A 45607-nucleotide genomic window follows, 5' to 3' on the forward strand; every position below is an offset into this window, starting at 1 on the left:
CGCGGAGCTCGCACGCTGACGCGGAGCTCGCACGCTGGCGCGGAGCTCGCACGCTGACGCGGAGCTTGCACGCTGGCGCGGAGCTTGCACGCTGGCGCGGAGCTCGCACGCTAACGCAGGCCCCGGGAGCCGTCGGCTGAGTATCTCCGTCGCAGCAAAGTGTAGATTTGCACAATAAAGGAGCATGCCTATGGCAAGGTTTTCTCAGCACTGCCCAAAAAACCGCGACTTCGATAAAGCGTTAATGTGTTAAAACGATGTGTGGCTTCTGCACCAGGCAACACTGCCGCTCAAGCGCAGCCGCTCATCTGACGAATGCGCTTCTTTTATAGAAGCTTCTCTTCATGCTCGCTAGCCCAGGGTGCTGTTTTGCCGGGCTAACGCCAGCCACAGAGCTTATTTCCCTCGAAATCATCGATCTGAAATGGTAACGCAAGTGAGCATCCCTATTTCGCATGTTTGGCTACCCGATTCCGCGTTTTTGACCAAATTAGGCTGCCCAGTCTGCGTTACATTTTAAAAAGGCCGCGTTTCAGCAAAATAGCGTTTGTCACTTGCGTTAGAGAGGGAACGAAAGCGGCCGGGTGAGACCTGCATCTCCGCCGTGAACACCCGGGTCATGTAATGGACGCTGCTAAAGCCGGTCAAACCGGCGATTTCTTTGATCGGCAGGTCGGTTGTCCGCAGCAAATAGGCGGCTTGCCGCACCCGCTCGCGGCGAACGTACTGGACGAAGCTTTCCTTGATATTGCTCGTGAACAGGCGGGACAAATGGCGCTCGGAGACGTTCAGATACCGGGCAATCTGCTTCAGCGACAGCTCCTTGTCCAGATTGTCGCGGATGTAAGCCTTGGCCCGTTGCAGTGTCACGGAGGCGCGCGGAGGCTCGCTGCCGATGGGTGCCGTCCCGTCCATGAACAGCCCATGGAAGGAGACGAGCAGGGCGTGCGCCAGCCCAGGCAGCAATCCGGGTCCCGCGGCCCAGCAGGTCTTCTCGGGAATGAGCAAAGATTTCCACAAGGCCGCCGCGCACGAAGCGTCCCCGTCCGGCACGATAGCCCGGGCGTGCAGCGCCATGGCGCCGTACCGCTCCGCCTCATGACGGGACGATCTGCCCTCATCCACCTCGTAGGCGACGTACAGCAGGCGCAGCCCGCCGTCGCTCAAGAGCTGATGCGTCGCGCCGGGTCTCGAGCAGATGAATGTCCCCGGCCGCAGCGGGTACCGCTCCCCCTCCTCCATATAGGTTCCCTCGCCGTCCAGCACATGGCAGACTTCGAAGAACGAATGCCGGTGCACGGGATTGTAGCTCAGCCGCGGCTCAAAGCCCCAGTAATGCACCCGGAAGCACAAGTCTCCGCTGCCCGGCAGCATCGCGTGCCCGTTCAAGCGGGCGGCGCTTTCTTTCGTCAAGTACGTCACGCCGAATCTCTCCCTTGCAAGAAGATGGCCGAAAAAGACAAAAAAGCGGCGCCTCCGGATAAATACCGTTTTCCCCTGCCCCTATTATACTAAAAGCGTAACAAGCTAAATACAGCGGGATTTGTACATGGCGCCTGTACAGATCGCGCGCGAGCAAAGGAGGCCGCCTGACATGGTGACGGAAAAGGATGCCGATTTTTACAAAGAAAACGGATATTTGCTGGTGAGGGGCGTATTCTCGCAAGAAGAAGTGGAGGCGATGCGGGAGGCGGTGGAAAAGATCATCCAACGTGCCGCCCAGGCCAATATGGACCGCAATCATGCCTGGAAAGGCGATTATTTGCCCCCGGAACAGCTGAGCAGGCTGGTGCTGAAAGGCTTCCACGACGTTCATTACCACGATGCCGCATTTCTGAGAGCGCTGTCGCACCCGGGCATGGTGGCCGTGCTGAACCGGCTGATCGGTCCGAACGTGCAGCTCCATCATTCCAAGATGCTGGTCAAGCCGCCGGAGAAGGGAGCGGCGTTCCCGATGCACCAGGATTATCCGTATTTTCCGCACGAAAAGCATTCGATGCTGGCGGCCAGCGTCCATCTCGACGATGCAGACGAGGAGAACGGCTGCCTGCGGGTGATCCCGGGTTCGCACAAGCAGGGGCCGCTCCCGCATACGGGCCGCCATTATTTGAACCACAAGGAGTATCCGATCTCGCTCGGGACGCCGTGTCCCGCACGGGCCGGCGATGTGCTGTTCTTCAACTATTTGACGATCCACGGCTCTGACGTCAACCGCAGCGCACGCACCCGCAGGAACGTGCTGTTCCAGTACCGCGACGCCGCCGACGCTCCGACGAGCAGCGTGCATTTTGACTGGGGGATGGGGCTGATGGTCAGCGGGGAGAACCCTTATTTCGATAAGGCGAAGCCGAATTTCCGAATTATTTCGTGATCGGCGAGCGCGAGCTGTCTCCGGCCCGGGTTCGGGACTCGGGGACGGCTCTGCTTATGTGCCGCTTCCGAGCGGGTGTAGGAGAGGGGAGGGAATGCCCCCGCCGTTCGTCCGCTTCGTCTCCCGCTCAACCGGCCGAAGCGTCCTCGCTCCGCTGCCGCTCAGGGCGGGGCCTACTCTCCCGAGGTGCTCCAGCTTGGCTCAACAGGCCGAAGCGTCCTCGCTCCGCTGCCGCTCAGGGCGGGGCCTACTCTCCCGAGGTGCTCCAGCTTGGCTCAACAGGCCGAAGCGTCCTCGCTCCACTGCCGCTGGGCAGTTCGCACCTGCTCCCAAAAGTGCTCCAGCTCCTGCGCCGCCAGCTCCCGCACAAAGCCAATATCCTCGCCGATCAGCTCGGGGGACCATTTTCGTCCCAGCCCTGCGTGCACCACCTCATCAGCCCAGTCGTAATCCTGGAATTGCGCCATCAGCGGATGCTTCGCCACATCCCGGCAAAACTCGTACTCGCCGGCTTTGCCGGGCCGCTTCATCGCTCCCTCCTCGATGCCGATGGACAGCCACGCGTACTGAGCTCCGGGAATTTTCGCGGCGTTCACATCGTAATCGGACGTGTATTGGGGCCGGCTCATCCAATCCTCGCCCTCGCACTCCAGCGCAGCCTGGCCGAACAAGGCGTGCCGCACCTCGTCCCACAGATGGCGCGCCAAATCCTTGTAGAACGCCCACGGCATATGCTGCTGCGAATACAGAACGGCGGCGATCAGCTCGGCAGCGGTCATTTCTTCCTGCCGCACGCGCATTTTCTCCAGCAAGCTTCTTCGCACCGGATCGTCCGGGGGCTGGGCAACGCCGGTGCGCGCCAGCGTCGTCGGGCCCATCCTCCGCGGGTCGCGCACCGACCGGACAGGCAGGACGTAAGGCTGTTGGGAGCGAATGCGGCCAGGCAACTGCGGCGGCTTCTTCCCAAGCCCGGCGATGCCTCCGGCGGCGGCCATAATGGAATTCAGTTGTTCTTTAAAAAGAACAAGCTCCCCATTGCCGGCGCTCAAGCGCTCCAGCTCGCCAATCATCTCCCCGCCCCAGGCGATCTGCTCCTCCAGATCCAGCGCGATTCCCCGCAAAATGCGAATGGTCGGCTGGTCGACGATTTGCTGCGTGACGGCCATATGCTGCCGGTAAGCTGCCAGCAGCGCCGGCTTGATCACAGCGTAGATGCCGACGGTCAGCTCCAGGTCGCTGCGGGCGTGGAGCAGCTCATCCATCAGCAGCCCAAGGGCCGCGTCAGGCTCCCGGCTCAGCGCGGCCGGGGAAGTGCGCAGCTCGGCAATGCGCTGCCGCAACAGGTCCGCCGCCTCGGCGTCCTCATACAGATGCTTGCCGAGCGCCGCCTTCAAGTCCCAATTCTCCCTGGCTGGCAAATGCCCTGCGGCGGTTCGCAGCAGGCGCTCGTGGATGTATCGATAACGCTGCAGCAACCGGGCGTTTTGTTCGACGCTGTACGCTCCGAGCGCATGCGGGTTGGCGATGCCTGCGTATGACAGCATTCGAATCCCTCCTTAAGGATTTGATCCAAGGCTTGAGCCTTGCCTCCATTATCCCTGCTGCGGCGCTGCCTGTTCCATGCAGCGAACCGTACCGATGGTGGATTTATTTGATATTTGCGAACAGCACATACCGGTTGAGCGGATAAGGCGCATCGTAAGCGCCCGCAGGGGCCAAATGGCGGATGCGCGGATCGGCGAACTGTCTGCGGTATTCTGTGGCATTCATTCCTTTGATCTTCACAAAGCAGCGGGAAAAATAATGCTCATCGCGAAAACCGACGGCGTAGGCGATTTCCTTCACCGTCTCCTCGCTCTGGATCAGCTGCCAAGCGGCCCGCTCAATGCGGCGGCGCACGAGCTCCTGCTGCGGCGGGATGCCCATTAGGCGCACGAACACGCGCGTGAAATGCTCGTGCGTCCAGCCGGACCGGCGGGCGATCTCGGCCACGGACAGGGGCTGATGCAGCCGCTCCTCCATGTATTCGAGCGCCCGCATCAGCTGCGGCGGCAGCGCAGGCTCAGCCGCCGCCTCCGCTTTGTCCGCCTCGGCCAGTCCCTTCAGTTCGGCCAATATCGCCTGCAGCAGCGTGACGCAGCGGGCTTCCCAGCAGGCGGGCCGGCTCGCGGACAAGTGAAGCAGGTGCCGGAGCATAGCCGGCACCAGCGGGGACTGCCCTGCCGGAAGCACCGGGCGGGCAGCGGAAGGCAGCGGCGCAGCGGCGGATGAGCCCGCGGCGTGAGATGGTGCAGCGGCGGATGGGCCCGCGGCGTGAGGCTGCGCAGCGGCGGATGGGCCGACGCGGAAATGCACGAACAGATGCCTCGTCGGGGCATCGGGATCGAAGCGGTACGCGTGCTCTTCCCCAGGGCGTGTCAGCACGAAAGACGGCTCGCTCAGGCGGAAGCTTTGCGCGCCGGTCCGGTATACGGTGCCGGAGCCGGACGGGAAATAGACGAGCTCGTACTCGGCGAGCCGGCGCGGCCCCAGCGTCCAGCCGGCTTTGACCGTAAAATCGCCGGCCATGAGCAGCCGAACGGGGGCGCAAGCGGCGGACGCTTCGTTCTCATCGATAACGGTCATGGAATCGCGGGCTCCTTTCATAGTCATGGTGTGAAGGCTGCTTGCGCTTTATCGTTCGGTCCGGAAACAATTTGCAGTTGTTCACCCGCGGCCTGCAGGAAGGAAATCGGCTCTTGTTAGCGAATTTTCTCATCGATAATCCACGAAAGGGGCATCTTACTGCCTAATTGCCGAATCGAAGGGGGGAAGTATGATGCGGGTACGCAGGCTGCTCAAGCTGTATCATTTTTCCAGTCGTTGTGTCAAGCGCTTGCATTCGATTGCCGTCCAGCTGTTTTTGCTGTTCTTCGTCAGCATCCTGCTGCCGGTGCTGATTGGAGGCTACATTTCCTATCTGAAGTCGGCGCGAATGATCGAGGAGCAGGTGAGCAACGTCGCATCGCTGACGATCAAGCAGGTCAGGGACAACATGAATTTTATTTTCAAAAGCATCGATAATACGTCTATGCGGCTTGTCAGCAACAAGACGATTCACGAGGCTCTGCAAGCTAAGAATATCACAAACGACTACGAGAGTATTCAACTGAACACTGAGGCCAAGGAATTTATTATGTCGCTGATCATGAACATGCCGGAAATTATGGACATTTTTATCCTCGACATCCATAAGCAAAACTCGGTCGTCAGCTCGTCCTTCGTGATCGATCCGTGGCAGACGGAATGGTATCGGAAGGTCGTCCAGGCGGACGGCTCCGCCGTCTGGTTCGGCCTGTCCAATACGTCTTATGTCAAGGGCAGCGACATGGGCATTCCCGTCTTCGGGATGGGCCGGATGGTCAAGGATGTGGATACGGGCAAACCGCTCGGTGTCCTGTTCATCGAGGTGCGGGGTAAAATATTGACCGACACGCTGGACGATCTGCAGTTCGGGCAGACGGGTTATACGTATTTGGTCGACCGGGATAACCGCTACACGTACCACCGCGAGCCGCAGCTGTTCGGCCATCTGTCCGATTTGACGCTGCCGGCCAGTACGGAGGTCATGCGGGTGCAGGGCAAGGACATGATGGTCGTGCCAAGCGAGCTGAACAACGGCTGGCGCGTCGCCGGCATCGTGCCTGTCTCGGAGCTGGTGGCCAGCTCGGTCGAAATCCGCGACTTGACGAACTGGATTGCGCTGGCCTCGGCGATCGTCGCCATCATCATGGGATACTACGTAGCTTACAAGATAGGCCGTCCTCTTGAATCGCTGACCAGGCTGATGAAGCGCAGCGAAGCCGGCGATTTGACGGTCCGATCTCCGATCGTCGGCAAGAACGAGATCGGCCAGCTCGCCCGCAGCTTCAACAAGATGATTAAGCAGATCGACGTGCTGATCGGGCGCATCGCCGAGGAGGAGAACGAGAAGAAAAAAGCGGAAATCCGCGCCTTGAGATATCAGATCAACCCTCATTTTTTGTACAATACGCTGAACTCGATTCGCTGGATGGCGAAGCTGCAGCGGACGGAGGATGTCGCCAACGCGATCACGACGCTCGTTCATCTGCTCGAAGCCAGCCTTGAGCGCAGCGGGCCGATGGTCCCTCTTGGAGAGGAGCTCAGCCTGCTGCAAAAGTATATGGTCATTCAGCAATACCGGTACAACAACGACATTGCCCTGCGCATCGATTGTCCCCCGCACCTTAAGCAGATTTCGATCCCCCGCATGCTGCTGCAGCCGATCGTCGAAAATGCGATTTTTCACGGCATTGCTCCGAAGGAAGAGTGCGGCTCGATTTCGGTCAGCGTCCATGCCGAAGGCAAGGACGCTGTCATCGTCATCGCGGACGACGGCATCGGCATTCCGCAGGAGAAGCTGCCGCATCTGCTCTCCGGCAACAGCGGCCAGCGGGCCAGCGGCATGACGCGGATCGGCCTGGCTCATGTGCATCAGACGCTGCAGCTGTATTACGGCCCGTCCTACGGGGCGCAGGTAAGCAGCACGGAAGGGAAAGGGACGGTTGTCCGGCTTGTCGTGCCAATGAGAGAGGAGGAAGAAGGTTATGTACAAAGTGCTGCTGGTCGATGACGAAGCTTTCGCGCGGATCGGGCTGCGCGATACGTTCGATTGGGAAGGCAACGGCTTTGTGCTGATCGGCGAAGCCGCCAACGGGAAAAGCGCGATGAAATGGATTGAGCGGGGCGAGGTCGATATCTTGATCACCGATATCGCCATGCCGGTCATGGACGGCCTGGAGCTGATGCGGGCGGCCCGCGAGCGCTGTCCCTGGATCAAGATCGTGCTGCTCAGCTGCCACAGCGATTTTGCTTTCGTCAGGGAAGGCATGCGGATGGGGGCGTCGGATTATTTGCTGAAGCCGACGCTGGAGCCGGCCGATCTGAAGGAGGTGCTGGACAAGGTAAAGCTGCAGATCGAGGAGGACCGCAAAATCAGCGAAATGTACGTGCAGCAGGAGCTGACCGGACGGCGGATCGAGCTGGAGAGGACGTTCGCCAGGCTGCTGACAGGCGAAGCGGGGGAAGCCGGCGCTGCGGCGAGCCCGCCGTGGCTTGCCGGAGGCTTCCGGGCGGTCGTGTGCCTATTGGACGGCGCTGCGGCGCTGCTCTCGGAGGAAGGGGGCATCTACGTGGAGATGGTGATCGAGGAGGCGCAGGACAGCTTCTACGAGTGGGCCGGAGAGGGCGTGGCCTTTCGCGGCCATGCCGACCAGCTGATCGCCGTCATGCCGGCGCGGGAAGAGGACGAGGCGGCCTTCGTCGACCAATTGAAAGCATATCGCGACCTGCTGGAAGGAAGAGGCTTCTCCTTCACGATGGGCATAAGCGGCATGTATACCGGGGCCGGCGAGGTGAAGCAGGCGATTCGCGAAGGGCGCGAAGTCGCCAAGCTGCGGTTCTTTCGCGGGCCCGGCGGCATTCACCGCCGCCGGCAGGCGCTCCGCCCGGATGCCGGCAAAGCGGAGGCGGCCGCCTGCCTATGGATGCAACTGCGGCAAGCCGTGGAGGATCGGCGGCGGGAGGATGCGACTGCCTGCCTGGGCGAGCTGATGCAGCATTGGACCGAGCATGACCGGTCGCCGGCGGAGGTGAAGCGGGAGGCGCAGGACGCGCTCGCCCTGTTCGATGCCGGGCGCACCGTGCCGCTGGAGCGGATCGAGACGCTGCGCGGAATGGAGACGGCGGACGAGGTGCGGGGCCTGGTCCAGGCCGCCTTCGACGAGCTGTGGCGCACCGGGGAGAAGGAAGAGGACAAGGGGCTGCACCGGCGCATCGTGGCCAAAGCGATCGAGTACATGAAGGAGAACTATTCCCGCAATATCAGCCTGCAGGATGTGGCCGACCATGTCGCGATCAGCAAAAATTACTTCAGCGAGCTGTTCAAGAAAACGACGGGACAGACGTTCATCGATTATTTGATCAGGCTCAGGCTGAACCGGGCCAGCGAGCTGCTGCGGACGACGACGCTGAAAATATACGAGATCGCCGAAATGTCCGGCTTCAACGACGTGAAATATTTCAGCAAGGTGTTCAAGAAGGTGATGAAGGTGTCGCCGGCGGATTACCGGGAAGGCCGTGGCGGTTAACCAACAAATTCCCCAAATTTCGGAAAGCAGTACACCATTTCGGAAAATAATCGGTTTATGCAAGAGAACCGGTCCCGTTATACTGAAAGCGTATTCAATTTATATATCGAAGGGGATGATCGATATGAAGTTGAACAGGAAGATGCCGTGTGCGGCACTGGCAGCCATCATGCTCGTGCCGGCGCTTGCAGCCTGCAGCAGCGAGGGAAGCCAGGGGGGGGCGGAACCGAAGTCGGGAGAGAAAATCAAGCTGACTTGGTCCACGTGGGGAAATCCCGGTGAGCTCGGACGGTTTCAGGAGTTTACAAAAGAATATAACGCGAAACATCCGAACGTGGAAGTCGAGCTGATCCCGGTGCCGAGCGATTATGAGCAAAAAATATTGACCCAGCTCAGCGGAGGCACGGCGCCGGACATCTTCTACTCCGGAGACAGCACGATCGCCAAGCTGATCGAGAACGGGACGATTACCGAGCTGACGCCGCTCATGAAAGCGCCGGACAGCAAAATCAAGGAGGCCGATTTCTTCCAGGGCTTGTGGGGCGCCGCCAAGACGGAGGACGGCAAAGTGTACGGCGTGCCCGTCGACTGCAACCCGCTCATTCTGTGGTATAACAAAAAGTTGCTGCAGGAAGCCGGGGTGTCCGAGATGCCGGCGGACCTCTTCGAGAAGGGGCAGTGGACATGGGACGCCTTCAAGGGAATGCTGGAGAAGCTGCGAGCAAGCGACAAGCACGGCTTCGTGCTGGACAACGACTGGAACCGGTATTACAGCTTCGTGACGAGCAACGGGGGGACGATTTACAACGACCAGGGGGAATTTATCGCGGACAAGGATCCGAAGACCGTTGAAGCGTACAAGTTCCTCTATGACAACGTGAAAAATAAAAATATCACCTTCGCCGGAACGCTGCCCAAAGGCCAAGGGGGCGATGCGATGTTCATGTCCAATCAGGTCGGCTTCGTCTCTGCGGGACGCTGGTATTTGCCGATCTTCAAGCAAAATAAAGACCTGGAGTTCGACATCGTTCCTTTTCCGACGAATACCGGCAACAAAATCGAGCCCGCCGGCGTCGCTACCGCTTATATGGTCATGAACAAAAGCACCAAGCACCCGGAAGAAGCATATCGCTTCCTGAGCGAGTTCGTCTCCAAGGAGGGGCAAATTTTCCGCCTGCAGGGCGGCGGCAATGCCGTTCCTTCCGTCGAGGGCGCCGACGAAGTCGTGCTGGAGGGCAACTTGCCGGAGCATGCCAGCTATTTCCTCGATGCGCGGAACATCGGCTATGCCCTGACGCCGTTCCAGGCGGGCGTACCGGGCTTGAGCAAGGTCATTACGGACGAAATGGAAGCGCTGTGGCTGAAGGACGGCAATCTGGAGGAAACGCTGAAGACGCTTGGCGTGAAGGCTAACGAGAAGATTAAAGAATACAAGGCAAGCAAGTAACGGACCGGCGCTGTTCGCGCCTGGTTGAACGGGGAGGAGGCGCCTGCTTGCGGCGCCTTCCCCCTATTCATTGGAAGGTTGGTGTGCTGTATGAACAAGCGCTTGACGGATAGCCTGTGGGGGTACGCCTTCATTTTGCCCCAAATGATCGGGCTCATCGTATTCGCCCTGATTCCGCTCGTATCGGCCTTTGTGCTGAGCTTTATGAAGTGGGACGGCTTCGGGGCCAAGGAATTTATCGGACTGGACAATTTCGTCGGCCAATTCCGCAATCCGGATTTTACGCTGGCTTTATGGAATACGGCATGGTATACGTTTCTCGTCGTGCCTGTAGGCATCGTGCTCGCTATGCTCGTGGCGGTGGCGCTGAACAAGGTGCGCGGGAAGGTCATTTATCGGCTTTTTTACTACATGCCCGTCGTTACCAGCTCCATCGCGGTCTCGATCGTATGGCTGTGGCTGCTCAACTCGGAATTCGGCATCATTAACGTCTATTTGAAGCAGTGGTTCGATATCGAAGGGCCGGATTGGCTGACAGACCGCAAGATGGTCATCCCGTCCATCGCCATGCTCAGCATCTGGTGGGGGCTGGGCAGCAATATGGTCTTGTTCCTCGCCGGTCTCCAGGGGATTTCTTCAAGTTATTACGAGGCGGCGCAAATCGACGGCGCCAGCAAATTTCGCCAATTTTGGCACATTACGCTTCCGCTGCTGTCGCCGACGACGTTTTTCTGCACTATTATGTCCATCATCGGCTCGTTTCAGGTGTTCGACCAGTCGTTCGTCATGACAGGGGGCGGACCGGCCAAGGCAAGCTATACGATCGTGTATCATGTCTATCAGCTGGCTTTCGTCGAGTTCACGTTTGGCAAAAGCGCTGCGGCGGCGGTCATCCTGTTCTTCATCATTTTGACGCTCACTTTGATTCAGATGTATACGTCCAAGCGATGGGTTCATTACGGAGGCTAAGCCGCCCGATTCAAGGAGGGAAATGACATGGAAGCTAACATTAACAGTCGGGCGGAGCGCTCTCGCCGGGCGGCTTGGGCGATCGTTCGGACGAACCGGAGCGGAACGAGTCCGCTCGCCACCGCACTGCTGCATGCGCTGCTCATACTCGGGGCGATTGTGATGGTCGGCCCGTTCATCTGGATGGTGCTCAGCTCATTGAAGACGTTCTCGCAAGTATTTCTCATTCCGCCCAAGTGGATTCCCGACCCGTGGGAATGGGGCAACTACAAGCGTTCGTGGGAGGCGCTCCCTTTTGGCCGGGCGTACTTCAACAGCTTCTATATCGCGTTCATATCGGTAGCGTGCAAGCTGATTACGTGCTCGATGGCGGCCTACGCCTTCGCCAAAATCCGTTTTCCGCTTCGCGGACCGCTGTTCATTCTGTTTTTGGCGACGATGATGGTGCCGGGCCAAGTGACGATTATCCCGCTGTACTTGATGATGAAAAGCATCGGCTGGCTCGACACGCATCTGGCATTAATGGTGCCGGCCGCGCTCCTTGACGCCTTCGGCGTATTTCTGCTTCGCCAGTTCATCAAGGGCATTCCCGACGAGCTGGAGGAGGCGGCGATCGTCGACGGGGCGGGCCGCTTCACGATCTACTCGCGCATCATCATCCCGCTGATCAAGCCGGCGCTGGCAGCGCTCGCGATTTTCACTTTCCTGGGGATGTGGAACAGCTTCTTCGGCCCGCTGATCTTCCTTAATACCCCGGACAAATTTACGGTCCCGCTGCTGCTCAATCTGTTTCGCGGCATGTATATTACCGACTGGACGCTGATGATGGCGGGTTCGGCCATTGCCGTCGTTCCGGTGCTGATCGTGTACATGATCGGACAGCGGTATATTATTGAAGGGGTCACCTTGACAGGCATCAAAGGATAAGAAAAACGTCTATCGGCGTCTATTCAGAGATGAGCGACCGCGGTTTTAGCGGTCGTTTTTCTTGCTGCAGAAAGTCGCACTTCGCCTTATCGCTTTCGCAAAGTTAACTTACTGTAACGTTAAAAAAGGATACGCAGCTTGGAGAGGGCAACGGCGCTCGGCCGTTTGTTTGGAGTCCCTGAGGTGGCTCCTTAATAAACATCGTCTTCGGTTGTGGTTAAATTTTTGGATCAAATAGAAATTAATAACAATTTAGGAGCGTCATCGATGCCGAGTTGAACTCCTGTACTTGTCCGGCGGCGGCTTCGCGTCCGTCGAGGAAATGGATGCAGGAAGCGCGGGCAAGTTTGGAGGAGATGCCGGCAAAGCCGGTGGATGGTAGCGAAAAGGCAGGGAGAATTTTTTGCGCATCTGGTTTGGAATGCTGCGGCTTGGGGAACAGTAAGCTTATCCTCATGCAGCAAAGGAGAGAAATCAGCCGTGCTAAAGCTGATTACCAAGCTTCTGTTAAATGGCGTCGTTGTCGTGCCGTTCCTGCTCATGTTTACCGAGGCTACGTTCCTGCAAGCGATGGTAGCGGCTGTACTGCTTAGTTTGATCGCTTATGCCGTCGGTGATCAAGTCGTGCTAAGGAACACAAACAGCAATGCGGTCGCTTCGATTGCGGATGCCGGGTTCGCTTTTCTATATTTTCTCCTGGCCGGAGCGATGATGGATTGGTCGCTGACCCTCGGCGAGATGTTTGTATTAGCTATAGGGATCGGCGTGATCGAATGGTTCTTCCATATTTTGCTGTTAGGCACGAGAAGAGAACCGGCCTGAGCGGGGCGCAGGACGCCCTGATTGGCGTTCGCTCGCCGCTCGGCAATAACGGGCATTCCGGGGACACAAGGCGGAACCTTATGTCATTGCAAGCCAGCTCACATTAAGGAGGGAGAACGAAAAACAACCTTATTTCTTTTGGATCGCCAAAAAGGAATAATGGTTGTTTTTCGTTTTCTTATTCTCCTTCAGCCGGGCGCCGTGCGGAACGTATCGATTTCCTCGAACAGCTGCCGGGACAGCGCCAAAATGTCGTCCGCCTGCGCGGCGATTTGCCGGACGGCTTCGTCCTGGGCGCCGGAGCTCGAATATGCCTTCTCGGTGCCTGCCGCGATCTCCTGAGCGATGCCCGCCGCCTGGTGCGCGGAATCGACCAGCTCGCCGTGCTTGGCGTGCACGCCCGCGATGCCGGCGAAGACGCCCTGCAGCTGGCGGTCAAGCTCCTCCATGGATAAGCGGATGCGGCGAAACGCCTCCATGCTGCCGTGCATGCTTTCGCTTTGCCGTTCGGAGGCGAGCCTTGCTTCCTTCAGCTCCAGATCGAGCCGCCCGATGTTCTCCTGCAACGAACGAATCAAATCGCTGATCGTCCGCGACGACTGCACGGTTTGGCTCGACAGCTGGCGCACCTGATCGGCGATGACGGCAAAGCCGCGGCCGTGGCTGCCAGCCCTTGCGGCTTCGATGGAGGCGTTCAGCGCCAGCACGTTCGTGCGGCTCGAAATGTCCGCGATCGTGCCGACGATGCGGCCGATTGCCGCGGAGCTTTCGGCGAGCGAATCCATCGCGGCGCACACTTTGCCGAGCAGTTCCTCCGACAGAGAGGACGCCTCGGACAGTCGCTCCATCGCCGCCGCGCCTTGCGCCGTATTGTCTCTTGCTTCGATGCTTCTCTCGCGCACCGTTTCCGTATGCTGCGCGATCGAGCGCATCTGCTCCTTAAGAGCGGCGATGAGGCGCACGCTATGCTCCGACCGCTCCGCCTGCTCGGCGGCGCCGGAGGCGATCTCCTCCATCGCCTTGACGATATCCCGATTGGCCGAAGCGGTGGAAGCGGAAAATTCGGTCAGCGTCCGCGAACAATCGGCCAGAGAGCCGGCCACGTAACGAATGCGGCCGACCATGCCGCTCACCTGCTCGACCATATGATCGAAGCCGCGGCTGAGGTCGCCCAGCTCGTCGTCCGCAGCGTCGCCGATCGTATGGCGCAAATCGCCGGCGGCGATCCGCTGCACTGCCGACTGCAGCCTGAAGACCGGCTTCGTAATCGCGCGGATCAGGATCAGGCCGATGCCGATACATAGCGCCAGCACGCCCAGCATTCCGGCAACCGCGATCCTTGCGGAGCCGTCGATCATCCGGCTGGTGGCAGCCGCGGCAGCCTCAGCGTCTTCCTTATAAGCCTGGGCGAACTGGTCCGCCAGCTCGAAGATGTACTCCTTGAACAGTTGCGATTCGTTGTAAACCTCGATGAACTGCCGGTTCATCTCGCTTTCCGACAGCGCCTGGTTATTCATAATGGCCAGCGCCTGATCGAAGGCCGCCGTAAATTCTTCAGCGGTATTCTTCAGCCGCGCTCCCCATTTTCGTTCGTCCGAATTGCCGGCCGTGGCTGCCGTCTGTTCCACGAGTTGGTAGAAGATAGCTTTGCCTTCATTGTAATGGGCCGCTAGATCAGGCTTCCTGGTTACGATCATCGCTGACTTGATGGCGTCCAGCTCGTTCGCCTTCAGCTTGAGCTGCATGGCGAGCAGCTGTTTGCCTGTTTCCCTGTTCTGAAACTCGATCTGCTCCTTCATCTTTCCGAATTGCAGCAGATGGAAGAACGATGCGCCTCCCGCGACGAGCAGGATGGCCGCAAAGCCGAGGATGAGCTTCGCCAGCACGGATAGACGCACACGAATGCGGCCTTTCCGAAGTCCATGGATGAGAAGCTTGGCAAGCTTCATAGTTTCCCTCCCGATGACGCATATTTCGGCGTGAGTCTTAAGGCTTACCGCCTGGTACGATTGTACCGGTCACGGGTAAACTCTATGTCTCCCTAATGTAAAGGAAGTGTTAATGTTTTGTCGGACCTTGGGGAATCCGCGATAGGAGCGCGCGGTGAACGGGCGAAAGCTCCGAGTCATATTTTACATTCCGTTAACAAACCGATGAAATAGCGAAAACATACGGGCGGTAACATGAAACCCGTGAGCGAAAAACAAAAAACGAATTCAAGGAGTGGTCAAGTTGTTGAAAGGAATCGCAAAGAAAAGCACGCTGGCCTTGGCAACGGCCGTATTGACCCTGACAATGGCCGCATGCGGCACGCAGCAGTCGCAAGGCGGAGGCACGCAAGGAAGCGCGAATCCCGCGCCGGCGGCAGAGGGCGGCGGCTCCGCTGCGGCGCTGTCCGGCGAAATCAAAATCGACGGCTCCTCGACGGTATATCCGATCTCCCAGGCAGTCGCCGAAGAGTTCATGGCCAAGCATAAAGGCGTCAATATCACCGTAGGCGAATCGGGCTCCGGCAACGGCGCGAAGAAGCTGATCGCCGGCGAAATCGATATTGCCGACATGTCACGCAAGTTCAAGGCGGAAGAGCTCGAAGAGCTGAAGACGAAGCAAAACACGGAAGCGGTCGAGATGCCGATCGCCCTGGACGGCGTAACGGTCGTCGTCAACAAGAACAATACGTTCGCCAAAGAAATGACGGTTGAAGAACTGAAGAAGATTTGGTCCAAGGACAGCACGGTCAAAAAGTGGAACGAAATCCGTCCGGAATGGCCGGACAAAGAAATCAAGCTGTACGGCCCGGGTCCCGCTTCCGGCACGTTCGAGTTCTTTACGGAGGCGATTAACGGCAAGGCGAAAGAATCCCGTTCCGACTATACTCCTTCCGAGGACGACAACGTGCTCGTGAAAGGCGTGGCCGGCGACGAATTCGCCCTCGGCTACTTCGGCTACTCCTACTATGAGGAAAACAAAGATAAGCTGAACGCCGTTGCCATCAAGAAGGATGCGAATTCTCCGGCAGTTCTGCCTTCTCACGATACGATCGAAGATATGTCTTATGCGCCGCTGTCTCGTTACATCTATATTTACCCGACCAAAAAGGCGATCGAGCAGCCTCACATCAAGGAATTTTTGAAATTTTACAATAGCAGCGAAGGCGCCGAGCTCGTCGAGGCCGTGAAATATATCAGACTTCCTGAAGACGTTGTGAACAAAAACCTCGAAGCCCTGAAATAATTGAACAAAAAGCGCAGCGAATGCGCAAGCGACAACCGTGGTGTGCCATAGTCGAACGCTATGGGATGCCACGGTTTTCATCCGATATTCAGAAGCCTTGCGACGTGGGGGAATGGCCAGTGGAAACAGAACTGAATACGCAGACGACGGATTTTACAAAGAAAAAAAAGATGATTTCATCCGATGTGCTGATTCCGAAAATACTTGCCTTGTTCGCGTTCATCTCCATTTTCACGACCGTAGGGATTGTCGCGATCCTGATCTTCGAATCGGTCAACTTTTTCCGCGCCGTGCCGTTCCTTGATTTCATTACGGGAACCAAATGGACGCCGCTGTTCGAGCCGGCCCAATTCGGCGTGCTGCCGCTGATTGCGGGAACGCTGATGGTTACGGTCATCGCCAGCATCGTCGCCATCCCGATCGGCCTCGGCAGCGCGATCTATTTGAGCGAATACGCTCCTGCCCGGGTAAGAAACATCGTCAAGCCGATTCTCGAGATATTGGCGGGCATTCCGACGATCGTCTACGGCTTCTTCGCCTTGACGTTCGTGACTCCGCTACTCAAGCTGTTTATTCCGCAGGTGGAAATTTTCAATGCGCTTAGCGCCGGCATTGTCGTCGGCATCATGATTATCCCGATCATCTCCTCGATGAGCGAGGATGCGATGGTCGCCGTTCCGAACTCGCTGCGCAACGGCGCTTACGCCTTGGGAGCGACGCGCTTCGAGGTCGCGGTCAAAATCGTCGTGCCGGCCGCGCTTTCCGGCATCGTCGCCTCCTTTGTGCTCGGCCTCTCGCGGGCCATAGGCGAGACGATGATCGTGACGCTGGCTGCCGGCAGTCTGCCGAACCTGGAGTTCAATCCTCTGAAGAGCATTCAGACCTTGACGGCTTATATCGTCTCGGTCAGCTCGGGGGATACGCGCTACGGCTCGGTTGAATATTTGACGATTTATGCCGTCGGCATCACGCTTTTTGTGATGACGCTGCTTATGAATATTTTGGCGGGCTATATTTCCAGAAAGTTCAGGGAGGAATATTGATGGCTGACAACGGGGAACTGCGGCATATCGCCAAACGCAAAAGAAAGAACAGGCTGTTCCACCAGCTGTTTTTCATGTCCACCTGCTTCGGAATCGTAGCGCTCGCCTTGCTGCTGATACAAGTGCTCGTCCAAGGGGCAGGCTGGCTCGACTGGGATTTCCTGACCAGCTACGCCTCGCGGATCCCTTCCCGCGCCGGCATTTTGGCCGCGCTGGTCGGCACCTTCTGGCTGATGGTCATTACCGCGCCGCTGACCTTTATCATCGGCGTCGCCACCGCGATCTATCTGGAGGAGTACGGCAAGGATACGCGGCTGAGCCGGCTGATCCAGACGAATATTTCGAACCTGGCCGGCGTGCCTTCCATCGTGTACGGCCTGCTCGGTCTGACCGTGTTCGTCCAGCTGCTGAGCATGGGGCGCAGCCTGCTGGCCGGAGCGCTGACGATGACGCTGCTCGTGCTGCCGATCATTATCGTGTCCTCGCAGGAGGCGATCAAGACGGTGCCGCAGTCGCTGCGCAACGCCTCGTTCGCGCTTGGGGCGAACCGCTGGCAGACGATCGTGCGCGTCGTGCTCCCGTCTGCGCTGCCGGGCATTATGACCGGCTCGATCCTGTCCCTCTCCCGCGCCATCGGGGAGACGGCGCCGCTGATCGTCGTCGGCGCAGTGGCCTACGTCGCCTTTTTGCCGAGCTCGCCGCTCGACACGTTCACGGTCATGCCGATCCAGATATTCAACTGGGCGAGCCAGCCCCAGGCGGAATTCCAGAACGTCGCCGCGGCGGGCATCATCGTGCTTTTGATTATGCTGCTCAGCATGAACGCCTTCGCCATCTTTTTACGGAATAAATATCAGAAGAAGCAATAGATTGAATAAGGGGGACGCGGGCATGTCCATCGTAAGCATCAACAAACTGAATCTTTATTATTCCGAATTTCATGCGCTAAAAAATGTCGATATGAGCATCGAGGAAAAGTCGGTGATGGCTTTCATCGGCCCGTCCGGCTGCGGCAAATCGACGCTGCTGAGGACGCTGAACCGGATGAACGACATGATTAACGGCATTCGCATCGAAGGCGAGGTGAAGATCAGCGGACAAAATATTTATTCCCCCGACGTAAACGTGGAGCTGCTGCGCAAAAACATCGGGATGGTGTTCCAGCAGCCGAATCCGTTCCCGAAGTCGATCTACGACAATATCGCTTACGGTCCGCGCATTCACGGCATTCGCGACAAGGCGCAGCTGGACCATATCGTCGAGTCGAGCCTGAAGGCGGCTGCGCTCTGGACCGAGGTGAGCGACAATCTCAAGAAGTCGGCTTACGGGCTTTCCGGCGGACAACAGCAGCGTCTGTGCATCGCCAGGGCGCTGGCGGTCAATCCGCAAATTTTGCTGATGGACGAACCGACATCCGCCCTCGACCCGATCTCGACGCTGAAGATCGAGGAGCTGATCCGCGAGCTGCGCGAGCGGTACACCATCGTCATCGTCACCCACAATATGCAGCAGGCAGCGCGGATTTCCGACTATACGTCGTTTTTCCTGAACGGGGAAGTGATCGAGTCCGACCAGACGGATAAAATTTTTACGACGCCGACCGATCAGCGAACCGAAGATTACATTACCGGCCGTTTCGGTTAAATGGCCTGGCAAAGGTAAAGGGGCGATGAATTTGGATACGAGATCGAACTTCCACAATGCGGTGGAGGACCTGCAAAACGAACTGCTCGGCATGGGCAAGCTGGTCGAGCAGCAGATCAGCCGGGCGGTGAAGGCGCTCGCCTTGCTGGACGAATCGCTGGCCAAGCAAATTATCGGCGACGACGACCGGATCGACGAGAAGATGCTGGAGATCGAAGAGGCGTGCCTCAAGCTGATCGCCCTGCAGCAGCCGATGGCGGTCGATCTCCGAACGATCGGCATGGCCATGAAAATTTCCATCGATCTCGAACGGATCGCCGACCATGCCGTCGATATCGCCAAGGTCGCCGCGCGGCTGTCCGGCGAAGAGCTGGTGAAGCCGCTGGAGATCATCCCGCAGATGGCCGAGCTCGTCCGGGAAATGCTGCGCGAAAGCCTTGCCGCGTATACCGAGCGGAGCATTCACCGGGCCGCGGCGCTCGCCGAGAAGGACGACGAGGTCGACAAGCTCTACAGCGCCGTCATGAACGAGATCATCGGGCTGATGGGCGAGGAGTTCGCCCGCAACCGCCAATTGACGCAACTGATGCTGGCGGCGCACTTCCTGGAGCGGGTCGGCGACCATGCGACCAACATCGGCGAAGGCGTCATCTATATGGTGACCGGCAAGCGCAAAGATTTGAACATATAATGCGGGGCGCGCAAGCTCCGCTAACGGACGCAAGGCGGGGAGAGAGGCTCCCCGCCTTGCTTCGCTGCGAGTCGCCTTGCTTCGCGGCAAGCCGCCTGCTGATTCCGGCCGCGGCAAAGTATCGCAGCAAAGGCGGATTGCCATATGTAAGTATCGGGCTTCTAAATGGGCGGCGTCCCCGGGGGATTTTCAACAGAGTCAGCAAATGTTGTGTTTTGTACAACAAAAACGGGGAAACAGGCGCACCCGCGGTTTAATATTGCAAATCGTGCAACATTTCGGGCGATGTTCCCTGGTTTGAAGCCCATCGCGCCTAAATTGTTGCACGAAATGCAACATTCCCCTTCCTCTTGGGTGAAGGATACGGAAAATGTTGCATTTTATGCAGGATTCGTCGCCTCGTGTACTCCTGAGTATTTTTTCATATGCCTTCGCCGAAAAAATAATCGTGCTGCTGCGTTGGATGGCTTAAAGCCGCTTTTTTTCGGTGCGAGGCGAAATGCATGATGCCTGCGGCAATGCCCGCAGCCATCGCCCAGAGCGGGTTGATTCCGAAATCGAACAAAATCAGCACGGTGGAAGCGGCCAGCATGAAGGTGAATTTGTCCGGCACCGAGCTTTTCCATACGCGAAAGGCAGCGTACAGAATCATCGCGACGACAGCCGGGCGAATGCCCTGAAGAGCGGCGTCGATGTAATGATTGTCCCGGAATGCGGCGAAGAAGAAGGCCATCGTCAGAACGATCAGCGAAGTGGGCATTACGATGCCCAGCAGCGCGGCGATGGAGCCGGGAAATCCGGCCAGTCGGTAGCCGACCATGGTCGCGGTGTTGACGCCGATGGCCCCGGGTGCCGCGCCGGACAACGCAAGCACGTCGGTCAATTCGTCGGTGCCCAGCCAGCCGCGCTTGCGCATTTCTTTTTCGATAACGGGAATGATGGCGTACCCTCCGCCGAAGGCGATCGGGCTGATCGTGAAGAATGTCCAGAAGAGGTGCAGCAGCAGTCGGACGGACGGTCTGTTTTTGGTCATGTGAGTCACTCCTTCTGCGTGCGTTTGCTTTTATTATACACCCCTTTTTGCCAAATTGAAATAAAGTTTTTCTCGCCATTCGGCACGTCAAGGCGGCTTTGTCCGCCACCGGGTTGTGCGCGGGCTGCCGATGCAGGCGCTTCAGGGCATTGCGCCATGTGAGGTCTCGGGCATTAAGGGAACAGCTCGGTCAGCTGATCCAGGCTTTGAATCACATATACTTTTCGTTTCCCCAGCTTCGGCTTCTGGACGGCTTCCTTGCTCCGGACGCTTCCTGGCTGCAGCCAGACCGAATCGATACCTGCCCGGGCAGCTCCGACGACATCGTGCGCCCAGGAATTGCCGATCATGACGGCCTGGCGGGGCGTCAGCTTCATCGCGTTCAGCGCAATGCGGAACAGATGCGGCGACGGTTTTTTTTCGTAGGCGGAACCCGGGGTGAAGATGCGGTCGCCGGGAAACAGATCGGCCAGACCGAACCGCTTCAGTAAAGCGACGATTTCTTTCCGGGGGCTGTTGCTGATAATGGCGAGCCGATAGGAGGACGCGAGCGTCCTCAGCGCGGTGTCCGCTCCGGGCAGGAGGGCCTTGGAGGCGGACTGCATCGTTCTCGCTTCCTGCAGGAAGCTGCGGGCGAAGCTCGCCGGCACCGGTACCGCGAGCGCCGTCATCGCTGTTTGCAGACAGCTGCGCTGCAGCTCTTCCAGCTGGGACGGAGGCACGCGGTTTTTGTGATGCTTTCGCCACTGCAGCATATATTGCTTCCATATTTCCTCTGCCGACGGAATGTACTCGCTGTCCCAACGGGCGGCGTATTCCTCCCATACGCGGCGAAAGCATTGCTCGAAGGTGAGCTGCTTGCGGATTAACGTCTGGTTGACGTCAAAAAAGATCGCCCGTTTGCCGGGCGGAAGTATAGGCTTGCTCAAGGCGGCCGACCTCCGATCTTTCGAACGCATCCTTCGGATGCCTGCTTGCGGATTGCCCGCGCTACTACAGTTTATGCCGCATTCCGCACAGCCAATCTCTGTCGGACAGGAAGGACGCGTTATTTTTTTACGGGAGGGGAGGTCTGCTTGCGGCGGGAAGATAAGGAGGGCGAAGGCGTTTATTCTGAGGCCCTCGTATGTTATCATATATCATATATGTCACGATGCAGACACTACGGGCGGGAACCTTGCGAAGCGTTGCCGCCTGTTTAGGCTTCGGCTCCCGCGGCAGCCGGCTTCGGTTCCCGGGATGCGCTGTTATTATGGATGAGAATCGGGGTGCCCAATGTCCAAACTCATATTGATCGACGGCAACAGCATCGCTTACCGCGCGTTCTTTGCGCTGCCGCTGCTGAGCAATGCCAAGGGCTTGCATACGAATGCGGCTTACGGCTTCACGACGATGCTGCTTAAGCTGGTGGAGGAGCAGAACCCGTCGCATTTTCTCGTGGCATTCGATGCCGGAAAAGCGACGTTCCGACATAAGGATTACGCCGAATACAAGGGAGGCCGGGAGAAGACGCCGCCGGAGCTGTCCGAGCAGTTTCCGCTGATTAAAGAGCTGCTTGCAGCGATGGGCATCAAGCAGTTCGAGCTGGACGGCTACGAGGCGGACGATATTATCGGCACGCTGACCCGGCTGGCCTACGAGGACGGCGGCATGGACGTCATCGTCGTTACCGGCGACAAGGATATGCTGCAGCTCGTGTCCGAGCGCGTATCGGTCGCCTTGACCCGCAAGGGAGTCAGCGAAATCGAGCTGTACGATCCCGCCCGGCTTCACGAGAAATACGGCCTGAAGCCGCAGCAGATCATCGACCTCAAGGGGCTGATGGGCGATGCGAGCGACAACATTCCCGGTATCCCCGGCGTCGGGGAGAAGACGGCGCTGAAGCTGCTGCACGAGTACGGCTCTGTCGAAAACGTGCTGGAGCAGGCGGCCAATATCAAGGGCAAGCTTGGCGAGAAGGTGTCCCAGCATGCGGATTCCGCGCGCATGAGCAAGGAGCTGGCTACCATTTTCCGGGAGGTGCCACTCGAACTCGGCTGGGACGATATTCGCTTCCAAGGCTACGACCGTCAGGCGATGGCGGACATGTTCCGCAAGCTGGAATTCAAGTCGTTGCTGGAGAAGATGGATCTGCCGGCGGCGGACGCGGGAACCGGCGCGGCGGAGACGGAGAGGCTCGAGCTTGACAGCATGCAGCGGATGACGGGCGACACGCTGGGGGAGCTGGTGGACGCATTGCCCGCCGTTGCGGCGCTGTATGTCGAAGTGATCGGAGACAACCCGCATACCGCGGACGTTATCGGCATTTCCTTTGCGGCGGACGAGCCGCTGCGAAGCTATTATGTCCCGTTCGGCCTGCTTCAGGACGAGTCCTGCGCTGCGGCGGGGCAGGTGCGCGATTGGCTCGCCGCTGAGGACAAAAGCATTGCCGTCTACGATCTGCACCGGTCCATTGTCGCGCTGGATTGGCGCGGCATGAAGCTGGGCGGCGTCGACTTCGACGTGCAGCTGGCCGGCTATTTGCTCGATCCGACGGAATCGACGCTGACGCTGGACGGGCTTGCCGCGCGCTACGGACTGCCTTCGCTGCCTTCCGACGAGGCAGTGTACGGCAAGGGAGCGAAATTCCAGCTTCCGCCGGAGGACAAGCTGTCGGATCATTTGTGCCTCAAGGCTGCGGCAGTGCTCCGCCTGACGTCCAGGCTGAAGGACGCGCTGGAGAAGGACGGCATGCACCGGCTGTTTTATGAGCTGGAGCTGCCGCTGGCGTCGGTGCTGGCGGCGATGGAGCGGAAAGGCTTCCGGGTCGATACCGAGGAGCTGAAGGCGTACGGCCGCGAGCTGCAGGCGCGGCTCGAGGAGATCATGCAGACGATCTACGACGAGGCCGGGACCGAATTCAACATCAATTCGCCCAAGCAGCTCGGGGAAATTTTGTTCGACAAGCTGCAGCTGCCGGTCATCAAGAAGACGAAAACCGGCTATTCGACCGACGCCGAGGTGCTGGAGAAGCTGGAGCCGTATCATCCGCTGGTCGGCCATATTTTGAATTACCGGACGCTGGCCAAGCTGCAATCGACTTATGTGGAAGGGCTGCTCAAGGAGGTTCGCCCCGATACGGGCAAGGTGCACACTTATTACAAACAGACGATCGCCGCGACGGGCCGCCTCAGCAGCCAGTACCCGAACCTGCAAAATATCCCGATCCGCCTGGAGGAAGGCCGAAAAATCCGCAAAGTATTCGTCCCTTCCGAGCCGGGTTGGCGCATTGTGACTGCAGACTATTCGCAGATCGAGCTGCGCGTGCTGGCGCACATTTCCCAGGATGAGAAGCTGATCGAGGCGTTCCGCGAAGGGCTCGACATTCATACGAAGACGGCGATGGACGTCTTCGGCGTCGCCGAGGACGAGGTGGACGCGAACATGCGCCGTCAGGCCAAGGCCGTCAACTTCGGCATTGTCTACGGCATCAGCGACTACGGGCTTTCGCAAAACTTGAATATTACCCGGAAGGACGCGGCCAAGTTTATCGAGCAGTATTTCGCCGCATTCCAAGGGGTCCGAAGATATATGGACGATATCGTCAAGAAAGCGCGGGAACACGGTTACGTAACGACGCTGCTGCAGCGCAGACGGTATCTTCCCGAGATCAAGGCTTCCAACTTCAACCTCCGTTCGTTTGCTGAGCGGACGGCCATGAATACGCCCATCCAAGGCACGGCTGCGGATATTATTAAGCTGGCCATGGTGCAGATGGACGAGCGGATGAAGCGGGAGAACCTGAGAAGCCGCATGCTGCTTCAGGTGCACGACGAATTGGTGTTCGAGGTGCCGGAAGACGAGGTCGGCCATATGAAGAAGCTCGTAGCGGAAGTCATGGAGCAGGCGATCGAGCTGGATGTCCCGCTGAAAGTAGATGTGGACGACGGCGGCAACTGGTACGAAGCCAAGTAACGACCTGGCGGACGGCAGCGGGTGCGAAGCCGAGCAATGGCCTGTCGGGCGGCAGCGGGCATGAAGCCGAGCAACGGGCTAACAGCTTCAGACAGACGCCTATGACGAGTGATTCCTTCGTCATCGGTCGTCACCTGCGGTATTGAAAATTTTGGTCGGCAGACTTGCCGCCGGATTTTCAAGAGAGCCCCCATGCCGCTTGCGCAGCGCCATCAGAAGATGGAAATGGGCTGCGCGCCCCGGGGGCTATTTTCAAGAGAGACGCCCATGACGCTGGCGCGGCACCATCAGATGGTGAAAATGAGCCGCGCGCCCTGGGGGCTATTTTCAAGAGAGACGCCCATACGGCCTGCACGGCACCATCAGATGGTGAAAATGAGCCGCGCACCCCGAGCTATTTTCAAGAGAGCGTGCAAATGTTGTATTTTGTACAACAAAAACGGGGCAATCAACCATATTCGCGGCACAATGTTGTAAAATGTGCAACATTTCGGGCGATGTTCCTTGATTTGAAGCCAATCGCCCCCAAATTGTTGCACAAAATGCAACATTACCCTTCCTCTGGTGCGAAGGGGGCGGAAAATGTTGCATTTTTTGCAGGATTTGTCGCCGCATGTGCCCGGGGAGGGCCGCGCTAACATGAAGTTCGCGCGCTGCCGTGGAGTCTGGACGCTAACATGCAGTTCGCACGCTGCCGTGGAGCCCAAACGCTAACATGGAGTTTGCACGCGGGCTTCGGGAGCTGCCGGCTAAGTATGTCTGTCGCAGTAAAGTGTAGCTTTGCACAATAAAGGGCCATTCTGAGGGCAAGGTTTTCTCAGTGCTGGCAGAAAAGCTGCCAGAAAGGGCAGTTTCGATAAAGCGTTAACGTGTTAAATCGAAGTATGACTTTCTGCACCAGATAAAACTGCCGCTCAAGCGCAGCCGCTCATCTGGCGAAGGTGCTTCGATCGAAGCTTCTCTAAATGCTCGCTAGCCTAGGATGCTGGTGTACCGGGCTAACGCAAGCCACAGAGCTTATTTCACACGAAACGACCGATTTGAAATTTTAACGCAAGTGAGCATTCGTATTCCGCATTTTGGGCTATCCGATTCAGCGTTTCTGGCCAAATAGCGTTACTACGTTTCGTTACATTTTAAAAAAGGTCCGATTCTGCCAAATAGCGTTTGTCACTAGCGTTAGCGGAAGCTTTCGGCGGGAGTGCAGGAAGGAGCAGCTCAGGAAGGAACGGCGTAGGAAGCGGCAGCCTAGGAAGAAGCGGCACAGGAAGGAACGGCGTAGGAAGCGGCAGCCTAGGAAGAAGCGGCACGGGAAGGAGCAGCTCATGAAGGAGCAGCCCAGGAAGAAGCAGCACAGGAAGCGGGCAGCTCATGAAGGGGCAGCCGTCGAAAAGAACACGGCTTGGGCAGCTAAGACAGGAGGTGCGCATCATGCCGGAATTGCCAGAGGTGGAGACGGTCCGCCGCACGCTGAACGCGCTGGTGGCGGGCAAAAAGATAGAGCGGGTGTCCGTCATGCTGCGGAGAATTATTCAGCGGCCGGACGACCCGGCTTTGTTCGCGGCTCTGCTGGAAGGACAGACGATAAGGACGATCGAGCGGCGCGGCAAGTTTTTGCGTTTTCTGATGGACGATCGGACGATGGTATCCCATCTGCGGATGGAAGGAAGGTACGGCTTGTACCGCGAAGACGATCCGCTCGAGCTCCATACGCATGTTATTTTTCATTTCACAGACGGCACGGCGTTAAGATACAAGGACGTCCGGCAATTCGGGACGATGCATCTGTTCGACAGCGGCCGGGATCTGGAGGAAGCGCCGCTTAGGAAGCTCGGTCTCGAGCCGCTGGACGACGCTTTTACGCTCGAAGCGTTGCGGGACGTCGTTGCCGGACGCTCGGCCAAGATCAAGCCGCTGCTGCTCAACCAGGAATACATTGTCGGCATCGGCAATATATATGTGGACGAGTCGCTTTTTCTCGCCGGGATTCATCCGGAGCGGGAGGCGGGAAGCCTCAGTCGGCAGGAGCTGCGCAGGCTGCACGAAGCGATCGTCCGCACGCTAACCGAAGCTGTCGAGGCTGGAGGTTCTTCGATCAAGTCCTACGTGAACGGGCAGGGCGAGATCGGTATGTTCCAGCATCAATTGAAGGTATACGGCCGCAAGGACGAAGCATGCTTAAACTGCGGCCAAGCGATCGTGAAGACGGTAGTGGCCGGCCGGGGAACCCACTATTGCCCAGGCTGCCAGAAGGCTAAGGTGCAGCAGACCAGACGTCCGAACCGGCAAGCTTCGGCTGATTAAAGAGCGCAGCGCAATATAGGCACCTCTCTCCCTTCAATGCCATATAGTATGGGTAGGCATTCAGGTGAGGAGGGAACGACATGCTGCCGGTATTTTCATTGCTGCTGCTGGCTCTGGGCGTAAGCCTTGACGGCTTCGGCGTCGGAGTGACTTACGGCCTGCGCAAAATACGCATCCCGCTGCGGTCCATCGCGATCATTGCCCTTTGTTCAGGATTGATCATTTACTTGTCCATGCAGCTCGGCGTCTGGCTGAGCCGGTTCGTGGACCCGGTATTGTCCCGCTGGATCGGTGCCCTCATTCTGATCGGCATCGGCCTGTGGGCGATTCGACAGGTGAGGACAGGGGAAGAGGGGGCTGGAGGCAAGACTGACGATCCGAAGCCTTGCAGCCATTCAGCGGAGAGCGGCGAAGGGAAGGAGGACGTTCCTGTCCCGCCTGCCGCCAAAGTGCTGTACATTGAGCTGAAGCGCTTCGGGCTCGTTATTCAAATATTAAAGACGCCGTCCATCGCCGATATCGACCGCTCGGGTGTCATCTCGCCTTCCGAAGCGATGTTGCTCGGACTGGCCCTGTCGCTGGACGCCTTCGGAGCGGGCTTCGGGGCGGCGCTGCTCGGCTTCTCCCCCTGGCTCACCTCCGCCGTGATCGCGCTGGCCAGCGGCATTTTTCTTGGCGTTGGCCTTCGCATCGGGCTTCAGCATGCCGGATGGAGATGGATGCGGAAGATGTCTGCATTGCCGGGCGTCTTGCTGATCGCGATGGGGCTATTGAAGCTGTTGTGAATTGCGAACAGACAGTGCCGCCTTTGGCGATGAAGCACGGACATAACATAACTTCTAGATTATTGCTGGAATAGGAGACCGCGTATGAAAATCGGATTGACGGGCGGCATCGCCACCGGGAAGAGCACCGTGGCCTCGATGCTGCAGCGCAAGGGAGCCCCGCTGGTCGATGCGGACGTTATCGCCCGCGAAGTCGTGGAGCCCGGCAGCCCTGTGCTGGGCCGGGTGGCGGAGCGGTTCGGAAGCGATATTTTGCTTGCAGACGGCAGCTTGAACCGCAAAAAGCTGGGCGCGATCGTATTCGCCGATCCGACTCAGCGCAAGGCGCTGGAATCGCTGCTCCATCCCCCGATTCGCGCATTGATGAAGGAAAGAATGGCGCTCCTGGAGCGCCAGTATCCGGACAAGCCGGTCATCGTCGACGTTCCGCTGCTGTACGAGTCGGGCCTGGAGGCGATGTTCGACGCCGTCATGGTCGTGTATGTTCCTGCCGAGCTTCAACGGGAACGGTTGAAACAGCGCGACGGGCTGACGGAGGAGCAAGCGGAGCAGCGATTGGCCGCGCAGCTGCCGATCGAGGAGAAGCGGCGCAGAGCCGATTTCGTGATCGACAATGCGGGAACGCTGGAGGAGACGCAGCGGCAGATCGATTTGTTCTGGAAAGAAAGTGGGCTGCCATGAGATTTTGGCGAAAAAAGCGGGTGCTTGCGCTGCTTTTGCTGACCTTTGTCGCCTTGCTTTTTTTATCGAACGCAACGATCAGCCGCTGGCTGTACCCGATTCACTTCGAGAATGAAATTCGCTCCAGTGCGAAAAAATACGAGCTGGACCCCATATTGATCGCTGCCATTATCCGGGTAGAATCCAATTTCCGGGCCGATATTGAATCGCATAAGGGCGCTTACGGGTTAATGCAGTTAATGCCCGATACGTCCGATTGGATTATCGAGACAGGGAAATTCGCTCCGGGCTACCGCCAGCTTTTGCATGATCCTTCCGTCAGTATCGAGCTTGGTTCGTGGTACATACATTGGCTGAACAAGCAGTTCAACGGCAATACCGCTGCCGTCATTGCCGGTTATAATGCAGGTCAAGGCAAAGTGCAGCAGTGGCTGGCGAGCGGCGTTTGGGACGGGACGCTGGAACGGGCGGATCAGGTTCCTTACGGGGAGACGCGGCATTATATTCAGAGAGTGATGTATTATTACGATAAATATAACAAGCTGTACGCCGCAGAATGGAGACAATAGGTGATCATGAAGCATTGGACACGCTTCCCGGGAAAAGGATGCGTGCCCAATGGTTCTTGCTTATTCCCTAAAACGTGTTATTATTTGAACTGACCGGCAAGTTGCTGCTCGGCGATTTGTACCAGTCTGCGAGTAATGTGACCACCGATCGCACCAGTATCACGAGTAGCCATGTTACCGTAGTAACCGTCTTGGGGAATGGCAATACCCAATTCTTGAGCTACTTCGTATTTCATTTGATCCAACGCGGCGTTAGCTTGCGGCACTACCAGAACATTGCTGCTGCGGGATTGTCCTGCACCCATGTCTGTTCACCTCCTTGTCGTTGGTAGTCCTATTATGCTCGTTATGTCCGGCTTCATGTCAGGAATTCGCTGGTAAACGAAGCCGGCAATCGAATCTTCTCTCCGGGAGAAAGGAAGATCAGCTTATGAAATGCCCCTACTGCGATTATCCCGGCACGAAAGTGCTAGATTCACGGTCAGCAAACGAAAACAAATCGATCCGCCGCCGCCGCGAATGCGAGAAATGCCAGAAGCGATTTACAACGTTCGAGATGGTGGAAGAAACGCCGCTGATCGTGATCAAAAAGGACGGCAGCCGCGAAGAGTTTAGCCGGGAAAAGGTGCTGCGCGGCTTAATTCGCGCCTGCGAGAAAAGGCCGGTTTCCGTCGAGCGGCTGGAGATGATTGTGTCCGAGGTCGAGAAGCAAATTCGCAATACGGCCCAAGCCGAAGTGGACAGCCGGGAGATCGGCGAATTCGTCATGAGCGAGCTGTACCCTGTCGACGAGGTCGCCTACATTCGTTTTGCCTCGGTGTACAGGCAGTTCAAGGATATCAATATGTTCATGAAAGAGCTGACGGAGCTGCTGTCCAGACATCAAGTCGGCGAGCTTACAGGATTGGACGATATAAAAAATAAAAATAACCAATAGTGTTGACAAGTGCCCTATTGCTGTGATATGATTCTCCTTGTCGCCGCTGGTGATTGACGGTGAAGATCGGATATCAGAAGCAGCACTGCTTGGGCCCTTAGCTCAGCTGGTTAGAGCGCACCCCTGATAAGGGTGAGGTCGGTGGTTCGAGTCCACTAGGGCCCACCATCATGTGAATTTCATACGGGCCCATAGCTCAGCTGGGAGAGCGCATCGCTGGCAGCGATGAGGTCAGGGGTTCGATCCCCCTAGGGTCCATATATGAAGCGAGAAAACGGCAGAGATGCCGTTTTTTTGTTTGCCCTTTTTGTAGTAAAGCTCCAGCTCCCGTACCCCAACCCGCTGTGCCCTGTCGAGCCACTCCCCCACCAGGCTCCCGTTCGGGCCGGAGCCGATCCCATGAGCCTTCTATGAGTGAATTCGCAACAGGCACTCAAAGCATCCCCCGACAAGTCCGGGACCGATTCCGTCAGGAAGACTTTCAGGCGTTATTCCTTGGCTTGAAGCCAATCTCCCCCAAATTGTTGCACGAAATGCAACATTTCCCTTCGTCTTGAGCAAAAAATATTGAAAATGTTGCATTTTTTGCAGGTTTCGCCGCCTCATTGCTCGATTATGCCCGGGATGGGCCGCGTATACGCCGAGTTCGCGGGCTTAATGGTGTTTGTGCAGCCACGCAGTCCACGGATCTTGTTCATGAGCGTAGTTCGACCATAAGTGAGTCTATCCTGGCGCCAGTCCGACCATGAGTGAGTCTGCCGGCAAGGAATGATTCGTGACCCCCATCACAGAATGCAAACTATATATTGTGTTATTATCCATTTTGGACAACTAAATATAGTGGTTTATGGTGTCGATACGCATTGCGTAGATCGATTAAAAGGGAAGTTCGGTGAAATTCCGACGCGGTCCCTCCACTGTGACGGCGAGCGGCGCTGCACTACAGCCACTGTTTCAGCAATGGGACGGGAAGGCGGCAGCGAGTGCGAAGACCCGGAGCCAGGAGACCTGCCATAAACGACAACACTGCTTGACCTAAGGTAGATAGGGAGGTGTTCTATTGTGTAGATCCGCTGAATGGATGTATACGGGGGGCATGACTGACTTTATTTTGGTCGGAAATGTCTTTTTTGCGTGCGAAAGGAGTAGCTTATGCTCGCGTTCTATCCTCGGTTCATTCGAACATTCGATGATTTGCCCGGATATACTTCATTGCTGATTCATTCCTGGAACGGCTGCAATATGCGGTGTTTCGGGTGCCACAATTCCGACGAGCTGATCGCGAAGAAACCGGATGGCCGCCATCTGGACGGCAGACAAGTCATAGACCGTCTGCAAGGGTGCCGCTCCATGTTTGAGGCGGTATTATTCAGCGGCGGCGAATTTCTGATCAATGAGTATAGCGAAATAGCCGATTGCCTCAGGGAAGTACGGGCGGTCTATGATGGGAAAATCATCGTTTTTACGAACGGAACTTACCCGCGCAAGCTTCAGCAGTTATTCGACGACAAGCTCATCGATGGAGCGCATATCGATATGAAGCTGCCGTATCATGCTTTGGATCCCGCCCAGGATCGCGAAATTTATGAAGCGGTGATCGGCATCGCTCCTTCGGAAACATACTGCAAAGCGATACTGGAGTCGGTAGAAATCGTGATTCGCCATAACAGCGATGTCAGTCAAGTCCGAACGGTGCGTTATCCCATATTAAGCGAGCATTTCTTCGATGAAATCCGAATCTATGTGGACAAGTTGAAGGATAAATATAACAGCCGTGTTCCTTATTTCATCAATCCTTATCACCCCCCTTATCAGGCATCAACACCTTAAGCGGCAGCCTATCGAATGGAGGAGTTTTACATGTTTCGTACTACGGAAGAGATCATCAACACGTTCACATCAAGCTCGGAAACGAAGCAGTCCGACTATCTCAAAAGGGAAAATAGCAACTTCGTGTACTCCCTTCCCCTGCTAAGGCACAACTTGACCAATCATGCGGAGGAGGAATATTTATTAAAGCACATTCTTCCGGCCAAGTTAACCGAGCTGTATAAGGAAGGCGTTATCTATATTCACGACAAGCAATTAAGTCCGTATTGTTTAAGCGTTTCCTGCAAAGACATCGCGTTAAACGGAATTCCGACGCTGGCCAAAAATATGATGGCGTCCAAGCCAACGCGGAAACTGGATATTTTGTTGCGGCATTACAGCAATATGGTTGTGCTGATGTCTCAGCAAGTGTCCGGAGCGGTCATGCTTTCGCAGATGACCACGATATCGGCTTCTTACCTTTACATGGAGGAGACCTCGTTTGGGCGCCATTATTCAGCCGATGACTTGAGGCAATTGTTCCAAAGTCTCATTTGGGAGACGAACATGCCCTTGCGCGGCGGTTCGCAATCGGCCTTCACCAATATTACCCTGGAATTCGGAAAACCGTCCGATGAGATCAAGGATGATTTCGTTGTGATCGGCGGCTCCCCCTTAAATATTCGGTATCGGGATATTCCCTCTGAATATTTTGACCGGATCAATCGGGCGATTATCGATGTCATGAAGCAGGGGACAGGGACAGGCATTCCCTTCACCTTCCCGTTAATAACGGTACCTATTGATGACAGCTTTGACTATGACAATCGTTTGTTTCTGGAACTGCTGGATGGGATGTATCAGTGGGGCGGAGTATATTTCGAGAACTTCCGCACGGCGCCGTTCCAGGACGCGCGCTATCGCAAGCTGAACCCTTACCTGAAGCCGCGAGATCCGGAAGTAAGCCGCAGTCTATGCTGCCGCTTGCAGATTGATCTGACGGTGCTGTCGAGAGTCGGAAGCGGTATTTTCGGCAGCTCGACAGGTTCGACGGGAGCCGTCCAGGTATTGAATTTGAATATGAATCGGGTCATGCTGGAGTACGGGCACGATGAACAGCTGATGTTTGCTCGCATCGAGGAACTGTTGAATATTATGCAGGAAGGCCACATGGCTAAACGGCAATGGATCGAGCGGAATCGGGAGCTATATCCGACGTTCTTCGCCTTGAATCGGGATTTATCCCATTATTTCAATGTTTTTGGTGTAGCGGGAATGCATGAGGGCCTCATAAATAGCGGATATGAGGGGGGAATGAACAATGATTCAGGCAAGCGGCTGGCCCATCGTATCATGCAGTTTATGACGGAAAAGATCAATGAGTTTATAGTAAGGGATCAAGTGGCCTGCGGCATTGAGTATGCTCCGGGCGAGAATGCGGCAATCAAGCTCGCCCGTCATGATGTAAAATGGGCAAAACAGCATGGCCGGGACATCTTTGTGCAAGGCACGGGGGAAGATGTATATTTGACATCCGGATGCATGCTTCCTTTCAGTGAGGACGATTTTGTGTTGCAGGTGGAGAACAGCGCTGAATTCCAAGCTTATGCGACCTCAGGCAGCATCCTGTATCACTTCCTGGAAAGTAAAGTCGCTCCGGAACGATTGGCCGATTATTTAAAAAAAATATTCGACAAGCCGATCCAGTACATCACGCTAACCCCGATGTTATCCAGTTGTCTTAGCTGCGGCCAACAAATGGCGGCGGCGGATGGCGTCAACATTGCCGGCTGCCCGACCTGCGGCAGCGACGATATCGCCACATTCAGCCGGGTCATCGGATATGTGAAGATGATCGCACGCAAGAAATTGCATGTCGACGACAAAGGCTACTATCAGGGAGAATACAACTTCTGGAGCAATTCACGCAGGTTCGACTGGAATACCCGCAAGCGGCTCAGAGAAGAAAGCCTGTGACTTTGCAGCCAATTGTGCCTGTCCGCTTGCTGATCAGAATATAAAATGACGTAAGCCTTCGGGCTTCCTCTATGCCGATCATACGAGGAGCCCAAAGGCTTTTTTTGGCTGTTGCGGCGCTCGGATAAAATTTCATCTCTTTCAGGATTTTCGGGCATTTAAACGTTCGAAAAAGATGCTATAATCGTTTGTAGTTCGATATGTCGAATTACAACGAATTATGTCGTATAGCTTGATTGAAAGACCTAGAGGGGGAAGGCCGTCATGCCGCGATAGCCAATTCGGCGCTGGCCCCACATTGGACGGTGATAACATGATCGGGAGGAAATCAAAGTGGGCTTATACGAACAGATCGTTAACCGCCAAGAGAAAATTGCCGTCGTGGGACTAGGTTATGTGGGCTTGCCGATCGCTGTGGCCTTGTCGGAAAAAGCCGATGTCATCGGCTACGATGTCAGCGCTGCGAAGATCGACAGCTACCGCCAGGGGATCGATCTGACGGGCGATTTGGACGACGGCCGTTTGAAATCGTGCTCGGTTCGATTCACCAGCGACGAGCGCCTGCTTGGCGAGGCTTTGTTCTTTATTGTAGCTGTGCCTACGCCGATCGGCAGCGGAAATGTGCCCGACCTGGAATACGTACGCAGCGCCAGCAGGACGGTCGGCAAGCATTTGCGCAGAGGGGCGGTCGTTGTGTACGAATCGACCGTTTATCCGGGCGTAACGGAGGAAATTTGTTGGCCCATCCTGGAGGAAGCGTCGGGCCTGAAATGCGGTCCGGATTTCAAGATCGGCTATTCCCCTGAACGCATTAATCCAGGGGATAAGGCGCATCGGCTGGAAAACATCGTCAAGATCGTATCGGGAATGGACGACGAGGCGCTAGATACGATTGCCAAGGTGTACGAGCTTGTCGTCGAAGCGGGCGTGTTCCGTGCCGAAAGCATCAAGGTTGCCGAAGCGGCCAAGGTGATCGAGAACGCCCAGCGCGACGTCAATATCGCCTTCATGAACGAGCTGGCGATGCTGTTCCACCAGATGGACATCGATACGAAGGCGGTGCTGGAGGCCGCCGGCACCAAGTGGAATTTTCTTGCATTCAGCCCCGGCCTCGTCGGCGGGCACTGCATCGGCATCGATCCTTATTATTTGACGTACAAAGCGGAAGTTGAGGGCTATTATTCCCGAATTATTTTGGCCGGCCGGCACATCAACGACGGCATGGGCAAATATGTGGCCCAGCAAATCGTCAAAAAGCTGATGCGCCACAAGCTGAACCCTTCCGGTGCGGCGGTCGGCCTTCTCGGCCTGACGTACAAGGAGAACTGCCCGGACATCCGCAACACGAAAGTCGTCGATGTCATCCGCGAGCTCGACGAATACGGGGTGCGGACGGTCGTCTGCGACCCGGTCGCGGATAAGGAGCTGGCGATGCAGGAATACGGCATAGCCTTGGCCGAGCTGGACGAGCTGCGGAATTTGTCGCTGGTTGCGGTCACGGTGCCGCACCGGCCGTTCGCGGAGCTTGCGCCGGAGGCGTTCGACGCGATGTACGCGCCGGGCCAGGTCAAGCCGTTCATGGACATCAAGGGCGCATACGACAAGGGGACGTTCCTGTCGCGCGGCTATGATTACTGGAGCTTATGATGATGAAGAAGATGAGATTATTTTTGTCCAAAAAGCGCAGCGCTATGCCCCAAAAGGAAATTATGGCGCTGCCGAAGCCGGACCGGCGCATGCTCTCCAATGTGCCCGACCCGGAGCGGATTCGCTCCGGGGGCGATCGCAGGCAGGGCGACGACCTGAGCGTTCGCTATGCGGCCAGCTTCGCGGTCGGGCTGCGGGCGAGCGGAAGCCATCGCAAGGAGCATATCGTCGGCACGGCCGCCGACATTTCCGCCAGCGGGATTCTCGTCGCCCTGCCTGACGGTTGCGGCGCGCTTCAAGGCGATAAGACATACCGGCTGAGCTTCGATATTCCGCCAGGTACGATGCCCGAAGGCTTCGAATCGCGCGTCAGGCTGGACGCCAAGGTCGCCAGAAGCTTTCGCGCCGAGGATGGGCGCCAGATGGCTGCCTTCGCCTTCGTCAAGCCGCTTTCCGAATATTTTCGGCGCAGAAGATGGGGGTATTCCGTCTATACGGCAAGCGCGATGCTGCTTGCCGCCTCGCTCATCGTCGTGCTGATGCGCACGGAAAGCGTCCTTTATTTCAAATACAATTCCTTGCTTTATTTGTACAGTCTGATCGCTGCGGCGTTTCTGCTGTCCCGCTATTTGTTCGGGGCGCTGCACCGGGACGTGCCGGTCAATCCCGACTTTACGCCGGGCGTATCGATCATTATCCCGTGCTTTAACGAGGAAGAGTGGATTCAGCGCACGATCCGAAGCTGCATTAACCAGGATTACCCGATTGACAAGCTGGAGGTCATCGTGGTGGACGACCGCTCCACCGACAATTCGGTCGCCCGGATGGAGGAAATGATCGCGCGCATCCATAACGAGGCGACGCGCTTCGCCACGAAGGAGCGGCTGCGGCTTGTCGTTATGCCCCGCAACGGGGGCAAGCGGGAAGCGCTGGTGCAGGGCGTGAAGCTGGCGAAGCACGACCTGGTCGTCTTCGTCGATTCCGACAGCTTCCTCGCGCCGACGGCAATCCGGCATCTCGTGCAGCCGTTCCAGGACCCGAAGATGGGCGGCGTCGCCGGGCGGACGGACGTCGAGAACAAATTCACGAATGCCATGACCAAGCTGCAGACCGTCCGTTATTATATCGCATTCCGCATTATGAAAGCTGCGGAATCCTACTTCGACAGCGTTACCTGCTTGTCGGGCCCGCTGTCCTGTTATCGGAAGGAGCTTGTGCTCAGGCATGCCGACGCCTGGCTGAACCAGAAGTTTCTGGGTCAGCCGGCCACGTTCGGAGACGACCGGGCGATGACCAACTTCGTGCTGCGCACGCATCGGACAGGCTATCAGGATTCCGCCGTCTGCTCGACGATCGTGCCGTCGAAGCTGGGCGTATTCCTCAGGCAGCAGATGCGCTGGAAGCGCTCGTGGCTGCGCGAATCGCTCATCGCCAGCTCCTTTATTTGGCGCAAGGAGCCATTCATGGCCTTGTTTTTCTACATCGGTCTGATCGTGCCGATCGCCGCGCCGATCATCGTGCTGTACAATCTCGTTTACGTCCCGCTGGCGCACGGCATTTTTCCAAGTACATTCCTGATGGGGCTGCTGCTGATGGCGCTGCTGATGAGCTTCGCCCATCTGTTTTTCCGCAAAAGCCGGTTATGGGTGTTCGGTATCGTGTTCTGTCTGTTCTATGAGCTGGTGCTGCTGTGGCAAATGCCTGTCGCCTGGGTGACGTTCTGGAAGTCGACCTGGGGAACGCGGGAGACGCCTCAGGACGTTAAGGCCAGGGAACGCAAAGAAGCCCGTAAGCGCAAAACGCGCGGACGGTTCGGACTTCCGTTCTAATGATACAAAACGAAGGACTGGATGCCGCAATGAGAGAACAACGCAGCAAAGCGCTCGACTACCGCCGCAAAGATCGGATCAAGGCTTGCCGAGTGGCCGTTCAGATCGTGATCCTGGCCTTTCTCGCCGGCCTGATCGTCAAGGCGCTGTTCACGTGGAACGGCTATGACGAGCCGGATCGCTCCCGCTGGAACAGCCGGAACGGGTTCGTTGCCGTCTCCTATTTCGGAGTGGACCATAGCGGCACAAGCGAGCTGATCGCGAAGGAGAAGCTGGAGGAGCAGCTCAAGGCGCTGTACGAGCGAGGCTATGTGACGATTTCGCAGGACGACGTGCTGGCCTATTACAACGAGGGCAAGCCGCTGCCGGAGAAGGCGCTGTTCCTCTCGTTCGAGGACGGCCGCAACGATTCGGCGCTGTTTGCCGAGCCGCTGCTGAAGAAGTATAATTTCAAGGCGACGCTGCTGACGTATGCCAACAAGTTCGGCAGCAGAGAAGGGAAATTCCTCCAGCCCAAGGAGCTGCTCAAGATGACGCGCAGCGGGTACTGGGAGCTCGGCAGCAACGGGTACCGGCTGTCCTATATCAACATCGTTGACGAACACGGCCAATTTCTGGGCGAGCGCGCTCCGGGCGAATTCCCGGAGCAGAAAACCGCGCGGTATTATACGCATTACTTGATGGACTTCATTCGCGATGCGGACGGCGTGCCGATCGAACATCGCGACGAGATGGAAGCGCGGATCGGCAGCGATTACGAGAAGATGAAGAACATCTACACGCAAGCGCTCGGGTACGTGCCCCGCACGTATATGATTATGCACGCCAATACGCTGTATAACGGAATGAACCCGCTGGTGCAGGCGGCCAACGACAAGGGCATCCGCGAGCTGTTTCAGCTCCACTTCAACCGCGAGGGGAATGCGATGAATACGGCGAAGGACAGCCCGCTGAATTTGACCCGGCTGCAGCCTGCGCCCTATTGGGAAACGAACCATCTGTTGATGGAACTGCGCCGCGCTTCGGGCCGCGATCTCGCTTTCGTGACGGGCGATAAGACGCGGGCCGAACAGTGGAAGCTGATCGCCGGCGCCGCGGAATTCGCCGGCGACCGGATCGCGCTGACGTCGCCGCCGAGCGACGCGGGAATGCTGGCGCTGCCGGGCAGCGAAGCCTGGGACAACGTCGATCTGCGGCTGCGGCTTGGCGGGCATTACAGCGGCGAGCAGAGCGTCTTCCTGCGGTACAGCGGAGACGGAGCTGCCTACGTGCGGCTGCTGCTGCGCGAGGGGGAGTTCGCGGTGGAGCAGAAGGCGCCTGGCGAAGAGCCGGAGAAGCTGCTGTCGGTTCCGTTCGAGGCGGCTGCAGACGGCCGGAACCGGGCCAGGCTGCGCGTGCAGCTGCTGGACGGCAAGCTGTCCGTCGCGTTGGACGGCAGCGAGGTGCTAAGCGGCCAGCCGATCGATGAGCGTATCGCCTCCGGAGCGCTGACGCTGGCTGCCAAAGCGAGCCCTGAGGACGCCAGATGGAACGAGTATGACGAGCAGGATACGATCTATGACGGCGTATTCGAAGCTATCGAAGTGAGGGAGGCTGTCGCCGGGGAAGAAGCGCAGGGCAAGCAGCTCTACAGCAATCGGCTGAACGTGCTGCAGTTGCTGGGCCAGACGGTCGCCCGCGCCTACCGCCGGGCCGTGGATTGGGCGATCGAGACGTTTTGACGCGAAAGGAACGTTGCAATGAACCGAGTATGGAGCAGGGGGATTCTGCCTGCCGTATTCGCCGCTGCGATGATCGGAGCGGCGCTCTGGCGCTGCGGCGGCGATCTGCGAAGCGGGCTCGGGCTGTCGGGGGCGAAGGAGCCTATGGCCCAAACCAGGCTGTCCGTGTGGGTGGCCGACTGGGATTACAAGCTCGGAGCGGCCGATTGGGCGTCGCTTTCCGGCTCTCCGGAAAGCGTGCAGCTGTTCGGGGCTTACTTCGACGAACGGGATAAGCTGCTGTTCCGCGACGATTTCTTCAAGCTGCTGGAGGCGGTGCAGCGGCCAGGGCTACCGGCAGGCGGCAAAGCCGGCTACGAACGGTATTTGACGATCGTCAACGACATCGTCAAGGGAGACGCCACGTCGCTGCTGAAGGACAGCGGCCTCGTATCCCGGCTGGCGGCTTCGGAGTCAAGCCGGAAAGCGCATATCGCTGCCGTCGTCGCGGCGGCCAAGCAATACGGCATGGACGGCATCGAGCTGGATTACGAGCGCGTCGCGCAAGCGGACTGGCCGAATGTCGTTCGCCTGTTCGGCGAGCTGCACCGGGCGCTTGCGGCCGAGTGGCTGAAGCTGCGCATCGTGCTGGAGCCCGGAGCCCCCGTCGAGCGGCTCGAGCTGCCCGAAGGGCCGGAGTACGTTATGATGGCCTATAATTTGTACGGGACGCACAGCGGCCCGGGGCCGAAGACGGACCTGGCGTACATCGGCAAGCTGGCCAAGAGGCTGGAGCATGTGCCGGGAGCGCCCGTCCTCGCATTTGCGACGGGCGGCTTCGATTGGGACGCCGCGGGGAAGGCGACGGCGCTCATGGAGACGGACGCCATCCGGCTGGCGCAGGCGGCGGGCGTTCAGCCGCAGCGCGACGAGGCGAGCGGCTCGCTATATTTTACGTATACGGACTGGCAGGGCGCCGAGCACACCGTATGGTATGCGGATGCCGCCACGCTGCAGGGCTGGATCGACGCGGCGAAGCAAAGAGGGGTGACCCGAGCCGCCATATGGCGGATGGGCGGGCTGTCCAAAGCCTCGCTGGACTATCTGGGAAGCTTATAAGCTGAATTAGCCCTGTCTATCTGCTCATCACCGCCCAGGCCGACCGGCCCGGGCGGTTGTTGGCATGGACATCGGCTGCAGCTGCATCGAACAAGCGATAAAGCGTATAGGCGGCATAGGGAATTTCGACAACCGCCGCTGTGATGACGCCAGACGAATACTTCCCCGATACCAGGCTAACCCCGACATGCTTCGCCACGTCAAGCAGAATCACGGCAACGATGCCGACGAACAGCGTATTCAGTTGGCCGCCGCTGTCGTAGTCTCTGAGAGTCAGGTATGTTGTTGCAATTTCTTCTCCGTCATGGATGAAGAAGGCGAGCGGCATAAGGCAGATCAGAGCTTCCAGGCTTATCAGCGTACTGCTCGGCCAGAACAGGGTTCCCCTTCCTTTCGCTTGAAAATGCGGATCGTGTTGACGACCATCTTCTTATCGAGCATCTTTGGCGGCGGCAAGCGACCGGCTGGAAAGGCCGCGATGGTTCTGCCGGTCTACAGCCTCAGGTCGAAAAAGGAAGACCCGCCGAGCGGCCGCTTCGTTCCCCATCCCGTCGAATAACTGTACGATGACGGATAGGACAGGCTGTTCCAGGCGTTTAATGACAGAGCCAGACTGAACAGATCGCTGTTTCCGCTGCTCAATAACGGGAAACCGTAACGGTACGGGAATTGCGGATAGGGCGGATAAGAGGCTAGCCCCATGGTTGATAGCCCGACGGTAAGTGTGGAGCTTAACCAATGTCCATAAGGTGAGCCGGTTATCAGCGGATCCAGATAATAGGCAAAAGGCTGCTTTCCTTGCGCCGCGTCCGGCTTGCCGGCCGGCGATTCCGTGCATAGGCACGTTTTGTCTCCCCAAACTGTCACTTGCACCAATGATCATCCTTTCTTCGATTATGTCTTTATATAGTGTCTTTATATAGGGACTATAAAGATAGTCTTTTTGTCCGCAAAAAAGTATGCGCTTTAAAGGCAATGCAGGCTGGCTATCAAGCGCGAAGTCAATACACGTTCAATCGTTCCAAGCGCTCGATGCTGGACAAATCTGTAACTGCATTTTTGCTGATACCGAACCCCCAGTACTTGGCATATGCGTACGGATACTGCAGCATAATGAGCAGCTTGCCTTCCCGAAGTCCAGCCTCCCGAATCCGGTCGCGAATCGGCCTCGTCTCCACAGCAATAGGCGCTTCTTTCCCCGCTTCCGAGAGGAGCCGCAGGCGGACCCAGGTCTGCTGAACGATTGGCATGTCGACATTCGACTTTAGAAGCAAGGCAACTTGCGGGGTTGCGGCTGCAACGCCGGACATTTGCTCCGCCATGCTGGTGATGGTCTGCATACTTCCGGGGTTCGCTTGTTCATGAAGCCAAAATACGTATAATGTCGGCGTATTATCACGATACATCGTCGCATACAAATGGTGGGACGGGAGCATCCAAAGAAAGAGGGTCGCGATAAGGACAACAGATGCCATCGCCTTCGCTTTGCTGCGGCGTTCCGATCGGAAGCGGGCAATTTGCCCGATTCGTTCGATCAGTTGGGAGCGGCCTGCCAACCAATTCGCGCCGAAGGCAGCAGGCGCTGCCGACGGGCTGTTCATCTCGCCTTGCTTGATGAGCAGCATGCCGTAACGGGTTCTTTCTTCGCGGCTCAGCAGTTGGAGCACGCGGGAATCGCAGCGAAGCTCCATATCGTCCCGATATGCTGCCATCGCCGCATGCACGACGGGATTCAGCCAATACATGATCTGCAGCAGACGGGAGAAGTCGAACAACAGAAGGTCTTTATACTTGCAATGCATCAGCTCGTGCAGCAGGATAAACCGCAATTCTTCTGCCGAATATTTCCTGTCGTAGTCGTAGGGCAGCAAAATTGTAGGCCTGAATGCCCCATAAAGCGCGGGAAACAGGGAGCCCGAACGCAGCAGGCGCACATGTCCGCGGATTCCGGCCTCCTTCTTGCACGATTCAAGCAGTTGCAGCAGCTCCGGGTCCTCGCAGGGCAGCGCGGACTGAATAAGACGGCGTGTCCGAAGCCCCCGCGCCCAACCAATAGCGGCATAAATGCAGCTGCCTCCAAGCCATAAGCAGGCCATGGCGATCAGAACATTGGTCAGTCCCGTCTGGGCCCGGACGGACTCAAGCAGCTGGCGATCCGCAGGAGGGAGGGGCATTGTCATTTCTTCCCCATTGCGATACATGCGCATTTCCCGAGATGGCGCGGAAGTGGTGTCTCCCTCCTCAGCCCTTTTTGCTCATCTCGTTCCAATGTTTTCCGGCTGCAGTCAATACGCCCGTGACTCCGTATGTGCCATAGAGATATCGATCGAGCCCGTTTTCCATGCTGAACGGACTGGGGACGGATAGCGGCAGAGAAAGCTTCAGCAGGACAAGGAGCCAAAGCCAGCAAATCGCGCGCGGGCCCAGTAAGCTGCGTCCGAATCGGCGAAGCAGCAAGGCGACGAACGCGATGACGGAAGCGGTCAGCGTCAGTTCCAGCCCTTTCACGACAAGGAGAGGCAGCAAAATATCCATCAGCGGCGCTCCTCGCTATCGGTTTCGTCTGTCAACATTCGTCTGAGCTCCTCCGCCTCGCGAGCGGACAAATTTCCGTCTTTTAGAAATCCGACCAACAGGGCGCTGCGGTTGCCGCCATAATACATATCCAGGAATTGCTGGCGTTCCTGCCGCAAATAATCCTCCTCTGCAACGAGCGGGAAGTAATAGTAGATGCGGCTATCGCGTTCATCCACCGTATATCCGACAAACTGCTTGTTCACCAGATTGCGCAGCAGCGTCTTGATCGTGCGAAAATGCCAGTTGGATTGCTTGGACACCTTATCCACAATGTCGCTGGCCGTACACCTGTTTTCCTTCCACAGAACCTTCATGACAACTAGCTCGGAAGGAGCAATTCGCTTGTCTTTTCGCTTCAATGCAGAAAACCTCCCCCTTTGCGGCGGCGTTTCGATTTATACAAAGTATATCGGCACGGATTTGGATTATATTTATAGTCTTTTGAAAAAAGAACACGTGTGCTCTCCCTCTTGCGCGGCCGCCAACCCGCGCTCGCTCGCCCTTGAGAGGACCTCGATAAAAGCGTGAAGAGTGCCTTTTTGTGCAGAAAAGCTTCCTCGGGAATGTTTTTCCAAAGCAAAAAACGCTGCTGGGGAAGGGAGACGAGGGGATATGAACCCCCCGCATTACCGTATTCACCTTGGGCGTGGACGATTTGGAGAGAGCAGTCGCCTTTTACCGCGACGGATTGGGGCTGCCGACGGAAGGGATCGTAGGAAGGGAATTCGAGCATGGCGCCGTCGCTTTTTTTGAGCTGGAAGGGGGATTGAAGCTGGCTCTGTGGAGCCGCAAAGATCTCGCGCATGAAACGAAGGTCGAGCTGAGACCGCCCAGCTCCACCGAAATGACGATAGGACATAACGTCGGCAGCAAGGAAGAAGTGGACAAGGTCATGGAGCAAGCTAGACAAGCGGGGGCGATCATCACAGACCCGCCGCACGATGCTTTTTGGGGCGGATACTCCGGCCATTTTCTCGACCCGGACGGCCATTTGTGGGAAGTCGTCTGGAATCCTCAGTGGGATCTCCCGGAATAATTATGATGCTCGAATGAAACGATGCGAAGCCGCTTGCCTCGGGAAGCGGCTCTTTTTATTTTTGCAGCGTGTCGGATTAAGCTTTCGCTTTTTTCGGCCAAATAAAATGAGACACAGCAATAATCAAGTCAATGCCCAGTACGACCGTCCACAATTTCAAAACGCCGGCCAGCGCTTCCGTCCTGGGAGCATCGTTGATAAGATAAATCGAACCGGCCAAGAGTCCGGCGCCGATCGCGTAAGCAAGCGCATGTCTGAACCAGCTTTTGAAATAATGTTTGGCGTGCTCCATGCCGTACAATGCTTTCGGCTTGGGGCCTTCTTTGGTTACATAATAGCGAAAACGTTCGTCCGCCCATTCGATCATGCTTTTTCCAAAAGCGATCGATACGCCGATATAGACGGCTGCAATCGCATGAGCGGTCGAGGCGACGGCTCCGCGGTACAAATCCACGGTCGTAATGATCAGCAGGATCAGGTCGATGACCGGCGTCAAAGCGAGCAGCAGCAGACCCAGCTTCTTTTGCTTGAATAAATAACGCGCGGCGAGGCCCAATATAATGACAATCCAAAATGCAATCTCACTGGCAACGATCAACCAGGCGACAAAATTCAATCTTATCCCACCATCCTTCTGAAGAAATGTTTCATTATGATGAGTCAAGTGGAAGTATATCATCCTGCTTTTTATAATACAACTGTATTATTTTGTTTGTTAACCGGCTGTCTAAGTGCTACAATAAATGCATGCCTAAAATCGTCGATCACGGGGAAAGAAAACATCATATTGCCGAGGCGGCTTGGCGGGTCATTCAAGAGAAAGGCATGAAAGGGGCGACGGTGCGCAATATTGCCAAAGAGGCAGGCTTGTCCTTGGGGGCGCTGCGCCACTATTTTTCCACGCAGGACGAGCTGCTTGATTTTGCCATGAGCCTTGTTAAAGAGCGGGTAACCGACCGTGTCCGTTTCATCATCGAGAGCGATCTGCCTCCAAAAGACAAAGCGCTGAGTATCCTGCTGGAGCTGGTGCCGGTCGATGAGCAGAAGATGGCCGAAATGGAGGTCTGGTTTGCGTTCACGTTTCACGCCAAATATATGAAGCAGGATACCGACACGCAGGATGACGGCATTCTCAAGGGGATGCACCGGCTTCTCGAATTTTTGGACGGCAATGGCCTGCTGCGGCGCGATCTCGATCAAGAAGTTGAGGTGGAACGGCTGTATGCCTTGGTCAATGGTCTGGCACTGCATGCGCTGCTGGAATCCCGCCGGCTGCATCCGGAACGGATCGTACAGGTGCTGACTCGGCATCTCGATTCGATTTGCGTCAAATAGCCTCGCTCTGCTCATAGACGAGAGCCGCGTGTAAAGCGATAGCCGATCAACCATCCTTATTCGAATCGGTACGTTTAATTATCGTCGGTGGTTCCCCAGCTTCTTAAATAGATTTATTAATATCCACAAATCCATGAAGCACTTGGAGATCTGTTCACATTGTTTCCAACGACTGTTTTTTGTAAAATGAATATTTAGCGACGGTTATCTAGTGATTTATCACAGAATACGAAAATTAGGGGTTGCATTCCATCCGAAACCGTGATATATTATTCGAGCTGTCTCTTTCAGATAGCGATAAAATTTGATAGAGCATCGCATAGTTCGGCACAACAGGTTATAACGTCTGAGTTTAAGGGGAACCCTTATTTTTGGATTCACAAACCTCTTGCAAATGAACGACGGATGTGCTACATTGGATTCCTGCCTGAGAGGCGGGATGAACGTTAGGAATCAAGAAGGGATTTCCTTCGGCTGTTGGAGCGATTCCGATGGTCTGGTAGAAAAAACCTCTTGATTACGAGCTACGAAATGTGGTAAGTTAGAACTCCGGCCGTGAGAGCGGCTCGGACAAGCAAGATAACTTGTCCTTTGAAAACTGAACAACGAGCAAGTGTTTGTGCGACTTTAAGCAAGTCAATGCAATGAGCTAAATCAGCATCCAATCCCGGTTTAGGTTTCCGGGGTCCCCGAAAAGTAATCGGAATAAGCTTCGGAGCATTCGGGTCACTTTTTGGGGTGATATTTATTGGAGAGTTTGATCCTGGCTCAGGACGAACGCTGGCGGCGTGCCTAATACATGCAAGTCGAGCGCTGGATGGTTTCCTTCGGGGAATTATCCGGAGCGGCGGACGGGTGAGTAACACGTAGGCAACCTGCCCGGAAGACCGGGATAACTACCGGAAACGGTAGCTAATACCGGATAGGTGGCTTCTTCGCATGGGGGAGCCAAGAAACGCGGAGCAATCTGCGGCTTACGGATGGGCCTGCGGCGCATTAGCTAGTTGGCAGGGTAACG

At 56.9% G+C, this 45607-nt stretch carries 40 protein-coding genes, 2 tRNA genes, 1 rRNA gene and 1 riboswitch; of the genes, 29 read left to right on the top strand and 14 right to left on the bottom strand.

The window, feature by feature from the left end:
- Nucleotides 1–516 precede the first annotated feature (516 nt).
- A complete protein-coding gene (locus F591_RS27815) occupies nt 517–1422 on the bottom strand; it encodes an AraC family transcriptional regulator (RefSeq protein ID WP_019534572.1) in 906 nt (301 codons plus the stop codon).
- Nucleotides 1423–1594: 172 nt separating this feature from the next.
- On the opposite strand from F591_RS27815, the gene F591_RS0110580 reads away from it, so the two are divergent.
- Nucleotides 1595–2371 carry a phytanoyl-CoA dioxygenase family protein gene (locus tag F591_RS0110580; protein ID WP_019534573.1) on the top strand — a complete coding sequence of 259 codons (777 nt, stop codon included), beginning with the start codon at nt 1595–1597 and terminating at the stop codon, nt 2369–2371.
- A gap of 275 nt (nt 2372–2646) precedes the next feature.
- Here F591_RS0110580 and F591_RS0110585 read toward each other — a convergent pair whose 3' ends face one another.
- Nucleotides 2647–3915 carry a hypothetical protein gene (locus F591_RS0110585; RefSeq protein ID WP_019534574.1) on the bottom strand — a complete coding sequence of 423 codons (1269 nt, stop codon included), beginning with the start codon at nt 3913–3915 and terminating at the stop codon, nt 2647–2649.
- Nucleotides 3916–4018: 103 nt separating this feature from the next.
- The gene (locus tag F591_RS0110590; protein ID WP_019534575.1) at nt 4019–4996 is read right to left on the bottom strand and encodes an AraC family transcriptional regulator; all 978 of its coding nucleotides are present in this window, start codon (nt 4994–4996) and stop codon (nt 4019–4021) included.
- Nucleotides 4997–5189: 193 nt separating this feature from the next.
- Between F591_RS0110590 and F591_RS0110595 the strand changes: the two genes are divergently transcribed.
- From F591_RS0110595 to F591_RS27820, 6 genes are all read left to right on the top strand, one after another.
- The gene (locus F591_RS0110595; protein WP_019534576.1) at nt 5190–7004 is read left to right on the top strand and encodes a cache domain-containing sensor histidine kinase; all 1815 of its coding nucleotides are present in this window, start codon (nt 5190–5192) and stop codon (nt 7002–7004) included.
- Complete coding sequence (locus F591_RS0110600; protein ID WP_019534577.1) at nt 6979–8520, top strand: response regulator transcription factor; 1542 nt, start codon at nt 6979–6981, stop codon at nt 8518–8520. Before F591_RS0110595 ends, F591_RS0110600 begins: the two co-directional genes overlap by 26 nt.
- A 124-nt stretch (nt 8521–8644) precedes the next feature.
- On the top strand, nt 8645–9967 hold the full coding sequence (locus F591_RS0110605; RefSeq protein ID WP_019534578.1) for an ABC transporter substrate-binding protein: 1323 nt from the start codon (nt 8645–8647) through the stop codon (nt 9965–9967).
- A gap of 90 nt (nt 9968–10057) precedes the next feature.
- Nucleotides 10058–10936, top strand: coding sequence for a carbohydrate ABC transporter permease (locus F591_RS0110610; protein WP_019534579.1), 879 nt, complete (start codon nt 10058–10060; stop codon nt 10934–10936).
- A gap of 27 nt (nt 10937–10963) precedes the next feature.
- Entirely contained in the window at nt 10964–11863 is a 900-nt protein-coding gene (locus F591_RS0110615) for a carbohydrate ABC transporter permease (protein WP_019534580.1), read from the top strand.
- A 480-nt stretch (nt 11864–12343) separates the two neighbouring features.
- Nucleotides 12344–12685, top strand: a complete 342-nt coding sequence (locus tag F591_RS27820) for a DUF2512 family protein (protein ID WP_019534582.1) — start codon at nt 12344–12346, stop codon at nt 12683–12685.
- Nucleotides 12686–12873: 188 nt separating this feature from the next.
- On the opposite strand, the gene F591_RS27825 is transcribed toward F591_RS27820, so the two are convergent.
- Complete coding sequence (locus F591_RS27825) at nt 12874–14634, bottom strand: methyl-accepting chemotaxis protein (RefSeq protein WP_019534583.1); 1761 nt, start codon at nt 14632–14634, stop codon at nt 12874–12876.
- A gap of 286 nt (nt 14635–14920) precedes the next feature.
- Between F591_RS27825 and F591_RS0110635 the strand changes: the two genes are divergently transcribed.
- The 5 genes from F591_RS0110635 (at nt 14921) to phoU (ending at nt 19297) form a co-directional block, all read left to right on the top strand.
- The gene (locus F591_RS0110635) at nt 14921–15919 is read left to right on the top strand and encodes a PstS family phosphate ABC transporter substrate-binding protein (RefSeq protein WP_245581021.1); all 999 of its coding nucleotides are present in this window, start codon (nt 14921–14923) and stop codon (nt 15917–15919) included.
- A 170-nt stretch (nt 15920–16089) separates the two neighbouring features.
- Entirely contained in the window at nt 16090–16962 is an 873-nt protein-coding gene (gene pstC, locus F591_RS0110640) for a phosphate ABC transporter permease subunit PstC (RefSeq protein ID WP_051109172.1), read from the top strand.
- Nucleotides 16962–17831, top strand: coding sequence for a phosphate ABC transporter permease PstA (gene pstA / locus F591_RS0110645; RefSeq protein ID WP_019534586.1), 870 nt, complete (start codon nt 16962–16964; stop codon nt 17829–17831). The genes pstC and pstA overlap by 1 nt, the downstream gene beginning before the upstream one ends.
- Nucleotides 17832–17853: 22 nt before the next feature.
- Nucleotides 17854–18606 carry a phosphate ABC transporter ATP-binding protein PstB gene (pstB, locus tag F591_RS0110650; protein ID WP_019534587.1) on the top strand — a complete coding sequence of 251 codons (753 nt, stop codon included), beginning with the start codon at nt 17854–17856 and terminating at the stop codon, nt 18604–18606.
- Between the two features lie 31 nt (nt 18607–18637).
- Nucleotides 18638–19297 (top strand): phosphate signaling complex protein PhoU, encoded by a 660-nt coding sequence (gene phoU / locus F591_RS0110655; protein WP_026326526.1) that lies wholly within the window; start codon nt 18638–18640, stop codon nt 19295–19297.
- A 421-nt stretch (nt 19298–19718) separates the two neighbouring features.
- Here the strand turns inward: phoU and F591_RS27830 are convergent, their stop codons facing one another.
- Entirely contained in the window at nt 19719–20330 is a 612-nt protein-coding gene (locus F591_RS27830; protein WP_019534589.1) for a chromate transporter, read from the bottom strand.
- Between the two features lie 173 nt (nt 20331–20503).
- The gene (locus F591_RS0110665; protein ID WP_026326527.1) at nt 20504–21259 is read right to left on the bottom strand and encodes an HAD family hydrolase; all 756 of its coding nucleotides are present in this window, start codon (nt 21257–21259) and stop codon (nt 20504–20506) included.
- 346 nt (nt 21260–21605) lie between these two features.
- On the opposite strand from F591_RS0110665, the gene polA reads away from it, so the two are divergent.
- Entirely contained in the window at nt 21606–24284 is a 2679-nt protein-coding gene (gene polA, locus F591_RS0110670; protein ID WP_019534591.1) for a DNA polymerase I, read from the top strand.
- 362 nt (nt 24285–24646) lie between these two features.
- Here polA and F591_RS33530 read toward each other — a convergent pair whose 3' ends face one another.
- On the bottom strand, nt 24647–24835 hold the full coding sequence (locus F591_RS33530) for a hypothetical protein (protein WP_019534592.1): 189 nt from the start codon (nt 24833–24835) through the stop codon (nt 24647–24649).
- Between the two features lie 880 nt (nt 24836–25715).
- Here F591_RS33530 and mutM point away from each other — a divergent pair.
- The 4 genes from mutM (at nt 25716) to F591_RS0110695 (ending at nt 28623) form a co-directional block, all read left to right on the top strand.
- Nucleotides 25716–26588 carry a DNA-formamidopyrimidine glycosylase gene (mutM, locus tag F591_RS0110680; protein WP_019534593.1) on the top strand — a complete coding sequence of 291 codons (873 nt, stop codon included), beginning with the start codon at nt 25716–25718 and terminating at the stop codon, nt 26586–26588.
- Between the two features lie 80 nt (nt 26589–26668).
- Entirely contained in the window at nt 26669–27373 is a 705-nt protein-coding gene (gene ytaF / locus F591_RS0110685) for a sporulation membrane protein YtaF (RefSeq protein WP_019534594.1), read from the top strand.
- 84 nt (nt 27374–27457) lie between these two features.
- Complete coding sequence (gene coaE, locus F591_RS0110690; RefSeq protein WP_019534595.1) at nt 27458–28054, top strand: dephospho-CoA kinase; 597 nt, start codon at nt 27458–27460, stop codon at nt 28052–28054.
- The gene (locus F591_RS0110695) at nt 28051–28623 is read left to right on the top strand and encodes a lytic transglycosylase domain-containing protein (RefSeq protein WP_019534596.1); all 573 of its coding nucleotides are present in this window, start codon (nt 28051–28053) and stop codon (nt 28621–28623) included. The genes coaE and F591_RS0110695 overlap by 4 nt, the downstream gene beginning before the upstream one ends.
- Before the next feature lie 80 nt (nt 28624–28703).
- Here the strand turns inward: F591_RS0110695 and F591_RS0110700 are convergent, their stop codons facing one another.
- Entirely contained in the window at nt 28704–28928 is a 225-nt protein-coding gene (locus F591_RS0110700) for an alpha/beta-type small acid-soluble spore protein (protein ID WP_019534597.1), read from the bottom strand.
- A gap of 125 nt (nt 28929–29053) precedes the next feature.
- Here F591_RS0110700 and nrdR point away from each other — a divergent pair, with 125 nt between their 5' ends.
- From nrdR to F591_RS0110745, 9 genes are all read left to right on the top strand, one after another.
- Nucleotides 29054–29560, top strand: a complete 507-nt coding sequence (nrdR, locus tag F591_RS0110705; protein WP_019534598.1) for a transcriptional regulator NrdR — start codon at nt 29054–29056, stop codon at nt 29558–29560.
- Between the two features lie 91 nt (nt 29561–29651).
- A tRNA-Ile gene (locus F591_RS0110710) sits at nt 29652–29728 on the top strand.
- A gap of 17 nt (nt 29729–29745) precedes the next feature.
- A tRNA-Ala gene (locus F591_RS0110715) sits at nt 29746–29818 on the top strand.
- A 573-nt stretch (nt 29819–30391) separates the two neighbouring features.
- Nucleotides 30392–30590, top strand: a riboswitch (cobalamin riboswitch).
- A 122-nt stretch (nt 30591–30712) separates the two neighbouring features.
- On the top strand, nt 30713–31390 hold the full coding sequence (locus F591_RS0110720; protein ID WP_019534599.1) for a radical SAM protein: 678 nt from the start codon (nt 30713–30715) through the stop codon (nt 31388–31390).
- A gap of 30 nt (nt 31391–31420) precedes the next feature.
- The gene (nrdD, locus tag F591_RS0110725) at nt 31421–33346 is read left to right on the top strand and encodes an anaerobic ribonucleoside-triphosphate reductase (protein WP_019534600.1); all 1926 of its coding nucleotides are present in this window, start codon (nt 31421–31423) and stop codon (nt 33344–33346) included.
- A gap of 333 nt (nt 33347–33679) precedes the next feature.
- Nucleotides 33680–34993 (top strand): nucleotide sugar dehydrogenase, encoded by a 1314-nt coding sequence (locus tag F591_RS0110730; RefSeq protein WP_019534601.1) that lies wholly within the window; start codon nt 33680–33682, stop codon nt 34991–34993.
- Nucleotides 34994–35037: 44 nt separating this feature from the next.
- Nucleotides 35038–36822, top strand: a complete 1785-nt coding sequence (locus F591_RS0110735; RefSeq protein ID WP_425414351.1) for a glycosyltransferase family 2 protein — start codon at nt 35038–35040, stop codon at nt 36820–36822.
- Between the two features lie 29 nt (nt 36823–36851).
- Nucleotides 36852–38543, top strand: coding sequence for a polysaccharide deacetylase family protein (locus F591_RS0110740; protein WP_019534603.1), 1692 nt, complete (start codon nt 36852–36854; stop codon nt 38541–38543).
- 18 nt (nt 38544–38561) lie between these two features.
- A complete protein-coding gene (locus F591_RS0110745) occupies nt 38562–39641 on the top strand; it encodes a glycosyl hydrolase family 18 protein (protein ID WP_019534604.1) in 1080 nt (359 codons plus the stop codon).
- A gap of 16 nt (nt 39642–39657) precedes the next feature.
- On the opposite strand, the gene F591_RS29525 is transcribed toward F591_RS0110745, so the two are convergent.
- The 5 genes from F591_RS29525 to F591_RS0110770 all read right to left on the bottom strand — a co-directional run bounded on the left by F591_RS29525 (nt 39658) and on the right by F591_RS0110770 (nt 42577).
- The gene (locus F591_RS29525) at nt 39658–39969 is read right to left on the bottom strand and encodes an HXXEE domain-containing protein (RefSeq protein WP_019534605.1); all 312 of its coding nucleotides are present in this window, start codon (nt 39967–39969) and stop codon (nt 39658–39660) included.
- Nucleotides 39970–40133: 164 nt separating this feature from the next.
- Nucleotides 40134–40514, bottom strand: a complete 381-nt coding sequence (locus tag F591_RS0110755; RefSeq protein ID WP_156829518.1) for a hypothetical protein — start codon at nt 40512–40514, stop codon at nt 40134–40136.
- A gap of 128 nt (nt 40515–40642) precedes the next feature.
- Nucleotides 40643–41815, bottom strand: a complete 1173-nt coding sequence (locus F591_RS0110760) for a M56 family metallopeptidase (RefSeq protein WP_169445846.1) — start codon at nt 41813–41815, stop codon at nt 40643–40645.
- Between the two features lie 67 nt (nt 41816–41882).
- A complete protein-coding gene (locus tag F591_RS0110765) occupies nt 41883–42176 on the bottom strand; it encodes a hypothetical protein (RefSeq protein WP_019534608.1) in 294 nt (97 codons plus the stop codon).
- A complete protein-coding gene (locus F591_RS0110770) occupies nt 42176–42577 on the bottom strand; it encodes a BlaI/MecI/CopY family transcriptional regulator (RefSeq protein ID WP_019534609.1) in 402 nt (133 codons plus the stop codon). Before F591_RS0110770 ends, F591_RS0110765 begins: the two co-directional genes overlap by 1 nt.
- 266 nt (nt 42578–42843) lie before the next feature.
- On the opposite strand from F591_RS0110770, the gene F591_RS0110775 reads away from it, so the two are divergent.
- Entirely contained in the window at nt 42844–43254 is a 411-nt protein-coding gene (locus tag F591_RS0110775) for a VOC family protein (protein ID WP_156829519.1), read from the top strand.
- Between the two features lie 76 nt (nt 43255–43330).
- On the opposite strand, the gene F591_RS0110780 is transcribed toward F591_RS0110775, so the two are convergent.
- Nucleotides 43331–43870 (bottom strand): hypothetical protein, encoded by a 540-nt coding sequence (locus F591_RS0110780; protein ID WP_019534611.1) that lies wholly within the window; start codon nt 43868–43870, stop codon nt 43331–43333.
- Nucleotides 43871–44001: 131 nt separating this feature from the next.
- Between F591_RS0110780 and F591_RS0110785 the strand changes: the two genes are divergently transcribed.
- Together F591_RS0110785 and F591_RS0110790 are read left to right on the top strand one after the other, a co-directional pair.
- Nucleotides 44002–44589, top strand: coding sequence for a TetR/AcrR family transcriptional regulator (locus tag F591_RS0110785; RefSeq protein ID WP_019534612.1), 588 nt, complete (start codon nt 44002–44004; stop codon nt 44587–44589).
- A 745-nt stretch (nt 44590–45334) separates the two neighbouring features.
- Nucleotides 45335–45607 (top strand): 16S ribosomal RNA (locus F591_RS0110790); the annotation flags it as partial.

The sequence above is a fragment of the Paenibacillus ginsengihumi DSM 21568 genome (assembly GCF_000380965.1).
GTDB lineage: Bacteria > Bacillota > Bacilli > Paenibacillales > NBRC-103111 > Paenibacillus_G > Paenibacillus_G ginsengihumi.

What these genes read in the sequence shown, in the direction of transcription:
- nrdR (WP_019534598.1), top strand. Translation starts at nt 29,054, where the DNA reads ATGAAATGCCCCTACTGCGATTATCCCGGCACGAAAGTGCTAGATTCA.
- F591_RS0110735 (WP_425414351.1), top strand. Translation starts at nt 35,038, where the DNA reads ATGCCCCAAAAGGAAATTATGGCGCTGCCGAAGCCGGACCGGCGCATG.
- F591_RS33530 (WP_019534592.1), bottom strand. Translation starts at nt 24,835, where the DNA reads ATGTTGCATTTTGTGCAACAATTTGGGGGCGATTGGCTTCAAATCAAG.
- F591_RS0110590 (WP_019534575.1), bottom strand. Translation starts at nt 4,996, where the DNA reads ATGACCGTTATCGATGAGAACGAAGCGTCCGCCGCTTGCGCCCCCGTT.
- pstB (WP_019534587.1), top strand. Translation starts at nt 17,854, where the DNA reads ATGTCCATCGTAAGCATCAACAAACTGAATCTTTATTATTCCGAATTT.
- pstA (WP_019534586.1), top strand. Translation starts at nt 16,962, where the DNA reads ATGGCTGACAACGGGGAACTGCGGCATATCGCCAAACGCAAAAGAAAG.
- F591_RS0110615 (WP_019534580.1), top strand. Translation starts at nt 10,964, where the DNA reads ATGGAAGCTAACATTAACAGTCGGGCGGAGCGCTCTCGCCGGGCGGCT.
- F591_RS0110785 (WP_019534612.1), top strand. Translation starts at nt 44,002, where the DNA reads ATGCCTAAAATCGTCGATCACGGGGAAAGAAAACATCATATTGCCGAG.
- F591_RS0110580 (WP_019534573.1), top strand. Translation starts at nt 1,595, where the DNA reads ATGGTGACGGAAAAGGATGCCGATTTTTACAAAGAAAACGGATATTTG.
- coaE (WP_019534595.1), top strand. Translation starts at nt 27,458, where the DNA reads ATGAAAATCGGATTGACGGGCGGCATCGCCACCGGGAAGAGCACCGTG.
- F591_RS0110600 (WP_019534577.1), top strand. Translation starts at nt 6,979, where the DNA reads ATGTACAAAGTGCTGCTGGTCGATGACGAAGCTTTCGCGCGGATCGGG.
- F591_RS29525 (WP_019534605.1), bottom strand. Translation starts at nt 39,969, where the DNA reads ATGCCGCTCGCCTTCTTCATCCATGACGGAGAAGAAATTGCAACAACA.
- F591_RS0110695 (WP_019534596.1), top strand. Translation starts at nt 28,051, where the DNA reads ATGAGATTTTGGCGAAAAAAGCGGGTGCTTGCGCTGCTTTTGCTGACC.
- polA (WP_019534591.1), top strand. Translation starts at nt 21,606, where the DNA reads ATGTCCAAACTCATATTGATCGACGGCAACAGCATCGCTTACCGCGCG.
- F591_RS0110585 (WP_019534574.1), bottom strand. Translation starts at nt 3,915, where the DNA reads ATGCTGTCATACGCAGGCATCGCCAACCCGCATGCGCTCGGAGCGTAC.
- F591_RS0110720 (WP_019534599.1), top strand. Translation starts at nt 30,713, where the DNA reads ATGCTCGCGTTCTATCCTCGGTTCATTCGAACATTCGATGATTTGCCC.
- F591_RS27830 (WP_019534589.1), bottom strand. Translation starts at nt 20,330, where the DNA reads ATGACCAAAAACAGACCGTCCGTCCGACTGCTGCTGCACCTCTTCTGG.
- mutM (WP_019534593.1), top strand. Translation starts at nt 25,716, where the DNA reads ATGCCGGAATTGCCAGAGGTGGAGACGGTCCGCCGCACGCTGAACGCG.
- F591_RS0110595 (WP_019534576.1), top strand. Translation starts at nt 5,190, where the DNA reads ATGCGGGTACGCAGGCTGCTCAAGCTGTATCATTTTTCCAGTCGTTGT.
- F591_RS0110765 (WP_019534608.1), bottom strand. Translation starts at nt 42,176, where the DNA reads ATGGATATTTTGCTGCCTCTCCTTGTCGTGAAAGGGCTGGAACTGACG.
- F591_RS27825 (WP_019534583.1), bottom strand. Translation starts at nt 14,634, where the DNA reads ATGAAGCTTGCCAAGCTTCTCATCCATGGACTTCGGAAAGGCCGCATT.
- F591_RS0110605 (WP_019534578.1), top strand. Translation starts at nt 8,645, where the DNA reads ATGAAGTTGAACAGGAAGATGCCGTGTGCGGCACTGGCAGCCATCATG.
- ytaF (WP_019534594.1), top strand. Translation starts at nt 26,669, where the DNA reads ATGCTGCCGGTATTTTCATTGCTGCTGCTGGCTCTGGGCGTAAGCCTT.
- F591_RS0110745 (WP_019534604.1), top strand. Translation starts at nt 38,562, where the DNA reads ATGAACCGAGTATGGAGCAGGGGGATTCTGCCTGCCGTATTCGCCGCT.
- F591_RS0110610 (WP_019534579.1), top strand. Translation starts at nt 10,058, where the DNA reads ATGAACAAGCGCTTGACGGATAGCCTGTGGGGGTACGCCTTCATTTTG.
- F591_RS0110760 (WP_169445846.1), bottom strand. Translation starts at nt 41,815, where the DNA reads ATGCCCCTCCCTCCTGCGGATCGCCAGCTGCTTGAGTCCGTCCGGGCC.
- pstC (WP_051109172.1), top strand. Translation starts at nt 16,090, where the DNA reads ATGATTTCATCCGATGTGCTGATTCCGAAAATACTTGCCTTGTTCGCG.
- nrdD (WP_019534600.1), top strand. Translation starts at nt 31,421, where the DNA reads ATGTTTCGTACTACGGAAGAGATCATCAACACGTTCACATCAAGCTCG.
- F591_RS0110740 (WP_019534603.1), top strand. Translation starts at nt 36,852, where the DNA reads ATGAGAGAACAACGCAGCAAAGCGCTCGACTACCGCCGCAAAGATCGG.
- F591_RS0110700 (WP_019534597.1), bottom strand. Translation starts at nt 28,928, where the DNA reads ATGGGTGCAGGACAATCCCGCAGCAGCAATGTTCTGGTAGTGCCGCAA.